Annotated in this window: 54 protein-coding genes and 1 tRNA gene (1 of these 55 only partly in view); 21 read left to right on the top strand and 34 right to left on the bottom strand. The window is 51.6% G+C overall.

Annotation, left to right across the window (positions count from 1 at the left end; all coding sequences use genetic code 11):
- Positions 1 to 60, bottom strand: partial view of a hypothetical protein gene (locus EYB30_RS06940; RefSeq protein WP_166838193.1) — the 5' portion only. It extends 444 nt beyond the left edge of the window; the window shows 60 of its 504 coding nt (coding positions 1-60); its start codon is at positions 58 to 60; its stop codon lies off the left edge, out of view.
- 52 nt (positions 61 to 112) lie between these two features.
- Between EYB30_RS06940 and EYB30_RS06935 the strand changes: the two genes are divergently transcribed.
- The 4 genes from EYB30_RS06935 (at position 113) to EYB30_RS06920 (ending at position 4401) form a co-directional block, all read left to right on the top strand.
- Entirely contained in the window at positions 113 to 1111 is a 999-nt protein-coding gene (locus EYB30_RS06935; RefSeq protein WP_166838192.1) for a hydrolase, read from the top strand.
- Complete coding sequence (locus EYB30_RS06930; protein ID WP_166838191.1) at positions 1108 to 1353, top strand: YheU family protein; 246 nt, start codon at positions 1108 to 1110, stop codon at positions 1351 to 1353. The genes EYB30_RS06935 and EYB30_RS06930 overlap by 4 nt, the downstream gene beginning before the upstream one ends.
- An 84-nt stretch (positions 1354 to 1437) precedes the next feature.
- Positions 1438 to 3279: a choice-of-anchor I family protein gene (locus EYB30_RS06925; RefSeq protein ID WP_166838190.1), complete on the top strand. Its 1842-nt coding sequence runs from the start codon at positions 1438 to 1440 to the stop codon at positions 3277 to 3279.
- A 99-nt stretch (positions 3280 to 3378) separates the two neighbouring features.
- Positions 3379 to 4401 carry a CNNM domain-containing protein gene (locus EYB30_RS06920; RefSeq protein ID WP_166838189.1) on the top strand — a complete coding sequence of 341 codons (1023 nt, stop codon included), beginning with the start codon at positions 3379 to 3381 and terminating at the stop codon, positions 4399 to 4401.
- A gap of 51 nt (positions 4402 to 4452) precedes the next feature.
- On the opposite strand, the gene EYB30_RS06915 is transcribed toward EYB30_RS06920, so the two are convergent.
- The 4 genes from EYB30_RS06915 to nudE form a co-directional block, all read right to left on the bottom strand.
- Positions 4453 to 6072: a methyl-accepting chemotaxis protein gene (locus EYB30_RS06915; protein WP_166838188.1), complete on the bottom strand. Its 1620-nt coding sequence runs from the start codon at positions 6070 to 6072 to the stop codon at positions 4453 to 4455.
- Positions 6073 to 6281: 209 nt separating this feature from the next.
- On the bottom strand, positions 6282 to 7883 hold the full coding sequence (pckA, locus tag EYB30_RS06910) for a phosphoenolpyruvate carboxykinase (ATP) (protein WP_166838187.1): 1602 nt from the start codon (positions 7881 to 7883) through the stop codon (positions 6282 to 6284).
- Positions 7884 to 8123: 240 nt separating this feature from the next.
- The gene (cysQ, locus tag EYB30_RS06905) at positions 8124 to 8954 is read right to left on the bottom strand and encodes a 3'(2'),5'-bisphosphate nucleotidase CysQ (RefSeq protein ID WP_166838186.1); all 831 of its coding nucleotides are present in this window, start codon (positions 8952 to 8954) and stop codon (positions 8124 to 8126) included.
- Positions 8932 to 9531 (bottom strand): ADP compounds hydrolase NudE, encoded by a 600-nt coding sequence (gene nudE / locus EYB30_RS06900; RefSeq protein ID WP_166838185.1) that lies wholly within the window; start codon positions 9529 to 9531, stop codon positions 8932 to 8934. Before nudE ends, cysQ begins: the two co-directional genes overlap by 23 nt.
- Positions 9532 to 9589: 58 nt before the next feature.
- On the opposite strand from nudE, the gene yrfG reads away from it, so the two are divergent.
- The gene (gene yrfG / locus EYB30_RS06895; RefSeq protein WP_166838184.1) at positions 9590 to 10261 is read left to right on the top strand and encodes a GMP/IMP nucleotidase; all 672 of its coding nucleotides are present in this window, start codon (positions 9590 to 9592) and stop codon (positions 10259 to 10261) included.
- Here the strand turns inward: yrfG and EYB30_RS06890 are convergent.
- The 12 genes from EYB30_RS06890 to gspC are packed head-to-tail and all read right to left on the bottom strand — an operon-like array spanning position 10251 to position 21495.
- On the bottom strand, positions 10251 to 10994 hold the full coding sequence (locus EYB30_RS06890; RefSeq protein WP_166838183.1) for a type II secretion system protein N: 744 nt from the start codon (positions 10992 to 10994) through the stop codon (positions 10251 to 10253). The two genes, yrfG and EYB30_RS06890, sit on opposite strands and share 11 nt — an antisense overlap.
- Positions 10995 to 11003: 9 nt before the next feature.
- Complete coding sequence (gspM, locus tag EYB30_RS06885) at positions 11004 to 11474, bottom strand: type II secretion system protein GspM (RefSeq protein WP_166838182.1); 471 nt, start codon at positions 11472 to 11474, stop codon at positions 11004 to 11006.
- On the bottom strand, positions 11471 to 12658 hold the full coding sequence (gspL, locus tag EYB30_RS06880) for a type II secretion system protein GspL (RefSeq protein ID WP_166838181.1): 1188 nt from the start codon (positions 12656 to 12658) through the stop codon (positions 11471 to 11473). The genes gspM and gspL overlap by 4 nt, the downstream gene beginning before the upstream one ends.
- Complete coding sequence (gene gspK, locus EYB30_RS06875; protein ID WP_166838180.1) at positions 12655 to 13638, bottom strand: type II secretion system minor pseudopilin GspK; 984 nt, start codon at positions 13636 to 13638, stop codon at positions 12655 to 12657. The genes gspL and gspK overlap by 4 nt, the downstream gene beginning before the upstream one ends.
- Positions 13635 to 14258 (bottom strand): type II secretion system minor pseudopilin GspJ, encoded by a 624-nt coding sequence (gspJ, locus tag EYB30_RS06870; RefSeq protein WP_166838179.1) that lies wholly within the window; start codon positions 14256 to 14258, stop codon positions 13635 to 13637. The genes gspK and gspJ overlap by 4 nt, the downstream gene beginning before the upstream one ends.
- On the bottom strand, positions 14251 to 14619 hold the full coding sequence (gene gspI, locus EYB30_RS06865) for a type II secretion system minor pseudopilin GspI (RefSeq protein WP_166838178.1): 369 nt from the start codon (positions 14617 to 14619) through the stop codon (positions 14251 to 14253). Before gspI ends, gspJ begins: the two co-directional genes overlap by 8 nt.
- Positions 14616 to 15212 (bottom strand): type II secretion system minor pseudopilin GspH, encoded by a 597-nt coding sequence (gene gspH, locus EYB30_RS06860; RefSeq protein ID WP_166838177.1) that lies wholly within the window; start codon positions 15210 to 15212, stop codon positions 14616 to 14618. The genes gspI and gspH overlap by 4 nt, the downstream gene beginning before the upstream one ends.
- Positions 15212 to 15664: a type II secretion system major pseudopilin GspG gene (gene gspG, locus EYB30_RS06855; protein WP_166838176.1), complete on the bottom strand. Its 453-nt coding sequence runs from the start codon at positions 15662 to 15664 to the stop codon at positions 15212 to 15214. The genes gspH and gspG overlap by 1 nt, the downstream gene beginning before the upstream one ends.
- Position 15665: 1 nt before the next feature.
- Complete coding sequence (gene gspF / locus EYB30_RS06850) at positions 15666 to 16889, bottom strand: type II secretion system inner membrane protein GspF (protein ID WP_166838175.1); 1224 nt, start codon at positions 16887 to 16889, stop codon at positions 15666 to 15668.
- Positions 16889 to 18397 (bottom strand): type II secretion system ATPase GspE, encoded by a 1509-nt coding sequence (gene gspE, locus EYB30_RS06845; protein ID WP_166838174.1) that lies wholly within the window; start codon positions 18395 to 18397, stop codon positions 16889 to 16891. Before gspE ends, gspF begins: the two co-directional genes overlap by 1 nt.
- Positions 18397 to 20517 (bottom strand): type II secretion system secretin GspD, encoded by a 2121-nt coding sequence (gspD, locus tag EYB30_RS06840; protein ID WP_166838173.1) that lies wholly within the window; start codon positions 20515 to 20517, stop codon positions 18397 to 18399. Before gspD ends, gspE begins: the two co-directional genes overlap by 1 nt.
- Positions 20518 to 20544: 27 nt before the next feature.
- Positions 20545 to 21495, bottom strand: coding sequence for a type II secretion system protein GspC (gspC, locus tag EYB30_RS06835; RefSeq protein WP_166838172.1), 951 nt, complete (start codon positions 21493 to 21495; stop codon positions 20545 to 20547).
- A gap of 169 nt (positions 21496 to 21664) precedes the next feature.
- Between gspC and hslR the strand changes: the two genes are divergently transcribed.
- Both hslR and hslO read left to right on the top strand, forming a co-directional pair.
- Entirely contained in the window at positions 21665 to 22078 is a 414-nt protein-coding gene (gene hslR / locus EYB30_RS06830) for a ribosome-associated heat shock protein Hsp15 (protein WP_166838171.1), read from the top strand.
- 9 nt (positions 22079 to 22087) lie between these two features.
- Positions 22088 to 22936 (top strand): Hsp33 family molecular chaperone HslO, encoded by an 849-nt coding sequence (hslO, locus tag EYB30_RS06825; RefSeq protein WP_166838170.1) that lies wholly within the window; start codon positions 22088 to 22090, stop codon positions 22934 to 22936.
- A gap of 47 nt (positions 22937 to 22983) precedes the next feature.
- Here the strand turns inward: hslO and EYB30_RS06820 are convergent, their stop codons facing one another.
- Complete coding sequence (locus tag EYB30_RS06820) at positions 22984 to 24324, bottom strand: sigma-54 interaction domain-containing protein (protein WP_166838169.1); 1341 nt, start codon at positions 24322 to 24324, stop codon at positions 22984 to 22986.
- A gap of 178 nt (positions 24325 to 24502) precedes the next feature.
- Here EYB30_RS06820 and EYB30_RS06815 point away from each other — a divergent pair, with 178 nt between their 5' ends.
- The 4 genes from EYB30_RS06815 (at position 24503) to sbcC (ending at position 29972) form a co-directional block, all read left to right on the top strand.
- Complete coding sequence (locus EYB30_RS06815) at positions 24503 to 24991, top strand: hypothetical protein (RefSeq protein WP_166838168.1); 489 nt, start codon at positions 24503 to 24505, stop codon at positions 24989 to 24991.
- A 101-nt stretch (positions 24992 to 25092) separates the two neighbouring features.
- Entirely contained in the window at positions 25093 to 25632 is a 540-nt protein-coding gene (locus tag EYB30_RS06810; RefSeq protein WP_166838167.1) for a BON domain-containing protein, read from the top strand.
- 96 nt (positions 25633 to 25728) lie between these two features.
- Positions 25729 to 26982 (top strand): exonuclease subunit SbcD, encoded by a 1254-nt coding sequence (sbcD, locus tag EYB30_RS06805; protein WP_241697986.1) that lies wholly within the window; start codon positions 25729 to 25731, stop codon positions 26980 to 26982.
- The gene (sbcC, locus tag EYB30_RS06800; protein ID WP_166838166.1) at positions 26979 to 29972 is read left to right on the top strand and encodes an exonuclease subunit SbcC; all 2994 of its coding nucleotides are present in this window, start codon (positions 26979 to 26981) and stop codon (positions 29970 to 29972) included. The genes sbcD and sbcC overlap by 4 nt, the downstream gene beginning before the upstream one ends.
- On the opposite strand, the gene EYB30_RS06795 is transcribed toward sbcC, so the two are convergent.
- From EYB30_RS06795 to EYB30_RS06785, 3 genes are all read right to left on the bottom strand, one after another.
- Positions 29962 to 31923 (bottom strand): putative bifunctional diguanylate cyclase/phosphodiesterase, encoded by a 1962-nt coding sequence (locus EYB30_RS06795; protein ID WP_166838165.1) that lies wholly within the window; start codon positions 31921 to 31923, stop codon positions 29962 to 29964. The two genes, sbcC and EYB30_RS06795, sit on opposite strands and share 11 nt — an antisense overlap.
- Before the next feature lie 131 nt (positions 31924 to 32054).
- Positions 32055 to 32798, bottom strand: coding sequence for a DUF481 domain-containing protein (locus EYB30_RS06790; RefSeq protein WP_166838164.1), 744 nt, complete (start codon positions 32796 to 32798; stop codon positions 32055 to 32057).
- A gap of 2 nt (positions 32799 to 32800) precedes the next feature.
- Positions 32801 to 33625 (bottom strand): mechanosensitive ion channel family protein, encoded by an 825-nt coding sequence (locus EYB30_RS06785; protein WP_166838163.1) that lies wholly within the window; start codon positions 33623 to 33625, stop codon positions 32801 to 32803.
- A 162-nt stretch (positions 33626 to 33787) separates the two neighbouring features.
- On the opposite strand from EYB30_RS06785, the gene EYB30_RS06780 reads away from it, so the two are divergent.
- The 3 genes from EYB30_RS06780 (at position 33788) to EYB30_RS06770 (ending at position 35867) form a co-directional block, all read left to right on the top strand.
- A tRNA-His gene (locus tag EYB30_RS06780) sits at positions 33788 to 33863 on the top strand.
- Between the two features lie 73 nt (positions 33864 to 33936).
- Positions 33937 to 34476 (top strand): DUF1285 domain-containing protein, encoded by a 540-nt coding sequence (locus tag EYB30_RS06775; RefSeq protein ID WP_166838162.1) that lies wholly within the window; start codon positions 33937 to 33939, stop codon positions 34474 to 34476.
- Positions 34477 to 34583: 107 nt separating this feature from the next.
- The gene (locus EYB30_RS06770) at positions 34584 to 35867 is read left to right on the top strand and encodes a metal-dependent hydrolase family protein (RefSeq protein ID WP_166838161.1); all 1284 of its coding nucleotides are present in this window, start codon (positions 34584 to 34586) and stop codon (positions 35865 to 35867) included.
- A gap of 14 nt (positions 35868 to 35881) precedes the next feature.
- Here EYB30_RS06770 and EYB30_RS06765 read toward each other — a convergent pair whose 3' ends face one another.
- The 4 genes from EYB30_RS06765 to EYB30_RS06750 all read right to left on the bottom strand — a co-directional run bounded on the left by EYB30_RS06765 (position 35882) and on the right by EYB30_RS06750 (position 38826).
- Positions 35882 to 36358: a DUF2489 domain-containing protein gene (locus EYB30_RS06765; RefSeq protein ID WP_166838160.1), complete on the bottom strand. Its 477-nt coding sequence runs from the start codon at positions 36356 to 36358 to the stop codon at positions 35882 to 35884.
- A gap of 2 nt (positions 36359 to 36360) precedes the next feature.
- Positions 36361 to 36906, bottom strand: a complete 546-nt coding sequence (gene yihI, locus EYB30_RS06760) for a Der GTPase-activating protein YihI (RefSeq protein ID WP_166838159.1) — start codon at positions 36904 to 36906, stop codon at positions 36361 to 36363.
- A 53-nt stretch (positions 36907 to 36959) separates the two neighbouring features.
- Positions 36960 to 37610: a class I SAM-dependent methyltransferase gene (locus EYB30_RS06755; RefSeq protein ID WP_166838158.1), complete on the bottom strand. Its 651-nt coding sequence runs from the start codon at positions 37608 to 37610 to the stop codon at positions 36960 to 36962.
- Positions 37611 to 38199: 589 nt separating this feature from the next.
- Positions 38200 to 38826 (bottom strand): c-type cytochrome, encoded by a 627-nt coding sequence (locus EYB30_RS06750; RefSeq protein WP_166838157.1) that lies wholly within the window; start codon positions 38824 to 38826, stop codon positions 38200 to 38202.
- A 181-nt stretch (positions 38827 to 39007) separates the two neighbouring features.
- Between EYB30_RS06750 and yihA the strand changes: the two genes are divergently transcribed.
- Positions 39008 to 39643, top strand: a complete 636-nt coding sequence (gene yihA / locus EYB30_RS06745) for a ribosome biogenesis GTP-binding protein YihA/YsxC (protein WP_166838156.1) — start codon at positions 39008 to 39010, stop codon at positions 39641 to 39643.
- A gap of 572 nt (positions 39644 to 40215) precedes the next feature.
- Here the strand turns inward: yihA and polA are convergent.
- Positions 40216 to 43008: a DNA polymerase I gene (polA, locus tag EYB30_RS06740; RefSeq protein WP_166838155.1), complete on the bottom strand. Its 2793-nt coding sequence runs from the start codon at positions 43006 to 43008 to the stop codon at positions 40216 to 40218.
- A 559-nt stretch (positions 43009 to 43567) separates the two neighbouring features.
- Between polA and EYB30_RS06735 the strand changes: the two genes are divergently transcribed.
- Together EYB30_RS06735 and EYB30_RS06730 are read left to right on the top strand one after the other, a co-directional pair.
- Positions 43568 to 43963, top strand: a complete 396-nt coding sequence (locus tag EYB30_RS06735; RefSeq protein ID WP_166838154.1) for a c-type cytochrome — start codon at positions 43568 to 43570, stop codon at positions 43961 to 43963.
- Between the two features lie 204 nt (positions 43964 to 44167).
- Positions 44168 to 46774: a sensor domain-containing phosphodiesterase gene (locus tag EYB30_RS06730; protein WP_166838153.1), complete on the top strand. Its 2607-nt coding sequence runs from the start codon at positions 44168 to 44170 to the stop codon at positions 46772 to 46774.
- Here EYB30_RS06730 and rep read toward each other — a convergent pair.
- A complete protein-coding gene (gene rep, locus EYB30_RS06725; RefSeq protein WP_166838152.1) occupies positions 46748 to 48763 on the bottom strand; it encodes a DNA helicase Rep in 2016 nt (671 codons plus the stop codon). The two genes, EYB30_RS06730 and rep, sit on opposite strands and share 27 nt — an antisense overlap.
- A gap of 140 nt (positions 48764 to 48903) precedes the next feature.
- Between rep and ubiK the strand changes: the two genes are divergently transcribed.
- The 3 genes from ubiK to EYB30_RS06710 are packed head-to-tail and all read left to right on the top strand — an operon-like array spanning position 48904 to position 51457.
- Positions 48904 to 49191: a ubiquinone biosynthesis accessory factor UbiK gene (ubiK, locus tag EYB30_RS06720; protein WP_166838151.1), complete on the top strand. Its 288-nt coding sequence runs from the start codon at positions 48904 to 48906 to the stop codon at positions 49189 to 49191.
- A gap of 3 nt (positions 49192 to 49194) precedes the next feature.
- Complete coding sequence (locus EYB30_RS06715) at positions 49195 to 50487, top strand: Xaa-Pro dipeptidase (protein WP_166838150.1); 1293 nt, start codon at positions 49195 to 49197, stop codon at positions 50485 to 50487.
- Positions 50488 to 50542: 55 nt separating this feature from the next.
- The gene (locus EYB30_RS06710; protein WP_166838149.1) at positions 50543 to 51457 is read left to right on the top strand and encodes an arginase family protein; all 915 of its coding nucleotides are present in this window, start codon (positions 50543 to 50545) and stop codon (positions 51455 to 51457) included.
- A gap of 57 nt (positions 51458 to 51514) precedes the next feature.
- Here the strand turns inward: EYB30_RS06710 and EYB30_RS06705 are convergent, their stop codons facing one another.
- Genes EYB30_RS06705 through EYB30_RS06695 form a run of 3 tightly spaced genes read right to left on the bottom strand, consistent with a single transcriptional unit; the run spans position 51515 to position 53298 of the window.
- Positions 51515 to 51868 carry a hypothetical protein gene (locus EYB30_RS06705; RefSeq protein WP_166838148.1) on the bottom strand — a complete coding sequence of 118 codons (354 nt, stop codon included), beginning with the start codon at positions 51866 to 51868 and terminating at the stop codon, positions 51515 to 51517.
- 21 nt (positions 51869 to 51889) lie between these two features.
- Positions 51890 to 52822, bottom strand: coding sequence for an SPFH domain-containing protein (locus tag EYB30_RS06700; protein ID WP_410200356.1), 933 nt, complete (start codon positions 52820 to 52822; stop codon positions 51890 to 51892).
- Between the two features lie 26 nt (positions 52823 to 52848).
- The gene (locus EYB30_RS06695) at positions 52849 to 53298 is read right to left on the bottom strand and encodes an NfeD family protein (protein WP_166838147.1); all 450 of its coding nucleotides are present in this window, start codon (positions 53296 to 53298) and stop codon (positions 52849 to 52851) included.
- A gap of 111 nt (positions 53299 to 53409) precedes the next feature.
- Between EYB30_RS06695 and EYB30_RS06690 the strand changes: the two genes are divergently transcribed.
- Positions 53410 to 54336, top strand: coding sequence for a matrixin family metalloprotease (locus EYB30_RS06690; protein WP_241697985.1), 927 nt, complete (start codon positions 53410 to 53412; stop codon positions 54334 to 54336).
- A gap of 49 nt (positions 54337 to 54385) precedes the next feature.
- Here the strand turns inward: EYB30_RS06690 and EYB30_RS06685 are convergent, their stop codons facing one another.
- The 4 genes from EYB30_RS06685 to EYB30_RS06670 all read right to left on the bottom strand — a co-directional run bounded on the left by EYB30_RS06685 (position 54386) and on the right by EYB30_RS06670 (position 57580).
- The gene (locus tag EYB30_RS06685; protein ID WP_166838145.1) at positions 54386 to 55297 is read right to left on the bottom strand and encodes an ABC transporter ATP-binding protein; all 912 of its coding nucleotides are present in this window, start codon (positions 55295 to 55297) and stop codon (positions 54386 to 54388) included.
- Positions 55294 to 56121 carry an ABC transporter permease subunit gene (locus EYB30_RS06680; RefSeq protein WP_166838144.1) on the bottom strand — a complete coding sequence of 276 codons (828 nt, stop codon included), beginning with the start codon at positions 56119 to 56121 and terminating at the stop codon, positions 55294 to 55296. Before EYB30_RS06680 ends, EYB30_RS06685 begins: the two co-directional genes overlap by 4 nt.
- Before the next feature lie 161 nt (positions 56122 to 56282).
- The gene (locus EYB30_RS06675) at positions 56283 to 56630 is read right to left on the bottom strand and encodes a RidA family protein (protein WP_166838143.1); all 348 of its coding nucleotides are present in this window, start codon (positions 56628 to 56630) and stop codon (positions 56283 to 56285) included.
- A 65-nt stretch (positions 56631 to 56695) separates the two neighbouring features.
- Positions 56696 to 57580 (bottom strand): LysR family transcriptional regulator, encoded by an 885-nt coding sequence (locus EYB30_RS06670; protein WP_166838142.1) that lies wholly within the window; start codon positions 57578 to 57580, stop codon positions 56696 to 56698.
- Positions 57581 to 57671: the final 91 nt, after the last annotated feature.

The following is a 57671-nucleotide window of genomic DNA, read 5'->3' as shown; positions in this document are numbered from 1 at the left end:
ACCTAAGCTGGCGGCTGTGCCCAAGGCAATGCCGGTTAAAATAAATCGCCGCCTATCCATAGTGCTGCACCTGCTGTAAAAGTTATCTCATTGTTTATCAGGATAAACTAATTTGCAAGCTCAGATCAGACCAGTAAGCCACAGCCCGTTTCAGCCTGCCTGGTGGTTAAAGCATGCCCACCTGCAAACTATATTTGCCAAATATTTAAGCCCAAAACAGCGCGTCACTACTGAGGCTGAAATGTTCAGTTTACCCGATGGCGACGAGCTGCAATTAAACTGGCTACACAGCAACACGGCAGATGACAAAGCGCCATTGCTGATTTTGCTACATGGTCTGGCGGGTGACATTAACAGCCATTATATCCAGGCGATGCTGGCACAGTGCCAGGCGCTTAACTGGCCGGCGCTGCTAATACATTTTCGCGGCTGTAACGGCAAACCCAATAAGCTGCCGCGGGCTTATCACAGCGGTGATACCGCCGATGCCGCACTTGTCATAGCAGAAGTAAAACGACGTTACCCAAACCGGAAACTAGTGGCGGTGGGTTATTCGCTGGGTGGCAATGTATTACTGAAATACTGCGGTGAACAAGCTAGTAACAACCTGTTGGCAGCGGCCATTGCTGTCTGCCCGCCGTTGTCACTGGCCGCCTGTGCTAAACGCATAAACAGCGGCAGCAGCAAGCTGTATCAGCGTTATTTATTAGGCCGGTTAAAACGCAGCACCTTGCTAAAACTACAACAATTCAACGATTTTCCGCTGCCGCTAACGCCACAACAGGTGCAGGGCTTTAGCAGTATCGAGCAATTTGACGAGCACTACACCGCGCCAATGCATGGCTTTTTAAATGCGCAGGATTACTACCAACAAGCCAGTGGTAAAGCGTTTTTGCGCCATATCCGCATCCCTACGCTGATTATTCATGCCAAGGACGACCCGTTTTTAAGTGACGAGGTGATCCCACAAGCCGACGAGCTCAGCCCGCATATACATTACGAGCTAACCCGCGGTGGCGGCCATGTCGGCTTTGTTTATGGCAGCCCTCTCAAACCCAGATTCTGGTTAAACCAACGTATTCCACAGTTTATAATTGAGCAGTTACGATGATCATTCCTTATACCGATGTCGCTGAAGATACGCTACACAACCTGATTGAATACTATGTACTGCGCGAAGGCACCGATTATGGAGAGCAGGAAGTTGCTTTAACGGACAAAGTGGACAGCGTCAAACGCCAGCTGGAACGCGGCGAGGTGGTAATAGTGTATTCTGAGTTGCATGAAACGGTAAACCTGATGCCAAAACAGCTGTTTATACAACAACAGGCTGAGCAGCAGCCTGCTTCATAAAAACATCACCTGCCTTTCATCCGTTTGTCACCTGTGATGCTGACACTGGTTTATTAATTCAATAATAAACTCAGGATCTTCAGCATGTTAAAACGCTCTCTGCTCGCATTAAGTATTGTGGCCATGTTATCGGCTTGCTCATTAGACGGTGATGATGGCGCCCCGGGTGCAACTGGCCCTGCAGGTGAAACCGGCCAAACCGGACAACCAGGAAAAGACCTGCCACGCGCGCTGAAGATTGACGTCGTCGGCCGCTTTACCACTGGCATTTATGGCAAATCTGCGGCGGAAATTGTGCAGTTTCACCAAGGGTCAAATTCGGCCTTTGCCATTAACGCCGCCGAGAACCGTATTGAAGTGATTTCGCTGGCCAACTTACCCATTACCGCCGTAGGCAATGGTATTACTGACGATAGCTTAAGCTCGGTGCCTTTTACTTTTCCAGAGAGTGTTAATGTAAAAGACGCCAATGATACTGACGTTAGCGCCGCGCTGGGTGAAGCCAATTCTATTGCCATTTACGGCGACTTGCTGGCCATCGCCGTGGCCGCACCAGTGAAAACCGACAACGGTGCTGTGTTGTTTTATAACCTGAGCAGTACAGGCACTGGCAGCTTTATTAAAGCCGTTGCGGTAGGTGCCCTGCCCGATATGCTGACCTTTACCCCGGATGGCGCTAAGGTACTGGTCGCCAATGAAGGCGAACCGGATACCGATTACACTGCCGACCCAGAAGGCAGTATTTCGGTGATTAGCCTGACTGACGGTGTGCCGGCAGATCTGGCGCAAACCATCAATTTAACCAGCGATATGGTGTTTAGCTCTGATCTGCTGTCAGCCAGCGACTACGATACTGACGCTAAACGCCGCAGCTTGCTGCAACAAGCCGGGGTAAAATTCGCCGGCCCATCAGGCACCACAGTGGCACAGGATTTGGAGCCCGAGTACATCACCGTGGCGGCTGACAGCAAAACCGCCTGGGTATCTCTGCAGGAAGCCAATGCGATTGGTATTATTGACCTTGCTGATATGAGCATTGAAGTCAAAGCGCTGGGCCACAAAGACTGGGGCCAGTATCTGATAGACGTCAGCAATGAAGATGAAGTGGCGTTCTTTAGCAAACTGCCGAATGTGTATGGCTTGTATCAGCCAGACTCCATTGCCGCTTATCAGTGGAATGGCGCTACTTTTATTGTCTCGGCCAACGAAGGTGACTCGCGCGACTGGGATGCCTACTCCGAAGATATCCGCGTGGCCGATATTATCGACTCGGACGAGTTGAACAAAACCTTTAGCACCGAGCTGCAAGCATTGTATGACGTTACAGGCGGCGATGAGGGTTTAGGCCGGTTAAAAGTAACCGCTGCGCTGGTCGACCCGGATAATGATGGCGTAGTGGAAAAACTCTATGCCTATGGTGCGCGCTCGTTCTCTATCTGGGATCAGAATCTGAACCAGGTTTTTGATTCAGGTGATGATTTTGGTCGCATTTCTGCCGCGATCCTTGGCAATAACTTTAACAGCGCCCATACCGAAAATAAAGGCGATAACCGCTCAGATGATAAAGGCGGCGAGCCGGAAGCCATTGATGTGGGTACCATAGAAGGCCGCACCTATGCCTTTATCGCTCAGGAACGCAGCGGCGATTTGTTTATTTACGATGTGACTAATCCGTTTCAGGCCAACTTTGTCAGCCACTATATTAACCGTAACTTTGCTGCAGACTTTGAACTGGATGACGACTTAACCGAGCCGTGCGACAGCGCCGAGGGTATGGACTGTACTGAAGTGCCGTTGGCAGGTGATTTAGGCCCGGAAAGTATTAAGTTTGTACCGGCCAGCGCCAGCCCGAATGGCAACCCGCTGTTGCTTATTGGGAACGAAGTCAGCGGCAGTGTCACTGTATATCAGGTAACAGAGCGATAAACACCTGAAGCGGGCCGGTGCTGCACCGGCTCGCATTGCCACGGTACTCTTAGTATACTGCTGCCGTCTAAGTAAAACGGAGTGTTGTAACCAAACCATATGAGCCTTTTAATTGCATTTGCGGTTTTGTCAATTGCGGTATCCTTTGTTTGTTCTATCCTCGAAGCAGCTTTGCTATCGATTACCCCCAGCTATATTGCCCAGCAAAAGCTGACCCGGCCTAAGCTGTATGAACAGTTAAAAGTGTTAAAAGACAAGATTGATCAGCCGCTGGCGGCCATTCTTACGCTAAACACCGTGGCACATACCGTTGGCGCGACCGGCGTCGGTGCTCAGGTGACGATAGTGTTTGGTGATGGTTATCTGGGTATAGCTTCTGCGGTAATGACAGTGCTGATTTTGGTGCTGTCGGAAATTATGCCGAAAACCATAGGTGCGCGTTACTGGCCACAACTGGCACCGGTATTGCCATTTGTGCTTAATAGCATGATTACATTGCTAAAACCCTTTATCTGGTTATCAGACCAAATTATGAAGCTGTTTGGTGGTGGTCATCACGAGCATGACTTACGCCAGGAGATTAAAGCTTTAACCGTATTGGGCCGCGAGTTGAATAAGCTGGATGAAGACGAGCAACGCGTTATCGCCAATATTCTGGACCTGCATGACATTAAAGTTCGCGACATTATGACGCCGCGCACCGTGTGTGAAACCGCCAGCCCGGACGAGCCATTAGATGCCTTTGCCGAGCGGGTAAAAGTAGGTCAGTTCTCGCGTTACCCGGTACTGGATAAAGACGAAGCGCCGCTGGGTATCGCCTTTCGCTACGATATGCTGGATATTACCGACCAGCAAACCGTTGCCGATATTATGAAACCGGTTAAGGTGATCCCGGATAAAATGAGCGCCGAGCAGCTAATGACGCAACTGATGCACGAGCGCCAGCATATGTGTTTAGTGTACGACGAATACGGCAGTTGGCTGGGCCTGGTCACGATGGAAGATGTGATAGAAACCATTATTGGCCAACCGATTATGGATGAGACTGACGATATTCCGAATATGCGCCGCTTTGCAAAACGTCGCTGGGAACACAAGCTAAAGAATTTGTCTGAAGACTAACGTCAGATACAAAACAGGCCGCACTTGCGGCCTGTTTTATTAGCGTCTGGCTTAAACTTTAAACTTACTGACCAACTCATTTAGCTGCACTGCCAGCCGGGTTAGCTCACTGGCACTGGCCGTGGTCTGGCTTGAGCCTTCAGCAGTTTGCTGTGCTAAATCGCTGATAGTAATAATATTGCGGTCAATTTCGCGCGCCACCTTAGATTGCTCCTCGGCCGCACCGGCAATAACATGGTTCTGATCGCTAATCGCCATAATGTTCTCGGCAATCAGCTCCAGTGCGTCAGCAGCGGACTTAGCGACATTTTGCGCGTTGTCGGCATTGCCGCTAATCAGCTGCATCGCGTTTACCGCTTCTTTCGCCGATGCCTGCACCTGCTGGATCATCTGCTCAATTTCACCGGTTGAGGTTTGGGTGCGATACGCCAGGCTGCGTACTTCATCTGCCACCACGGCAAAACCACGGCCAGCCTCACCGGCACGGGCGGCTTCTATCGCCGCGTTTAATGCCAGCAAGTTGGTTTGGTCAGCCACACTGCGGATCACTTCCAGCACCTGGTTAATCGACGAGACTTTGTCGGCCAGCGTATTAATGACATTGGTACTCTGGCGCACATCAGCATTCATTTTTTCAATTACGCTGCTGGTTTGCGCCACTTTCTGGGTGCCATCTTTGGCAAGCGTCGCAGATTGTGACGAGGCTTCAGACGTTTTCAGCGCCGTACCGGCCACTTCATCGACCGCCGAGCTCATTTCAGTGATGGCGGTTGCCGCCTGCTGTACTTCGTCATTCTGTAATTGCAAGGCTTTAGCCGACTCATCGGTTACCACGTTTAACTCTTCCGCAGCCGACGCCAGTTGGCTGCTGGAGCTGGCAATATGGCCAATGGCATCGCGCAACTTCTTCTGCATCTGTTTTAATGCTTCAGACAGCTCAGTCAGTTCATCTTTACCTTCCACCGTCAGCGGCTGGGTCAGATCGCCATCGGCAATAAACCGCGCCGACGCTACTGCTTGTGTCAGTGGCTGATTAACACTGCGTGAGATCGAGATGGCAATGATGGCGGCTACAACCACAGCAATAATAATTAATATGATGACAGCCCATTTTGCCGAGTCATAGGTCGCTATAGATTCATTCCGGGCGTTAGCAGCAGCTTTTTGGTTCACTGCCCCTAGCTCTGCCAGCAACGTATTCATCTGATCCGCCAGCGGATTCATCTTATCCAGCATATCCTGTGCAGCGCCTAACTCTTCTTGCTTAAGCAGTTCCAGCGCCTTTGTTTGTAATTCAAAATATTGCAGTTCTACCTGCTCAAATTGCTGAAATAATTTGCGCTCTTCCTCGATATAAATAGTGGCAGCATATTTTTTAACCGCTTGTTGTACATCGGCATTGATACGTTCAATCAGCGCAAAAGTAGCCGTTTCCTGGGTAACATCGATCGCCAGCAGCAGCCTTAACGTTAACGCTCGTGAGCGTCCGGATAACGACTCAACCTGCCCCAGGTAGCTGACAGCTGGCAGTAGATTAGATTCAACAATATCAGCCTGAGCCCTTACTTTGGACAGGCTCTGCAAGCTGAACAATCCGGTAATGGCTAATAATAACGCCAGCGCGCCAAAGGCGGCTAATAATCGTTTTTGGATACTTATGCTGCGTAACATCTATCACCTCTGTTTATGACACTGACAAATTTTGCACTGGCCTATCGTCAACCTGGTAGAAATAGCTTACTAAACAATATTTAGCGGCTATACCGCTCTTTACTTTAGTCAGATTGTTAATCGCTTACCAGTGCTGATATCAATTATCTTCCGTGTAGCCGGCATAAAAAAAGCCGCAGCAGCGGCTTTTTCCGGTTTAGCAGCCAGCGTTACAGTTGCGGGCCTGCCGCTACCAGGGCTTTGCCTTCGTCGTTATCGGTAAACTTAACAAAGTTATCGACAAAACGTTTCGCCAAGTCCTTCGCTTTCAGCTCCCAGTCGGCTGCGTTGGCATAGGTATTGCGAGGGTCCAGAATAGACACGTCATCAACGCCGTGCAACGCTGTTGGCATCGCCAGATTAAAGTACGGCAGCTGGACAAATTCAGCGTTCTCAATGCTGCCATCTAAAATGGCATCGATAATAGCGCGGGTGGCTTTAATAGAAATACGCTTGCCGCTGCCGTTCCAGCCGGTATTCACCAGATAAGCTTCAGCACCGGCCGCTTCCATCCGCTTGCCCAATACTTCTGCGTACTTGGTCGGGTGCAGGCTTAAAAAAGCCGCGCCAAAGCAACTGGAGAATGTCGGTGTTGGCTCGGTAATACCGCGCTCGGTACCGGCCAGTTTAGCGGTAAAGCCAGACAGGAAGTGGTACTTGGCTTGCTCTTTGGTCAGCTTAGATACCGGTGGTAACACACCAAAGGCATCAGCCGTTAAGAAAATAACCTTTTTCGCATGGCCAGCTTTAGATACCGGGGTAACAATATTATCGATATGATAAATCGGGTAAGACACCCGGGTATTTTCGGTTTTTGAACCGTCGTTAAAGTCGATTTCACCGTCTGCCAGCACAGTGACGTTTTCCAGCAGCGCATCACGGCGAATAGCATTGTAAATGTCTGGCTCGTTTTCTTGCGACAGATTGATGGTTTTGGCGTAGCAGCCGCCTTCAAAATTAAATACGCCATCATCGTCCCAGCCGTGCTCGTCATCACCAATCAGCTGACGCTTAGGATCGGTCGACAAGGTGGTTTTGCCGGTGCCAGACAAACCAAAGAATACTGCCACGTCACCATCTTTGCCGACGTTGGCCGAACAGTGCATAGAGGCGATGCCTTTTAACGGTAAAAAGTAGTTCATCATCGAGAACATACCTTTTTTCATCTCGCCGCCGTACCAGGTACCACCAATTAGCTGAATACGCTCGCTCAGGTTAAAGGCGACGAAATTTTCCGAGTTTAGCCCGTGACGTTGCCAATCCGGGTTAGTGCACTTAGCACCATTCATCACGATGAAATCGGGCTGGTAAGTTTTCAGCTCGGCATCCGTTGGCCGGATAAACATGTTCTTAACGAAATGCGCCTGCCAGGCCACTTCGGTAATAAAACGTACCGCCAGCCGGGTGTCGGCATTGGCACCACAGTAGGTATCAACAACAAATAAACGCTTACCTGACAGCTGTTTAGTTACTAACGCTTTCAGATCAGCCCACACCTCTGGTGTAATGGCTTTGTTATCGTTTTTACCTTGATCAGACCACCACACAGTGTCACGCGTGGTGTCATCACGTACTATGTATTTGTCTTTTGGCGAGCGGCCAGTAAAGATACCGGTATCGACTGAAACCGCGCCCAGTTTGGTCAGTTTGCCTTGCTCATAACCTTGCAGATCTGCGCGGGTTTCCTCGGCAAATAGCTGCTCATACGACGGGTTATAAACGATTTCCGTGACATCTGTGATGCCGTATTGGCCCAGATCCAGATCGGACATGATTAACTCCTAAGGGTACTGTAGGTAAGGGTGCAGTCTCTGGCGGACTTAAATTCCTGGTGTTTTTATCACAATTCGACGTTTTTCTGTGCAAAAACCCGGCGGCATAATAGCGTTTTTTCTGCGTAAAAGATAGTTAGCAAAACGTCTGATTTGGCTAAAAACCGCGCCAGCGCTGGTTTTGCCAGGCTATGCATTTTTTTTGCGTAGTTATGAACAATGCGCTGAAAACTTTCAGCCTCAGGCGCTAAGGTCGCGCTCAGTACGACGGGCTTTGATCAGTTGCGGCCAGGGTGTGCTTGCCTGCCCCATCACCATAAAATCGGGGTTGGCCAGCGTATCGCGTTGATTGTAGCTCAGCGGAATAAATTCACTGTCGAGAATTTTGCCACCGGCTTCTTCGACAATCACATGCACAGCACCGGTGTCCCATTCACCGGTCGGACCCAGCCGCAGGTAACAATCGGCTTTGCCTTCAGCCACTAAACAGCTTTTTAATGAACAACTGCCCAGCGCGATATAGTCCACATCGTCTTTGTTGTGCAGTAAATTGACAATCGGTTGCAGCGGCTGGCGCCGACTGATAGCTATTTTTAGCCGGTCACCGGCCTGATGCTGGTTTACCCGGATGCGGTTAATCAAGTTGCGCTGCTGTTTAAAAGCGCCGTTGCCACGGCTGGCATAGTACAACACGTCTTCTTTTGGCCAGTAAATTACGCCCAGCGCCGGCCAGCCATGCTCTACCAGCGCGATGCTGACAGCAAAGTCACCGCTTCTGGCGACAAACTCCTGCGTGCCGTCCATCGGATCAATCAACCAGTACCGCGGCCAATGCTGACGCTGCGCTAAAGGTGCCAGACGCGACTCTTCAGAGATAATCGGAATGTCCGGGGTTAGCTCAGATAAGCGGTTGATAATAATCCGGTTAGCGGCCAAATCAGCCGAGGTTACCGGGCTGGCATCGGCTTTTTGTTGTTGCTGAAAATCACCGCTTTGATATAACCGCCATAACTCTGCCCCAGCCTCACGGGCTGCGGATTTTACGGGATCAAGCAGTCTGCTCAAAAACATCCGGATTCGCTTCCAAATATTGCTGCGCTAATAGCAAGGCAGCGACACTTCTGGCTTCAGTAAAGTCGGCTTGCTGCAACAGTGCGTCACTGTGCGAACGACACCAGCGTACCAGTTCCAGCGGCTCGGGTTCGTCACCCTCTAAGCTTTCTGCATATAAATCAAAGGCCAGAACTATATGCATTGTAGCATTAAAATAGCCCGGGGCTAACGCCAGCGACTTCAAAGCAATAAAACGCCGGGCACCAAAGCCAATCTCTTCTTTAAGTTCACGGTTAGCGGCAGTCATAATGTCTTCACCCGGGTCAATCAGGCCCTTCGGAAAACCCAGCTGGTAGTCATGGGTACCGGCGCAATATTCACGTACCAGATAAAAGTGTTCAGCGTCGGGGCAAGCAATAATCATCACAGCACCGCGGCCACTGCCGCGCATGCGCTCGTAGGTGCGCAGTTCGCCATTGCTGAATTTCAATTCCAGCTGTTCAATTTTAAACAATCGGCTTTGTGCTACGATATCAGCACTTAAGATGTCGGGTTTTTGTTTACTGCCGGGTTTATCATCCTGCCGCTGCGTCATGCTGCCACCTCTGGTACAATCCAAGCCGTTACTATAAAACGATTAACGGGAAAAACCTATGCTGAACTGGGCCGAAATTGATACCGTACTGCTGGATATGGACGGCACCCTGCTTGATCTGCACTTTGATAATTACTTCTGGCTGCAGCACCTGCCCCAGCGCTGGGCCCAGATCAGTGGCATAACCGTCAGTGATGCTAAAGCGCAGTTACAAGCCGAATATGCTGAACTGACCGGCAAACTGGAGTGGTATTGCCTGGATTACTGGGGCAAACGGCTGCAACTGCCGATCAATGAGCTAAAGCGTGAAGTGATGCATAAAATTGCCATGCGTGCTGATGTACCAGAGTTTCTCACGGCACTAAAACACAGTGGCCGGCAGATTGCGCTGGTGACCAATGCCCACCCGGACAGCTTATCGTTAAAAATCGAGCGCACTGAACTGGCCAACTACATTGATACGCTGATCTCAACCCATGAATTTGGCATTACCAAAGAAAACTGGGCGCTGTGGCAAAAGCTGCAGCAGCGGCTTGGCTTTAACCCCGAGCGCACCCTGTTTGTCGATGATAGCCTGCCAATTTTAAAAGCCGCGCAGGATTACGGCATTAAGCACTTGCTGGCGGTCGCCAACCCGGACAGCCAGCAGTTAAGCCGGCAAATTACCGAGTTTCCGGCCATTACCGATTACAGCGTACTGCTGGATGATATCCGTAATTTTAGAAACTGATTGGATAGCGGCCCTGTGCATCGGGTTTGCCAAGAAACTGCATCGCCTGATGCACTTCCTGCGGCATACTGGCATCGGGTTTCAGGCTGCCATTCACCAACAGTTTTTCGGCATTAATGACCGCTTTAATATCCAGCCCCAGCAAGTTGCCACCATCGGTGGTTAATACTACTGTGCCATCAGCGCAGCTTAATTCGCCAAACAGGCTTTGCAACTCCAGCCAGGTACCGGTCGGCGTTTGTAAGCGTGCATCCTGCCAGCTGGCACTGCCGCTAAGTGTCTGGCACCAGGGCTGGCCCTGGCGATACTGACCGATGTCCAGTACCAGCTCACCACTGGCCTGCACCGGTAAGGGCAAGGGTAACATGGGTACCACTGCCGCCACCGGCAACTTAAGTAAGGCGTTATCCATGGCCGCACCATTAAAGCCATAACTGGCATTGCCACTGAAATACGGCAGATCAGCGCGCTGCGCACTGCCACTATTTAGCGCAAATTGCAGCTTAGCCCTGAACAGGCTCCAGCCATTTAAGCGCCAGCTGAGTCTGTCTAATTGCAGTTGCCGGTAACTTAAGCCAGCCACCTCGCCCTGCCACAAGGTGCCTGACACCGGCCCCAATTGCAGCTGTGGTGGCAACGGTGCCAGCTTCAGCCACCAACTGGCCGGTGTTAATAACAACATAAACAGCAGGTAGCTGCTAACGCCAATCAGGATTAATTTATTTCTGCTCATTGTCGCGGCTTACTCCACTACCATCCGTCTAACCCGCACTATGCCGGGTTTGTCTGCCAGGGCAACGTCCAGACTATGTAGCTGCACACCGTGCTGATACTGCAAGTTATGCAACCAACCCAACAGCTGCTCGAAGCTGACATCTTCCAGCACCAGCGTTAGTTGCTCGTTTTGTGGCTGCATCCGGCTAACGCGAATACCACTGTTACGGGCGCTGTTGCTGATAATCTGCGCGACGCTGCCACCGCTGCGGGTGGTGGAGGCGCCAGACGCCTGTAACTGCGGCAACAGCTGCTGTAATTCATGTAATTGCTGCTGTGCGGCGTTAAGTTTTTGCTGCTGCGCATGTTGTGCCTGATGTAATGGCTGCCATAGCAGCCAGTAAAACAGGCCAATTACCACCACCACACCAGCGCCAGCCACTAAGCGCTGCTCACGGCTTTGTAAGCCACCCCACCAGTGTATTAACTGCTGCTTCATACTTTGCCCCGTATCGCGACACTGCCCTGCACCTTGTCACCGTCGTTACTCAGCGCGCCTTGCTCAACGCTAAAACCGGCCTGCTCCAGGGCACTTTTCAGCCGTTCAAAACTTTGAAAACCATCACCTTTGGCCTGAAAGCGCAATTCAACACGCTTGGCATCGAAGCGTAAATTTTCCAGGCTGATGTCCGGCACCTTAGCCAGCTGTTGCTGCAGGCTGTGCAGCAAGGCTAAAAAACCCTGCTGCTGGCCGCCACCTACAGCTGCCAATTTTTGCTGCAGTTGTAACTTCAGATTCACCAGCCGCTCATTGGGAAATGCCTGTTGGTACAAGGCCTGGCTTTGCTGCTGCAATGCTGCACTTTGTCGGGCCAGTTGCCAGTTGTTAAGCCCAAGCTGCAACATATACAGCACCAGACAGGCTGCGCCAAGCAACGCACTGCTTCGCCATAGCTGCAGATGACGGTTTACCTGGCGTTTAGGTTTATACTCGCCCTGCAGCAAATTAAAATCATGCCGCGGCAGCTCTTTGGCTAACAGCGCCAGCGGTAACTCCGGCTCAGCCAGCTGATGGCTTTGCGGCACTTCCTCCGGCCAGGGGCTGTAGCTGGTGAGCATCGGCAGTGCCGCCAATTGCAGATAATCGTGCCACCAGGCGGCATCGACAGCCGAGACCTGCCAGCTGCTTTGTTTTAATAACCACTGTTCATGCAACTGAATACAAGCCGGCAGCTGTTGTTCCGGCAGCAACAGCGCATCCGGTAACATGCGGCTGACACTAAAACCAGCCTGTTGCAACCAGCTCAACCATTGTTCCAGCCGTTCACGTTGGCACACTGCAACCTGCTGGCTGTACTGGCCGTCAAACTGCTCTACCGCGCCCAGTGCCAGAAACAGCTGCTCAATATCTTCTGCCTGCTCTTCTTCCAGCATGTAAGGCAAAGCCTGTAACAACTGCCGGTTCGGTTTAGCCGGCAAATTAACTTGCTTTAACACCACGTCGGATGCCGGTACCAGCGCCACCACCGGGCGGTTGCCGAGCCGGGCAGCCAATTCAGTAAGTTGCCCGGCGCCGGCCAGTTCGCCGCTGGCGATCACTTCCTGCTCATGGCTGGCCCATACCAGCCAGCTGATACTGTGCTCTGCCCGGCTACCTAGCCGGATCACCAATTGTTCACTCACCCCTGGCCTCCAAATCGCCGGGCCAACACTTTGACCTGATTATTATCATTTATTTTTAATACCGACGTTAAGACAAAACCACTTTCCAGATAAGCCGCAGTCGCCGTTACCTGGAAGCTATCTGATTTTAGCGACAGCAGACTTTTGGCGTCGTCCGGCACGGTAATACTACTCAGTTGTGTTAGCGCAAACAGCTCATCCAGGCTGGCAAAGCCCTGTTCCGGCCGTTCGGCTATGATATCCAGCGCCGCTTGCTCGGTTAGCTCTGGGATCACCGCCGCCAACAGTACCGCATTGTCTTCGGTTAAGGTATTGACGTTTATTAGTAAGCTATTATCTTCCGGCACCACACACACCAAAGGTGCCAGCAATTGATAATCGGCCGGTGTTATGTCCAGGATCACTCTGAGCTCAGACACGCTGGCCATCAGAGTATTAGCGCTGTAGTAAGCAAAACGCAGCGCAGCATAATCATCATCCTCAGCGCTACCGGCGCTGCTGAGCAGGCTGTCTTCATCCAGCCAGTCTCCCAGCCGGGCACTGAGGTATTCAGCCGGTATCGACAGCTCTGAGGCTTTTAACTCTAACAAACGTACAAAGGCTTTTTGTGCCGCTGTTTGTTCAACCCGGCCGCCACTGGCCGGTACGACGTTTTGTAGTGCGTTAAGGTTAAAGCAGCTACGCAAATCGCTAATGTCACCGGCAATGGTGCCGTTTTCCACCGGGAAGCTGGCACCACTTAGCGCCCAATCCTGGCCTAAATGCACGGTTTCCTGGCCAGCCAGGGTTCTGCTTAGCAGTACCCGGGCAAATTGCTCCGCCCCCATCGCATACCAGAATGCCTGCTGTTGCTGCTGTATATTTTGCTGGCGCTGTAACTGCAATTGCAGCCGCCCGGTCATATTAACGGCAATCACCACCACTATGGCAATAATCATTAATACTGCTACCAGGGCTACACCTTGCTGCTTGCGCTTCATTCGCGGCCACCTGCACTCACCGCAGCATCCGGTAACATAAAGATACGCTCTATCCGGCCCAAGTTGTCATCCAGCAACCTAACACGTACAGCAGCGGGGAAATTACTGTCTTGCCAGCGCTCCAGCCAATCTTCACCCTGTAAATAATGCACTTCAAAACCGGCTAAACCGCTTTGCAGCAGTTGTACTTTCGGCTCGGTGCCGGTAACGGCATCGGGGTACAAGCTATACAAACGCTGCAAAGTGCCTTCCTGCAAGCGGTAGGCTACAGCCTGAATTTCACTGCGCGGCAATATCATGCCGGGGTTACGCCAGCCCTGACGGGCGAAACTGACACCATGATCTTCACTTTGCAGCAAAAACTTTTCGCCAAACAGCCGGTACTTTTGCGGTGGCTCGCCATCAATGCGCACATGGCGCACACTGATCTGCATAAAATCCCGCTCCAGCATCAGCATAGTGCGCTGCAACTGCGTCAGGCGCTCGCTAGCCAGTTGCGATAACTCATCGCTCTGCGTTACGCTGCTTAGCACCGCCACCGACGCCAGACCGACCAGCGCAAAAATAGCCGCCGCCAGCAGCATCTCAATAAAGGTAAAACCGCCATGCCGCTTAACCACCGGGCTTACCTTTATAACTTTGTAGCTGATATAACACTTGTTCTGGTGTTTCAGCCAGACTGACACTGATTTGCACCAGACGCAGATCATTATCCGGAACCTTAGTTAACTGCTGTTGCCACAGCCAGCTGCGATTGGCCATTTCCAGCTCGCCACGGCTGTTTTCTTTACCGGGCCAGTCGTTATCCAGCATCGCCAGTTGCATCTGGTTATTGGCAATATAGCTGGCGATAGTCAACTCATCTAACTGGCTTAAACTGCGGATATGCGCCGAACTGGCCTGCATAATCGCCATACCGGCGGTAGCAAATATTGCCATCGCCACCAGTAACTCCAGTAAGGTAAAACCACTGCGTTTCATGGCCGTTCCGTCGACACTGCACTGCGCTGCAGTGGAATGGCAAAATCTGTCGACACCGCGCTATACAGCGGCGTTAAGTCTGAGGTTTCGCTCAGCAGCAGCTGAAACGGGCTGATCTCACCGGAGGATAAAATAAACACCTGCGGCAACACCGGTACCTCTGTCTGCTCTTCGCTTTGTTCGTCTTCATCCAGCTGCCAATCTAACTGGCTGAGTAAATTACTGTCTTCACCGGGCAGACCTTCCAGCTCCAGGCTCAGTGTCATGTCTGCCGGCAATTTATACTGCTGCAAACTGGCCGGCTCATCGGCGGGTGCCCATTTGCCGTCTTCATTGCTGTAATATAAGAAACCGTAACGGTCAGGCTGGACGTACAGGCCCCACTCTTGTTGCTTTAACATGGCCGTTTCAGCGACAAACTGAAATAACTGCTGAAAGCGCTCGGCTTCTTTGGCCAGCCGCTCTTCACGTGATTCGCCGCTAAAGTTCATCACCACCGTAGTGGCTAATAAACCGATTAATAACATAACCAGCATCACTTCAACCAAAGTGAAGCCATGCGGGTAACGTTGACTAACCGGGCGACACTGCATTAGTTATTATTGCTCTCGTTGCCGTCAAGGTTCCAGTTGCCAATATCATCATCGGTACCGGCGGTGCGATCCGGGCCCTTACTTAAGATATCAATACGGCCAACCTGGCCGGGGCTGACCAGAATATAGTCTTCATCCCAAGGGTCTTTCGGTAAGCGGCGGATAAAGCCTCCTTCAGGGAAAGAACGTGGTACCGGCTGCGACGTCGGCGCCGTGACTAAGGCTTGCATGCCCTGCTCGGTGGTTGGGTAGAAACCATTGCGTAAGCGATACATATCCAGCGCGCTTTCCAGTTGCTGAATATCCACCACCGCTTTTTGCCGCGCCGCCTGCTCCTGGTTGCCAATCAGATTGGGCACCACCATGCTGGCGATAATACCGAGGATCACGATCACCACCATCACTTCCAGCAAGGTAAAACCGCGCTGTTTGTTGTTCTGTTGCCTTTGCATATTAACCACCACCTACCATATTGTTTAACGCTAAAATCGGTTGCAAAATTGCCATCACAATAAATAACACCATACCGGCCATCACGGCCACCAGCACCGGCTCAAACACCTTTAATGACACCGTGACCAGGGTCTCAAACTCACGGTCCTGCGTATTGGCCGCACGCTCCAGCATTGAATCTAACTGGCCGCTTTTTTCACCGCTGGCAATCATATGCAGCATCATCGGCGGAAACAGCTTAGTTTGTTCCAGCGCATTGCGCAGTGAGGTCCCCTCCCGCACCCGGGCCGTGGCATCTGACACGGCCTGCTTCATATAGGTATTGCTCAGCACATCAGCACTAATGCGCATTGCCTCCAGCAAAGGCACGGCTGACGCATTTAAAATACTTAAGGTGCGGGCAAAACGGGCGGTGTTCAGGCCCTTGGTCACTTTACCCATAATGCGGCTTTGCAGCACCAGTGCGTCCCAGCGAAACCGAAACGCCGGTTTGAGCAGGGCGCGTTTAAACGCCACCAACGCCAGCATAATACCCAGCAGCACCACTATGCCGTAGGCACGTAAAAAATCACTGGCAGCAATTAAAAACAGGGTAGTGCCCGGTAACGACTGGCCCATATGCTCAAACTGGCCGACAATTTTTGGCACCACTGCAGCCAGCAAAATGGAGATCACCAAAATGGCAAAGCAGGTCAGAATAATCGGGTATAACAGCGCCTGTAAAATCTGGCTGCGCATATGCTGGCGCTGCTCGGTGTAATCGGCCAGCCGGTTTAATACCTGATCCAAATGGCCGGATTTTTCCCCGGCAGCCACCATAGAGCGAAACAGATGGTCAAACACATGCGGAAACTCGGCTAACCCCTCCGCCAGACTGTAGCCCTCGACCACTTTAGAGCGCACTGTCATCATCATGTTTTTCAGCCGCGGCTTGTCGCATTGCTCGGCCACCGCCAGCAGCGCGCCTTCAATTGGTAGCGCCGCTTCCACCAGTGTTGCCAGCTGCCGGGTGATCAGCGCCAGCTCTGAGGCAGAAATGTTGCGCTTAAACCACTGGCTACCGGATGCCAGTAATTTTTCCTGCTGCGACGCCAGCGCGACGCTGACCGGTGTCAGCTTTTGTTCGCGCAGTAGCACTCTAGCGTGGCGGGCGTTGTCGGCCTCCAGCACGCCTTTGCTGTTTTTTCCCCGGGCATCCAGTGCCTGATATTCAAAAGCCGGCACTACAGATCCTCTCGGGTGACACGCAGCACTTCTTCCAGCGTGGTTTCACCTTTTAACACCTTACTAAAACCATCCGCGCGGATACTGGGGCTGTGCTGACGTACGTATTTTTCAATGGCCTGCTCGCCTTTACCATTGTGGATCAGCTCGCGGATATGCTCATCGACCAGCAGCAGCTCATGAATACCGGTTCGGCCACGGTAACCGGTAAGGTTACAATGCTCACAACCTTTGGCCCGGTAAATAATGACGTCGTCTTTTTTCGTTACGCCTAGTAAATTGCGCTCTTCTTTATCCGGCTCGTGCGCCTCTTTACAATGCGGGCACAAGGTACGCACCAGCCGCTGCGCCAGTACGCCCAGCAAGCTCGACGATAATAAAAACGCCTCAACGCCCATATCCTCTAAGCGGGTAATAGCGCCGGCGGCGGTGTTGGTGTGCAAGGTTGATAACACCAAATGGCCGGTTAAACTGGCCTGCACGGCAATTTGCGCCGTTTCCAGATCGCGTATTTCACCCACCATCACCACATCCGGATCCTGGCGCAAAATAGCGCGCAAACCACGGGCAAAAGTCATATTCACCTTGGTATTAACCTGCGTTTGGCCAATACCTTCCAGCTCGTACTCAATCGGGTCTTCTACGGTAAGAATATTACGATCTTTAGTATTTATTTCCGTCAGGCCGGCGTACAAAGTGGTACTTTTACCCGAGCCGGTGGGGCCTGTAACCAGAATAATGCCGTGCGGTTTTAAGATCAGCTGTGAGAAGGCCTGCTGTACCGACGGCGTCATGCCTAAATCGGCCAGATTCAGGTGCGAGTTGTTTTTATCCAGTAAGCGCAGCACCACCCGCTCGCCATGGCTCGATGGCATGGTCGATACCCGCACATCAACGGCGCGACCGGCAATGCGCAGGCTAATACGGCCGTCCTGCGGTACGCGTTTTTCGGCAATATCCAGCTTTGCCATTACCTTAATACGCGACACCAACAAGCTGGATAAGCGCCGGTTTGGCCGCAGCACTTCACGTAAAATACCGTCAACCCGAAACCGCACTATTAAGGCTTTTTCAAAGGTTTCAACATGAATATCCGACGCGCCCAGCTTAATGGCTTCACCCAGCATGGCGTTAATCAGCTTGATAATCGGCGCATCGTCTTCATTTTCCAGCAGGTCTTCGCTTTCCTGAATATCATCGGCCAGCGAGGCTAAATTGACCTCATTGCCAATGTCTTCCATTAGTTGCTGGGCTTCACTGGAGTCGCGCTGATAGCAGGCCTCCAGCATGGCTTCAAATTCTACTGCCGATAAACGCTGTAATACGAAAGGCTCAGCCAGCATCCGCCGTACTTCCAACACGGCCGACGGCGCCGTGGCGGTATGGATATATAACTGCCAGCCGTGCGCTTGTTGTTGCAATAACACGCCATGCCGTTTGGCAAAACCAAACGGCAGGCGAATGCGGCTACTGGCCGGTTTTACCTGTTCTGCTTGCAGCGCATCCATCAATCTTGCTTCCCGGGTTTGGTACCATCAGTCACAGGTTGCTGCTGCATATATTCGTCAAAGGTTGGCGGCAGGCTTAGCGAATCGTCCCACTCTGGTAGCACAACTTGTTTGGTGAACGGCATCAAACGAATGCCTTCTTCCTCACGCTTTAACTGCTCAGCGCGGATATAGTTATATTTGGTTTTTGAAATACCGGAAATCGCCGAGCCTTCGCGCACTATGGTGGCTTTGATAAACACCATCAGATTACGCTTTTTCTTTGACACACTGGTCGATTTAAATAAATGCCCCAGCACCGGTATATCCCCTAACAACGGCACTTTTGATTCACTTTCCTGCACATCTTCGTCAATTAAGCCACCCAGCACTACGGTCGCGCCATCATCAGCCATTACCGTGGTTTTAATTTCACGCTTGTTAATGGTGATATCCACTGCTGTGGCGCCACCAATGCTGGAGACTTCCTGCTCTATGGTTAACTGCACCGCATCGCCTTCGTTAATTTGCGGCGTGACTTTAAGCTTAATACCCACTTCCTGCCGGTCAACCTGCTGGAATGGGTTAGTATTATTTGAACCGGTAGTCGAACCGGTGATCACCGGCACTTCCTGACCAACCAGGAAAAACGCTTCCTGATTATCCATGGTAGTAATATGCGGTGTGGCCAGCACGTTGGAATTAGTACTGGTGCGTACTGCCTGTAACACGGCCGCCCAGTCGCCCTTATAGAAGCCGACCATAGCGCCGTTTAAACCACTTAATACAGTGCCAAGTAAAGAATAGTCCCGATTAGAATCCGGTACTTCTGATACTGTTTTTGTGCCATCCGGAGCAACAACTTCAGTTCGCGTGCCTCTGGTGATCTGTGACGCTTGAGCAGCGCCAGCGGCTACGCTGATAATCGGAATAGTATTACCATTGTTAAAATTAGTGCCGCCACCATTCTCATTCAGCCACTGCACGCCCAAATCGGTGCCGTCGCCTTCAAATACTTCCACGATAATGGCCTCTACCAGCACCTGGGCACGACGGATATCCAATTGGCGCAACACTTCTTCTAACGAACGCATCATATCCGGCTGGGCCGTGATCACCAGCGAGTTGCTGTCGTCATGCGCTTCAATACTAATGGCCCGGCCAGTATTTGCTGCCGCGCCACGCCCGCCCTGCGCAGCGGCGCCACCCGCACCGCCCTGGACTTCGGCGACGATAGACTCGCTAACGCCTTTTAATACCGGCACCAGCTCTTCGGCTTTGGCATATTTTAAATAAAACACCCGGGTGTTGCCGCTGGTTTGCAGTTCGCTGTCCAGCCGCTTGGCCAGTTCAATCACGCGCTGACGCGCTTGCAGCTCGCCACTGACAATGACACTGTTGGTGCGCTCGTCGGCGACTATTCTGGGTACCAGGAAATCCGGTTGCTCAGCCCGGCCCTGGCTTTTGTAAATGCTTTCCAGAATACGTACGATCTCTGGCGCTGAAGCATATTGCAGCTTAACAATTTCCAGTTCCTGATCGCCGGCTTTGTCTACCCGTTGAATAATATCCACCAAACGGTTTACCACCGCAGCCGGCCCGGTCATCATAATGACATTTGACGGGTCGTAGTTTACTACATGGCCACCACCGGCCTGGTTACTGAACTGACGCAATAAAGGCGCCAGTTCGCGCACCGAGACATTACGTACCTGCACCACCCGGGTAACCATTTCGTCACCCTGGCCCGGCGCATCGTCGGTTACCACCGGAATATTGCTGGTTTTCGCATCTTTATTGCGCACCACCTTTAACACACCGTTGTCCATTTCAACGACGGCGAAGCTATACACTTCCAGTACATTTAAGAAGAACTGATAGTACTGTTGCTCGTTCAGCATTTCGTAGCTGCGCACATTCACGCGGCCACGCACCTGCGGGTCAACAATAATGGTTTTTTTCAGGTTCATGCCGACAATGTTAATAAACTCATTGATGTCGGTACCTTTAAAATTCGGCGAGTACATCACCTCTTCCTGTGCCACGACAGAGGCAGCGGGAATAACGGTGGTTAACGCGGCCGCCACCAACAAGCTGGCCAGCGAGCGCCGGGAGAAAAGAGAAAGTTGCCCTGATTTCATTATTCTACAACCAATTAATTTTAATAATTATTGTGACAGGCTTACCAGAATGTCTCTGATCTCACCATCGCGTTCTATTTTAATTGCCGCTTCTTTGGCATCACGTAATTCATTAATCACACTCATCGCCTGCTGCATATCGTTTAACGCTATACCATTGATCTCAATTGCCAAATCATTTGGCTGTAAGCCCAACTGGCTAAACAATGATGCGTCTTTACCCGGCATTAAGCGATAGCCAACTAACTGCCCCTGTGGCCGGTGTGGCGCCACCCGGATATAATCAAAAAACCTCATGGGCTCGGCAATCAGCTCATCACGACTAATATCCAGTTTTTCATTCACCTGCAGCGGTTGCATCTCCATCGGCTCCGGTACCGGTGCCATTTCAAGCGAGGCATCATCGGTCATCGGCTCATCTGAGCGGCCTAAGCCGGCATTCGCCTGCGCTATCTTGGTGTACTCGATGCCGTCCAGCATCAGAGTTTCAAAGCGCCCGGCTTGCAGTAGCAACACCCGATCAGTTAATACCTGCTTTAATACCGCATTAGTGCCATCAATAGTGTCATCCACCGCATAGGTTGCTTCACTACCGCGGCTTTCAATAATAGCACTGCCCATCGCCGGGTCGGCAGCCAGCGCCACCACACCGGTCAGCTTAACATTGAGCTGGGTTTTTGGCGCTTCGGTTACCACCGGCTGCGGAGTTTTTACCGGCTCACTGCTGGCTTTGCCAAACAAGGCAAAACCGGTTAACACCGGCAAGCTGATTGGCGCAGTCGCGTTGCTGAGCGCCGCCGCAGGCCGCACTGGCGTTTGGGCATTATTCCCCTGAGCTGGCACCAGCTGCCAGCTAAGCCGGGCCAGCAACCAGGCTAATAGCAAAACCAGCACCAGGTTCAGTACCTGCTGCAGCCGGTTTAGCGGCACTTTTTCCAGTTGTTTTAGCCAATGCTGTAGGTCGGGTAACGGCTTCATCGCACACTTCTGCCTTAAAAACGAAATTTATCTTAACCAGTTGTCATTGCACCAACAAGTCATCTGCACACATTTACAACACATTAACTGTATTTTTGCCTATTCTGGCGCCAAAACCGCTTATTTGGCACTATAATGGCACCCTTAGTTCAGCCAGACCAAAAACATTATGACGCAAGCCAAAACACCTGCTCAGTCTGACAGCCCGCCATTACGTTTAGACAAATGGTTATGGGCCTGCCGTTTTTACAAAACCCGCGCCCTGGCGAAACAGATGATCGAAGGTGGTAAAGTACATTATAATGGCCAGCGCTGCAAAGCCAGCAGAACGGTAGAGCCCGGTGCAACGATACGCCTGACGCAGGGCAGCGATGAAAAAATGGTCATTGTGCTGGGTTTATCTGACAAACGCTTAGCGGCGCCACTGGCCCAAGCGTTATACGAAGAAACCGCAGCCAGTGTAGCGCAACGGCAACAACGGGCCGAGCTGAGAAAAACCAACAGCTTGTTCGCGCCACACCCGGATACTAAACCCGACAAAAAAGAGCGGCGCAAGCTGCTATTGTTAAAGTCGCAGCAGTAAGAGAACCGTATGAACACAGATAGCTTATATCGCTTTTTATTTCAGCAGCGCAATGTGCGCGGCGAGCTGGTGCAACTGTCAGACAGCCTGGATCAAATGCTGTTGAACCATGACTATCCACTCCCGGTTAAGCAACTGTTAGCCGAGCTGGTGGCGGCTACCAGTTTACTTACCGCCACCCTGAAACTGGACGGCGATATCGCCGTGCAACTGCAGGGCGATGGCCCGGTGCGTTTTGCCGCAGTTAACGGCAGCGACCAACAGCAGTTTCGGGCGGTGGTGCGGATGCAGGCCGAAATTTCCGGTACCGGTTTTCGCGACCTGATTGGTGAAGGTTATTTGCTGGTTACCATTACGCCGAAGCAAGGTGAACGCTATCAAGGCATTATTCCACTCAGTGGTGACAGCCTGAGCAGTACACTGGAAGCGTATTTTGCCCAGTCAGAGCAATTGCCTACCCGGCTATACCTTTACACGGATATACAACAACCGCATAACCGCGCCGCCGGTTTGATGTTGCAGGTATTACCGGTAGACCAGGATAAAGCCAAAGCCGATTTTGCCGATTTGGTGATGCTAAGCGACACCCTGACCCGGGATGAAATATTTAGCCTGCCCGCCGAACAGCTACTGTACCGGTTGTTTCATCAGGAGCAGGTTGAATTGTTCCCGTCACAAGCGGTCAGCTTTGTCTGTGGCTGTTCACGCGAGAAATGCAGCGCAGCAATTATCAGCCTCGGCCGGGAGATAATTAACGAGCATATCGCGACGGGCCAGCTGGATATCAGCTGTGAGTACTGCAATAAAACCTATCACTTTGACAAAGCTGACTTGCACGCCCTGCTGCTGCAACTCTAAACCTTAACAGCAAACACCGGCAACAGCGTGGCCCCGGCCTGACGCTGTTAGTCGGTTTGCTGATATTTTTCCAGTTTGTTGTACAGGGTTTTTACGCTGATCCCCAGTTGTAAAGCGGTATCGGTTTTATTACCGTCATTCTCGGCCAGCGTCGTTAAAATGGCAGCCTTTTCCAACTGCTGTAACGGCACACCCGAGGGCACCTGTGCCGGGCAAGATGCCGCGCTATCTTCTGGCATATTCAGTAACAAGTGCTCCGTTTCTATCCGCTGATCGGCCAAAATATACGCGCGCTCTATAGCATGCTTTAACTCACGCACATTACCCGGCCAGCTATGCTCGGCAATCCGCTGCAACGCCTCTGCGGTTAGCCTTTTCTGCTGTTGCTCCTGCGCATTGCGATACGCCAGAAAATGCCGGGCCAGACCGCTAATGTCATCGCCACGATCTCGCAGTGGCGGTACCTGCACCGGAAACTGCGCCAGGCGAAAATATAAATCTTCGCGCAGTATACCCTCTGAAATGGCTTGCTGTGGTTCACGGTTCGTCGCGGCGACAACCCGCACATTTGCCTGATACACTTTGTCACTGCCAACCGGCCGGTACTCTCCGCTTTCCAACACCCGCAGCAATTTTACCTGTTGCTCCAGTGGCATTTCGGTTACTTCATCTAAAAACAGCGTGCCCCCTTCAGCTTGCGAAAACACACCCTGGTGCTCACGCAGCGCACCGGTAAAAGCCCCTTTGCTATGACCAAATAACTCACTGTCAACCAGCTCCGGGCTCAGGGCACCACAGTTAATCGCGACAAACGGCTGCTCGGCACGGTAACTGGCTAAATGCAGCGTATTGGCCACCAGCTCTTTGCCGGCACCGCTTTCGCCACTGATCAGCACATTGGCTTCGGTTACCGCCACTTTACGTAAAGTGCGGTATAGCTTTAGCATCACTCTGGACGACCCCACCAACAGGCCAAATTGGTCCAGCACACTGGTGGCACTGCTAACGCTGTGCTGGTGCGATTGCAATTGCTGATAGAAATCCTGCAGGGTGTCAAAAATACTTGCCATATCCAGCGGCTGGCGAAAATGATAACCCGCACCACAGCGCATTAACTGGTCCAACATAGGATCAGGATTGCCATCGCTGACGACAATAAAATCAATTTCTGCCAGCAAGCGGCTGTCAATCAGGCGCTGGTAGTCGGCTTTGCTGTGTTTATCGGCCTGGATAAAGGCCAGATCGCAGCTCTGCTGCAGCAGTTGCTCAGACCAGGGCATGGCGTCACTACTACGGCTAAGCACAAACTGACGTACCACCGCAGACTGCATAAGCTGGTTGGCCAGCTCCTGGTCTTGTACATGCATAAACAAACGTGGTCGTGTCATCTGTCGGCTCTCAGTTGCAATGCTTAACTTTATGTCAGCACTGTAAATTTAACAATGCCAGCGGGTAAAACTTACCAGCAATGCCGCGCGGCTACAGGCCTTAACAAAAAATACCAAAAAAGATCAGAAACTTACGCCTTGGTATATGAATTGAATATGAACTCTGACAGCAAACAATATGCAGAGGACAGACATTATGGCGCATGGCGGCTTAACCCTACCTGAGCAACAAATTCTGGCTGCTGTATCGGCCACCTGCGAGGCCGCCCGGCATTTCTATCAGCACGCTGCCCAACACAGCGGCGACAGCAACCTACGCTATCATTTCACCGCACTGGCAACCTTGCACCATCATGCTAGCCAGCAATTGGCTGCGTCCGGCGGTATAGCAGTGCCGCAGCATAAACAACTGGCAGCAATACAACAGTGGTATCTGCAACAGGCGGCAACACATCACTTGCCGCAGCCGGCTAAGCTGACAGAGCTTAGCGGCCTGCTGCAACAGCAGTTAGCCGTAATGAAACAGCTGAGCAAAACCGCAAAGCAGCAGCAAATGAAAGCGACACTGGCACACTTGTCAGCGGCGCTGCAAATGGCCACAGACTCGCTGTTCGCGCTATTGCAAGTTTTACCGGGTCATGGGCAAAAAATACAAACAAAAAATTAACAAGAACTGAATAACAGAATAATCATCATTAAAAACAACAAGTTAATTTTTGGCATCAAATTGGCATTATCAACCTTGTCTCACTACAAAGGAGCGACAACATGAAACGTACAACATTAACAATGATGATGGCTTTGGCATTAACGACAACAGCAGCATCAGCCAACGACTGGAAAGACGGCGCTAAAGATGCGTGGATTGACGGCAAAGCCGAAACGACCCTGCTACTTAACGGCAACCTGAACTCATTTGATATCAATACGGATGTTGAAAACGGCATGGTTACGCTAACCGGTAAGGTGACAACTGACGTGGATAAAGCCCTGGCGGAAGAGCTGATTGAAAACCTGGACGGTGTTACTAAAGTGGATAATCAGCTAACGGTGATGGCCACAGACAAACAGGCTGGCGCTAACGACAATAGCGGCTTAAAAGATGCGAAAATTGCGACTGTGGTAAAAACCCGCTTATTGTTTGAATCAGAAGTCAGCGGCAGCGCTATTGATGTCGATGCGAAGAACGGTGTGGTAACGCTGCAAGGCGAAGTAGAGTCTGACGCGGAAAAAGATTTAGCGATCGCGATAGCGAAAAACACCGACGACGTCAGCCGGGTGATAGACAAGCTGCAGGTTGCGCAATAAGCCACTGCTGCGCAGTTAGTAGCGCAATGTAAAGCCAAGCGCCGATCGGTGTTTAACCGCCCGATCGGCGTTTTGCTGTCTGTGCTGGGATCCGGTATGCTTTCGCGACGAAATTCAGCGACTTTTGGCATTATGCGCATCTTGCACACCTCTGACTGGCATTTGGGCCAGCATTTTATTGGCCGCAGCCGCTTAGCAGAGCATCAGGCTTTTTTGCACTGGCTGGTAACACAGGTAACACAACAACAAATCGATGCCATTATTGTTGCCGGCGATATTTTCGACACCGCCACACCGCCCAGCTACGCCCGTGAGCTGTATAACCAGTTTATTGTCGACCTGCAGGGCAGTGGCTGTCAGTTGGTGATCTTAGGCGGCAACCATGATGCCGCTGCCGTCCTGAACGAGAGTAAAAACCTGTTACGCTGCCTGAACACCACGGTCGTGGCCAGCCCAAGCGCTGATATCAGCCAGCAACTGTTAACACTGTACAACCGTGATCAGCAACCAGCGCTGCTGCTGTGCGCCGTGCCATTTTTGCGCCCGCGCGACCTGCTGCAAAGCCAAAGCGGCCAGAGCGGCAGCGAAAAGCAACGTGATTTGCAGCAGGCCATAGCCGCCCATTACCAGCAGTTATTCACGCTGGCGCAGCAGCATAATCAGCAGCACAAACTCAGCCTGCCAATAGTGATGACCGGCCATTTAACCACTGTGGGTATCAGCCAGTCAGAATCGGTGCGGGATATTTATATCGGCAGTCTGGAAGCCTTTTCTGCTGCCGCCTTTCCAGCTGCAGATTACATTGCGCTGGGCCATATTCATCAAAGCCAGCAGCTTAACACCACTACCGACATTCGCTACAGCGGCTCACCGCTGCCACTGAGCTTTGATGAAGCCGGCCAGCAAAAGCAGGCCTGGCTCATTGAGTTTACCCCTGAAGGTAAAAGCGTCAGCAGCCTGGCAATTCCCTGTTTTCAACCGCTGTGCAGCATACACTGCAGCCTGCTGGAGCTGCCGCAGCGCCTTGAGCAGGCCACAGCGCCGCTTAAGGCCGGTGAAACCCTGTGGTTGGAGCTGGTGATCAGCGAAACCGATGCCTATCTAACAGATTTGCAGCAACGGGTGGAACCCTTGCTGCAAGGCTTAGCGGTAGAGCTATTGCGGCTGCGTCGTCAACGTAGCAGCAACAGCACAGCCTTTAGCGCACCCGAGCAGCAGAGTCTGGCAGAGCTAACACCGCAACAGGTATGGCAGGCCCGCCTGAGCAATGAAAGCCTCAGTGACGAACAGCAACAGCAGCTAACCGCGCTGCACCAGCAGGTACTGGCGAGTGTGGAGGCAGCAGAGTGAAAATTTTATCGGTACGGCTACAAAACCTGAACTCGCTGCGCGGTGAATGGACAATAGATTTTCGCCAACCGCCGTTTAATCAAAGTAATATTTTTGCCATCACCGGCCCGACCGGCGCCGGTAAAACCACTATTTTAGACGCGATTTGTCTGGCGCTGTACCACCAGACGCCACGGCTGAAAACCTCGCCTACCAGTAATGAGCTAATGAGCCGGCACTGCAGTGAATGCCTGGCGGAGGTCGAATTTGAAGTCGCAGGCGCCGGCTACCGCGCGTTCTGGAGCCAACGCCGCGCCCGCGGCCACAGCGATGGCAACCTGCAACCGGCCAAAACTGAATTGGCCCGGCTTGATGGCACCATATTAGCCGATAAAACCAGTGATAAACTGCGTTTGGTAAGCGAGATCACCGGCCTGGATTTTGGCCGTTTTACCAAGTCGATGCTACTGGCGCAGGGCAGCTTTGCCGCCTTTTTAAATGCCGACGCCAACGAACGGGCAGAGCTGCTGGAAGAGTTAACCGGCACCGACATTTATGGCCGCCTGTCACAAAAGGTATTTAGCGATTGCCGCGAGCAAAAAACACAACTGGAGCTGTTGCAGGCCAAAGCCGGCGCAGTTGAACTGCTCAGCGCCGAACAGCAACAACAACTTAGCCTTGAGCTTAGCGAGCTGAAACAACAGCAGCAGCAATACCTGCAGCAGTTAACGCAGCAACGGCAAGCACTTCAGTGGCGCCAACAGCTGGACAGTGCCGACAACGAAATGAAGCAAGCCGGCGCGGCCCTTGAAGCAGCCAGGCAAGCCAGCGTTGCACAGCAACCGGCCCTTGCCAGGCTAAGGCAACATCAACCGGCCAGCAAATTGTCACCGCTGTATCAGGCTGTGCAGGCGGCACAGCAGCAACTGGCACAGTGCGTGGCGCAGCAACACAGCGTGCAACAACAACTGGCCACCTTAGAGCAGCAGCAGGCCAGCACGGTGGCAGAAGGTATCGGGCAACTGAGCCACCAACAACAGCAGTTGCAGCAACAAGCCGCCACGCTTAACAGTGCGCAGCAGCAACGCCAGCAACAGCGCCAACACATTATTACTGAGCAGCACAGCGTGACCACAGCGCTACAAGCGCTAACGACAGCCCTCGGCGCAGCCGCGCCGGAGCAATTGCGCCATCAACAGCAGCAGTTGCGTGAGCAGCAGTTTGCGCTGCAGCAAACCCAGCAACACTTGCAGCAGCAAGGCAAGTTACAACAGCAACTGGCCAGCTGTCAGACGCAGCAGCAGGAGACACAGCAGCAACAGCAACAACTGACTACAGCACTGTTAACCCTGCGCCAACACTATAAAAGCCTGAACGAACGGATAAAGGATAAAAAGCAGCTGCTGGCGCAACAGCAACTGATCATGCAGCTATCAGAACACCGGGACCAGCTAAGGCCCGGCCAGCCCTGCCCACTGTGCGGCGCAACAGAACACCCGGCAATCAGCCAATATCAGCAGTTGGATAGCCACAGCACAGGCGCGCAATTACAGCAGTTGGAGCAGGAGCTGCAACAAGTACAGGCGCAGGGTGAAACGCTGAATAAACGCGATGCCGCTTTTCAAGCCACCTTACAGCAGCTGGCTCAGCAGCAACAACAGCTACAAACTGATTTGGCCGAGCTGAATAGCCTGTTACAACCCAGTGGTTATCAGAAGGCACAGGATGTTACCACCGCCTTAAGCCGGCTGAGCAATGAACTTGAGCAAAGCAGCAACCAGCTTGCCAGGCTGGAACAACAACAAAGCTTACAGCAACAGCATAAAGAGCAGCTGCAGCAACTGAGCAATCAGTTGACCGCGCTTGAACATCAGCAACAGCTAGCCAGCCAGCAGGCAGAGCGCATTGACGAGCAGCAAAGGACCCTGGCCAGCCAGTTATCCCAATGGCAACAGCAGTATCAAACGCTAACCTCGCAGCCGCAGCCACCACAGCTGGCAGCGCCTAGCGGCACTGACCCGCTCAGCGATATTGAACACAGGCTACAGCAGCAACAGCAACAGCTGCAGCAACATCTTGGTGAGCAGCAGGCACTGCAGCGTCAGCAGCAGCAGTTAGAGCACACTCGGCTGCAGGCTGAGCAGCAGTGGCAACACGCATTAGCACTAAGCGATTTTGCCGACGAAACCGCCTTTTTGGCGGCACTGTTGCCTGATGATGAGCACAATCGGTTGACGCAACTACAGCAGGACTTACAGCAGCGTGAAGCCGCCGCACAATATTTGCTGCACGACTGGCAACAGCGTCAGCAACAGCTGGCAACACAGCCGCTCACCCGCCTCAGCGCTGGCGAGCTTAGCGCCCAGCTAACGCAGCTTGAGCACCAGTTGCAGCAGCTGACAGAACGCAGCGGCCAGTTGCAGCAGCAACTCAATAGCGATGCACGTCAGCGTGAGGCCCAGCAACAATTATTACAGCAGATCAGTGCAGGCCAGCAGCAATATGAATACTGGCAACGTCTTAATAGCTTGATTGGCTCGGCCGATGGCGCCCGTTACCGCCGCTTTGCCCAGGGCCTGACGCTGGCACAGCTGATTGTACTGGCCAACCGTCAGCTGGCCGTGCTGCACAACCGCTATCAGCTGGCCCGCCATCCGGACGCCGAACTGGAGCTAGTGGTATTGGATACCTGGCAGGCGGATGCCGTGCGCGACACGAAAACCTTATCCGGCGGTGAGAGTTTTCTGGTCAGTCTGGCGCTGGCGCTGGCGTTATCGGATTTGGTTAGCCACAAAACCCGCATCGATTCGTTGTTTCTCGATGAAGGCTTTGGCACCCTTGATGCCGATACGCTGGACAGTGCGCTGAGTGCTTTAGATAACTTAAATGCCAGCGGTAAGATGATTGGCATTATCAGCCATGTCGAGGCGTTGAAAGAACGCATTGCCGTGCAAATAAAAGTCGCGAAGCGCCAAGGGCTCGGCTACAGCCAAATCAGCATTAACCGTTAAGCGGCTGGCTGAGCAAGGCAACAAACTCCGCTGTTGGTAATGGCTTACTGTAGTAGTAGCCCTGGTAGTAATCACACGCCTGCTGCTGCAAAAAAGCCAGCTGTTCGGCTGTTTCAACCCCTTCAGCCAGCACTTTGAAGTTCATGCTGTGTGCCAGCGCGATAATAGCGCTGGTTATTTGTTTATCGTCGTTAGCGTGCGGGATATGTTCAATAAAACGCCGGTCAATCTTAAGTACATCCAGCGGCAAACGTTTCAGATACGACAGCGAGGAGTAACCAGTGCCAAAATCGTCGATGGCCAGCCTGACACCAAGCGCTTTTATCTGCTGCATCAGAGCAACCACTTTCGTTTCATCAAGCAGCAAGGCGCTTTCGGTTACTTCCAGTTCCAGACAATGTGGCGGCATGCCGGTTTCATGCAGTACCTGGCGCAGCTCATCCAGCAGCTGGTCTTTGCCAAACTGATGCGCAGACACATTAACCGCCAGACTAAAGGGCGCACAGCCCTGCGCCAGCCAGTCACTGAACTGGCGGCAACTGTGCTGCAGTACCCAAAGCCCGAGCGCATGGATTAAGCCGCAGCTTTCTGCCAGCGGAATAAACACCGCAGGTGCAATAAAGCCAAGTTCGGCATCATGCCAGCGCAGTAATACCTCGGCACCTATTAGCCTGCCGCTTTGAATATCAACCTGGGGCTGATAGTAGCACTGGAGCTTATCACTCTTTAGCGCCTGACGTAGCTTACTCTCCAGCAAGACCCGGTAGCGAGCCTGAGCTGTCAGCTCGTCCGAATAAAATGCGGTATGGTTACGCCCGGCGTGTTTGACTTTATACATGGCGGCATCGGCTGCACGGATCAGATCTTCGCTGTTTATCGCATGATCAGGGTACAAGCTGATACCAATAGAAGCTGTCGTTATCACCTCTTTACCCTCACCCAGCAGGCAGGGTTGTTGCAACTGACTGAGCAACTGCTCCGCCAACGCGGTTAACTGCTCCGGCGAAGCAACCGGACTCACCAGCACAGCAAATTCGTCGCCACCAAGCCGTGCCAGAGTATGGCTGGGCGCACAACAACGCTGCAAACGCTGACTGACCTGCATCAACAGCTGATCACCGGCACTATGACCGTAGCTGTCGTTAATATCTTTAAAGTTGTCCAGATCCATCAACATCACAGCAACCTGGCTCTGCGCTTTGTCTGCTTGCGCCAGCGCCTGGCTAACACACTGATGAAAGTGTTGCCGGTTGGGTAACTGGGTTACAACATCATACTCGGTTAAAAATGCCAGCTCTGCCGCTTGCTGCTTCCGTTCAGTCAGATCGACGTCGATGCAGTAAATTTGCGGCTCAGTGTCAGGCAACTTTACCACCGCATGGCCGGAATAAACCGGCACCAACGAGCCATCTTTGCGCCGCAATACCAGTTCTTCAGAGGGTAATGCCATACCGGTTCCGGCCATCTGTGCCATCGCTTTAGCAACATTAGCCTGCATATAAGAAGGGATAATCAGCTCGAGCAAATTACGGCCAATCGCTTCGTCTTTACTGTAGCCGTAGATCAACTCACTGGCTTTGTTCCAGTAAAAGGTGGTGCCATCAGCGTAATAGCCCTGAATAGCGACTTGCGGTGCATTGTCTAATAAGGTGCGTAGGCGCCGCTCGCTCAGTACCAGTTGCTGCTGTGCTTTTAACTGTGTTGCGCTGAGTGTTCTGACATAATGTTGCTTCTTGCTCAACAAGAGCCAGGCCAGAACCGCCGTCAGCGTGACGTAAAAGTAACCTTTATAACTCTGGTACTGGGTCAGTAAGGAGGTGTCGCTGATCAGCCAGGCCAGCACAGCGTCACTACCCGCTATCCAGGCCAAGCCCAACAACAGATACACCGCAGCACCAAACCAGGGGTTTTGCAGCAGGGTGACAAATTTTAACTCTGGCTTTGTTATCATCAGGTCAGCTATCAGTGAGGGGATAAACGCTGCATAAAGCATAGCGCAAAACGCCATTGCTGCCTGCTAAGTGACGGTTAAACATACTAATGTTAGAGAACGCCCGCACAACAGCACGGGCGTGTGCAGCTTTAGAACGAGTACACCAGTGTTAAAGAAGTTTGAGTATCGGTGCTTTTCTTTAGTTCTGGCACATCAGAGTCGTTTTGCACCAAAAAGGCTGCTTTCATTTGCAGCGAGCCGTTGATTTTGGCCAGCAGTGACGTTTCAGCAATAGTACGGGTGTTGTCCTCACCGTATTCCACGCTCAGTGTTTGGGCAAAACTGGCCGACTCGCTGATCGTCCAGTTAAAAGCTGCCGCACCACGCACGATCATACCATTCTCGGTTTCACCGGTAGAACGCTCACCGCTGAAATAACCCGGACCAATTTCCACATCCAGAGATTTATCTTCGGTATTGTACAAACGGGTACCATAACCGACTGCAACAGTGGTGTATTTCAGGTAAGCGCCAAACTTATCATCGGTGTAAGAGCCAAACACAAACAACTTATCAAACTCAGCATCCAATTTATAAGCGGCTTTGGCCGAAATCAGGTAACGCTCTGCCGAACGTTCAGTGACTTTTTCACCATTTTCCAATTTCTCATCTTCTTTGAAAAACGCACTGAAAATATACTGGTTACTCCATTGTTCCAGCTCTTGCTTGGCGTCAATCTTACCGGTTACCGAGGTACCAACCGTGTTACCCGACGTGGTAATAGCCCCCAGCTCTGCCGAGGTGGTCCACACTTTATTGCTGGCAGCGCTATCATTTGCCTGCACCGACATACTGGCAGCCACAGCGGCCGCCAGAATTGCATAACACTTCATACTTACTCCTGCTTGTCTTGCTTGATATGCACATCCATTTGTGGATAAGGGATGCCAATACCCTGTTCATCAAATGCCAGTTTTACTTTTTCCAGCGTATCCCAATACACTGCCCAGTAATCAGCTGAATTAACCCAGGGCCTTACATTTAAATTAACTGATGAGTCAGCCAGCGCCGCCACACTGACCACGGCTTCCGGCGTTTTCAACACCCGCGGATCGTCAGCCAGCATTTGTTGCAAAATGTGCTTGGCTTTACGTAAATCGGCGTCGTAACTGATACCAATCACCAGATCAACCCGGCGCACCGGCTCGGCTGAAAAGTTAGTAATAGCACCGCCGGTAATTTGGGCATTAGGCACAATCACCAGTTTATTGTCCGGCGTTTTCATGATGGTCTGGAAAATCTCAATTTTATCGACAGTGCCACTAATGCCGCCGGCATCAATAAAGTCACCGGATTTAAACGGCCGGAATAAAATAATCAGAATACCGGAAGCAAAGTTGGCCAGTGAGCCCTGCAGCGCCAAACCCACCGCTAAACCTGCAGCACCTAAAATGGCGATAAAGGATGTGGTTTGCACCCCAACCTGGGATAATGCCATCAGCACGGTGGCGATCAGAATAACGGCGTACACTATACTGGCGACAAAGGATACCACCGCTTTGTCTACCGAACGCGCAAGTAAGGCGCGTTCCATAAAGCGTTTGACGGCTTTGGCGACCATGCGGCCGATATAAAAAATGACAACCGCCGCCACGAACTGCAGCAGATACCCTAATAACACCTCATGGTTTTGCTGAAACAACTGTTCAATTTGCTCCATGTTACGCTCCTGTAAATCACTTAGACTGAACAAACAGCGCAAATAATAGCATATTAGGCCAGCTGCCGGGCGTGAAAAGACGATAGCAAGTGATAGATTTCAGGTACTTCGGGAAAATGCTTGGTTGCAGCGATAAAATTGAGTAAAATAGTCGTCCTTGTGGTGATTGTAGCTCAGTTGGTAGAGCCCCGGATTGTGATTCCGGTTGTCGTGGGTTCGAGCCCCATCAGTCACCCCATCCTTCCCGCACACCCGGTCAGGGTATATTTTTGCTAAGCTATTAGTCACGTTTTTCTAAGCTGATAAATCCGATGGATCTGGCCTCACTGCAGCAACAATTACAACAACCCAATTTACCGCCGGTAGAACGCTGGAACCCAGCCTTTTGTGGCGATCTGCCAATTCATATCGACAGTGCGGCAAACTGGTATTATCAGGGTAGCCTGATCCAGCGGCCAGCACTGGTCAAGCTGTTTGCGTCGGTATTGCTGCAGCAAAACGGTGAATATTTTTTGCAAACCCCGGCAGAAAAAGTGCGTATCAGCGTTGCCGACGCGCCCATGCTGGTGACCGACTGGGCCTGGCATGCGACAGACCAGGGCCCGGCACTGCAACTCAACACCAATTTACAGCAGCAGGTGCTCGTCAGCCCACAGCATCCCCTGTTACTGCAGCTGGACCCACAACAGCAGCTGCTGCCCTATCTGCAGCTGTGGCGTGGTCTTAACGCCAAGCTCAGCCGTAATGTGTACTACCAACTGGCAGAGCAGGCGGTAGCGGTCTATTGTGATCAGCAACAGCATTATCAACTGAAAAGCGCCGGTTACCCTTTTAGCATCGCCATTGCCTGAACCGGCACTGGTCTGCGAAAACCGGCACCTTGTCTCAAGCCGGTTGTCGAACGGCGCCCGGCTGACAACACTGGCTAAGTTCCCACTCATCAGAAGGCTGAAATAATATGTATAAAACGCCGCTTGCCCTGCTGCTCAGTAGCCTGTTTACCGTACTGCCTGCCCAGGCCGCTACCCTTATCCACGCCGGCAAACTGATTACCGCTGAAGATAACAAGGTGTTGTCTGAACAGACGCTGATCATTGAGCAGGATAAAATCGTTGCGCTAGAGCCAGGCTTCCGTCAGCCAGGCGCCCAGGACACTGTGATAGACCTGCGCCAGCATACCGTTATGCCGGGCCTGATGGACATGCATACCCACTTTTACACCCAGTTTAGTCCGACAGTATACAGCGAAGGCTTTACCATGAATGAAGCCGACTACGCCCTGCGTGGCGCTACCTTTGCGGAAAAGACCTTAATGGCTGGTTTTACCACAGTGCGTGAGCTGGGTGACAACCATCAAATCAGTACCGCGCTGAAAAAAGCCATTGCCAAAGGTTACGTCACCGGGCCGCGAATTTTTGCTGCCGGAAAATCGATTGCCACCACCGGCGGCCATGCCGACCCGACCAATGGCGTCGCAGCGGAATTTATGGCCGATCCCGGCCCAAAACAAGGGGTCATAAATGGCGCCGACGAGGCACGCAAAGCCGTGCGTCAACGCTATAAAGAAGGCTCAGATCTGATCAAAATTACCGCCACCGGTGGTGTGTTAAGCGTAGCCAAAAGCGGCAGCAACCCACAGTTTACCGCCGAGGAGTTGACCGCCATCGTCAGTACCGCCAATGACTATGGCATGAAAGTGGCCGTACACGCCCACGGCAAAGAAGGCATGGAGCGCGCCATTAAAGCCGGTGTCCATTCCATTGAACATGGCACTTATATGGATAAGGCCACTATGGCGATGATGCGCAAGCAAGGCACCTATTTTGTGCCGACGATCAGCGCCGGAAAATGGGCCGAGGAAAAATCACGCATCGCCGGTTTCTTTCCTGAGCTGGTCAGGCCCAAAGCCGCAACCATTGGTGGCAAGATCCAACAGACCTTTGCCGAAGCCTATAAAGCCGGAGTAAAAATTGCCTTTGGTACTGACGCCGGTGTATTTGAACACGGCAACAACTGGCGCGAATTTGTCTATATGACCGAAGCTGGCATGCCAGCCCTGAACGCCATTCACAGTGCGACTATCGAAGGTGCCCGTTTACTGGGCGTAGAGGACGAACTGGGTAGTATCAAGGCGGGTAAACTGGCTGACATCATCGCCGTACCGGGCAACCCGCTGCAAGACATTAACCTGATGGGCCAGGTCAGTTTTGTGATGAAAGCCGGCCAAATCTACAAACAATAAGCTGCTAAGCCTTGTTACTGCGCCTGAAACCGCTGTAGCAAGGCGGCCACATCAGCCTGAATAACGTCTTTTAGCTCATGTTCCGCTTTTAGCCGCACCTTATCCTGTTGCCGTGTCAGCGCTTTGTCCTGTGCTTTGCGGGCCTGGTGCGTCGGCATATCTTTCACCACCTGATACATCTGGTGCAACCCCGGATAGCTGAGTACCGGATCCGGTGTCCGCTCGGGTACCAGATGGTCCAGCAACACCCATAAGCGAAGGGAACCTTCTGACAGTTCGCACTGCTCTTCCCGCATTGCTTTGCAAATCAGAATAATGCTATCACGCAGATACAGCGCTTTTTCTGCCTTTTGCTGCTGTAACTGCGCCGCTTGCTGTTGCTGCGCCAATCGTTGCTGCTGCACACGCCAGAGCAAAGTTCCCGCGTAAAATGCCAGCCCGGCAATGATAACGGCGCCAACGACAATGGCTATCAACACGCTAGTATCCAAGGTTAGTCCTCATCGCCCAACAGATCTTTACGCCAATCTTTACTCTCAAAAGCCGCCAGCGGATCAACCTCAGCCTCATCGTCAGATAATCCCAGCTCAGCCATCAGCTGTTCCATACGGGCTATTTTGGCATTAAAGTACTTCGCATCTTTGCCGGTGAGGATCTCGTCCTGTTCCACCCGCTCTAACAACTGCTGTAAATAGCTGTCATTTTCAATAAGTAGCAGCTCTTGCTCTGGGCTCACCGCTTGCGGCTTGGCTTTGGCCAGGCTGGCCTTCGGTTGTGGCACGATCACCGGTGCCACAGCAACATCAGTAACCGGCAGTAACGGGATCGGCTTTTTGCTGCCCAGACGTTTGTCTTTCTTGGCCGCGCTGCCCGTTGTCTCGTTGCCAGACACCGCCACACTATTACGGCTACCGGCTTTTAGCCCGGCACCTTTTTTCTTAGTCTGCTCTTTCGGCTGACGGGTTTTACGAATATCTTCTGCCGACAAGTTCCGCAGGCCGTTGGGGCCGGCAGAGCGCGTTTTTTTCTGACGTGTCATGGTGGTTACCTGTAAAAAAGGGCGCACATTTTAACCAGTTTTGCCGCGAAACACTAATGCTTTATCTGCTTTAACAATACGACATCATCCGACACCAGTTGCAGGTCAAAGCCATCGCGCTCGGCCAGATAAGCAAAGGTCTGAGCTGCGAAAAAACTGATATGCGTCGGGTCCAGTTTATAATGCCAGTTCGCAAAAGCATCGGCACTGGTATAGCGCTTGGTCATAATGGCCAGCGTTGCGCCGGGCTTAAGCAATTGCAACCACAACGCCCATTCCTGCCGTGGGTTAGCAAAGTGCTCTATGGCTTCACTGCAACTGATAAAGTCGTACTGGTGTTGTAACACCGCCGGCTCAGCGGCAAAATACGGGTCCCAAACTGCCATATCATGGCCAGCCTCAGCCAACATTTGCGCTAACAGGGGCCCAGGTCCGCAACCAAAATCCAGCCCGCTAAGCTTAGCTGACGGTAAGTTTGCCAGCAAAGGGCCAGCCAGCCGCTGTAAAAAACGTCGATAGCCCAGGTCCTGTACATCATTCTGATGCAACTGATATTGCGTCAGTTCTTCTGTGGCCGACAGCAAACTGGCACGGTCAGCAAACACCAGCATACATTGCTGGCATTGATAATAACTGCGGCGAACGTCTTGTTGGAAAAAATTTACCTGCTTTGCATCACAAAGCGGACAACTCGAATTAGGCATAACAGAGGGTTTACGTTGAGTAAAAGAAAAAGGCGATAAGAAAGTCTTATCGCCCCGGATATATTTGTGTCAAGTGGACACTTCTCTCATTCGCTGTCATCGTCCTGATGTTGCTGCAACACCCTGTTTTCTTAATCCCTGTTTTATATTGCCTTCCTGGCTGAGGTTTTTTTATTCTTTACGATCTTCCTGATACTTTCGTAACCATCCCTGAGCGTGACATCACGCAGCACATCGTCCCGATGTGGTTAAAACTAAGGCACCGCGCACTTGCGTACTGGTACTGTTACTTCCCTGCGGCGAGTCCCTGTTGTTAAACGTTACAAAGTGTAACTGAGCACCAATTTACTCCAATCTGACCAGATGGCAAGCGCTTGCTGCAAAAAAAAGCACATTTAATCTGTCGTTTCATTTTTAAACGTTTAAAATCATAACGTTAAACTATATTTCAAGCAGCAAAAAAAGTTCAATAAAAATATCAATTCGCTGTTCTCTTACAACCTTTGTGCGATATTTCGCACAAAAATCCAGCCGCCGCAAAGAAAAAACCGGCGATAAACGCCGGCTTTTTTGCGGTAAACGTCGGGGCTTAGTGCAAGCCACCCAGATATTGGGACAACACTTCGATATCTTCGTCTGTCAGTTTCCGGGCGATATCCTGCATCATGCCATTCAGATCATTGGCACGCTGACCGCTACGAAACTCCTGTAAGGTCGTTTTCAGATAATTCGCATGCTGAAACGATATCTTCGGGAAACCACCCAGGCTGGTGCCGTTACCACGTGGACCATGGCAGGCGATACAAGCGGCGATACCACGTTCAGCATCACCACCGCGATACAGCTGCTCACCACGGGCAATCACATTCTCTGGTGTAGTACCGGCTTTCATTTTTTGTGAAGCAAAGTAGGCGGCTAAATCTTTCATATCCTGATCTGACAGCGCCGCCACCATACCAAACATAATGCTATTGTTACGGCCTTGCTTACCGGCGGTTTCCATACCGGTTTTATAGTTCTGTAATTGCTTGTATAGATAAGGGGCATGCTGGCCAGCCAGCTTAGGATACATATCCACCGCACTGTTACCGTCTGCGCTGTGACAAGCTGCACATACTGCCGACTTCGCTTTACCTGCTTCAGCATCACCGTCAAACGCCTGGGCTGTTCCGATTAGACCGAATAACAGCGTCAGTGGAAATAGAATTTTTTTCATTTTTTATCCGTCTCTGTCCGCATTAAACCGCCAGCATACTGGCAACCAAGTGTAATAACCCTAATTTTTATGCCTATTTTACACGAAACTGCCTAAAGTAAAATCCCATAGCGCATGCAAAAGCTTCTGCCGATCTGTCAGATCCGCTACAATGACGTCAAATTATCCGCCGGAGAAGGCAGTGTACAAGTCAAAAATAAACTATCAGCAAGCTACTTTTTTAACCAGTGCTCCCGATATTAAAGCGTTGCCAGCCGATGAAGGCGTCGAAGTTGCCTTTGCCGGTCGCTCTAACGCGGGTAAATCCAGTGCTTTAAATACGCTGACACGGCAAAATAGTTTAGCCCGCACCAGTAAAACGCCAGGCCGCACCCAACTGATTAATACCTTTAGCTTGGATCAGCAACGCCGGCTGATCGATTTACCCGGTTACGGCTTTGCTAAGGTGCCGATGGCAATAAAAGAAAAATGGCAAAAGTCGCTGGCCGAATACCTGATGAAACGCGATAGCTTAAAGGGGCTGGTGGTATTAATGGACATCCGCCACCCACTGAAAGATTTAGATCAGGATTTAGTGCACTGGGCTGTGGGCAGTGAGCTGCCTGTACTGATATTGCTGACCAAGGCCGACAAATTAGGGCCGGGAGCACGCAAGAAAACCTTACTGGAAGTCAGAGAAGCCGCACTGGCCTTTATGGGCGACGTGACAGTACATGCGTTTAGTTCATTGAATAAACTAGGATTAGCAGAGTTAGAGCAAGTACTGGATCGCTGGTACGGCGCTACTGACGACACGGAACGGCCAGCTATAGACTAACAGGCAGAAAAAAACCGACACCCTTGGGTGTCGGCCATAGCAAACGGGGAGAAGCTATAATTTCAAATCAACAGGGTGTCTTATCGCTAAGACAACGTCATTATACAGCAAAATTTCCACGTTTGAAGTATTTGCTCTAAAAAATCTCACAAATTTTCAGTTTCCCAGCCGTAGTGTCAGCTTAAAACAGTGTTTTCACCGCGTTCCAGCCGGATAGCAGACGACAAGAAGCCGTTTTCCGGCAAAAAAAAACGCCCCACTGCAAGCAGTGGGGCGGCTAAATAAGCCTACTTTCATGGGCTGGAGCACTAAAGCTCTGGCGTTGAAAGATAGAACATCTTACCTCTGTACCCTACCCGACAAATTTTAGCCAATCAGCTTTAAATTGCAAGCCTTTTCTGTAATAAAACTACATTTATCGGCTTTTATTTGTTCAAACTGAAAAATAAGGTAATTAAATTACGAAGTGAAACAAAAAAATCCCGCCGATGACGGCGGGATAACGGTTAAAACAGGAGAGAGGGATAATGTAACTGGAATATCAGACCTGGGCCTGTCAATTAAGTTCCATTTTAATGTGCCTGATCCCAATTATCCCCCGCCCCGGCTTCCGCCAGCAGGGGGACATCCAGTGATGCCGCCTGCGCCATGAGTTTTACCAACTGCGGGATCACAGTATCAAGCTGCTGCGCATCAACTTCGAACACCAGTTCATCATGTACCTGCATAATCATAGCGATACTGTCTGCGCTCTGCTGCTGCAACCAGTTATCTACGACGATCATGGCTTTTTTAATAATATCTGCCGCCGTGCCTTGCATAGGCGCATTGATGGCGGCCCGCTCTGCGCCTTTACGCCGCGCCATATTTTGTGCATTAATCTCCGGCAAATACAGCCGCCGGCCAAACAGGGTTTCAACATAGCCTTGTTCATGTGCCTGTTTACGCGTGCGTTCCATATAATCCAGCACACCGGGGAAACGTTCAAAATAACGGTCGACATACTGTTGCGCTTCATTGCGGCTCACACCTAACTGTTTCGCCAGACCAAAGGCTGACATGCCATATATCAAGCCGAAATTAACGGCCTTGGCGCTGCGGCGCTGCTCTGCTGTTACCTGATCCAAGCTGACAGCAAACACTTCCGCCGCAGTAGCACGGTGGATATCCAAACCTTGTGCAAAGGCATCCAGCAGCGCTTTGTCCTGCGACAGGTGCGCCATGATGCGCAATTCAATTTGCGAGTAATCCACCGCGACAATTTTCTTACCCGGTGGCGCAATAAAGGCCTGACGGATGCGCCGGCCTTCTTCAGTGCGGATAGGGATGTTTTGTAAATTAGGATCTGTTGAGCTTAACCGGCCGGTAGCGGCCACGGCCTGATGATAAGAAGTATGTACCCGTCCGGTTGCTTTATGCACCATTTTCGGCAGTTTATCGGTATAAGTAGATTTTAGTTTGGTTAAACCGCGGTGCTCGGTGATCAGTTTCGGGAACTCATACTCCAGCGCCAGCTCTGCTAAGACATCTTCCGCCGTTGACGGCGCACCGGTGGGTGTTTTTTTGATCACCGGTAACTGCATCTGATTAAATAAGATTTCCTGCAGCTGTTTTGGTGACGACAGATTGAACGGCTTACCGGCCTGTTCATACGCCAGCTGCTCCAGCTCGGCAATGCGTTTAGCCAATTGCTCACTTTGCGCCGCCAGTAAGCTGCTGTCAATCAGCACACCGTGGCGTTCAATGCGCGATAAAATATCCACCAGCGGCATTTCAATCTCAGTAAGTACCGATACCAGCTGCGGTTGCTGCTGCAGTTGTGGCCATAATGTCTGGTGCAGCTGTAATGTCACATCGGCATCTTCTGCTGCATAGTGCGCGGCTTTGTCCAGCGCTATCTGGTTAAAACTAAGCTGCTTGGCTCCCTTACCGGCAATATCTTCAAAACTAACCGTTTTATGGCCTAAGTATTTCAGCGCCAGACTATCCATATCATGCCGTGCGGCAACCGAATTGAGCACATAAGATTCCAGCATAGTATCAAAGCGCACCCCATTCAGGCGGATGTTATAACGCGCCAGCACGCTTTGATCGTACTTCAGGTTTTGCCCCACTTTGGCTTTGCTGTTATCTTCCAGCCAGGGTTTAAGCTGTGCCAGCACCCAGTCGCGCTCAAGTTGCGCCGGTGCGCCAACATAGTCATGAGCCAATGGCAGATACCAGGCCTGACCTGCCGTAACAGCGAAAGACATCCCCACCAGTTCGGCCTGCATATAATCCAGGCTGGTGGTTTCCGTATCAAAGGCCGTTAACTCAGCGTCACTGAGGGTTTGCAGCAGAGAAGCAAAGGCGGCTTTATCCAGCACGGTCAGATACTGGCTGGCATTAAGCGGCGCCGGGCTGTTTTCTGTTAGCTGCGGCTCAGCATCATCGGCCAGCATATCCATTTGTGCGGCCTTACTCTGCGGTTTAACGGTTTCGCCGGCAGACAGCACTTCGCTTAACCAGCGGCGGAATTCGCAATCCTTATACAGCTCAGCCAAAGCGGCATTGTCTGGTGCTTTTATCATCAAATCGGCCAGCTGATAAGGCAGCTCAACGTCGGTTTTTATTGTTGCCAGCTGGTATGACAGCAGCAATTGCTGACGAAACTCCTGCAATTTCGCCGCCATTGTTTTCGCACCACGAAAACTCAGCGTCGCTACCTGATCCAGCTGTTGATAAATTTGCTCAATCGACCCGAGCCCCTGCAATAATGCCGCCGCGGTTTTTTCACCCACGCCTGGTAAACCGGGAATGTTATCGACTTTATCACCCATTAACGCCAGGTAGTCGATGATCAGGTCAGGGCCAATGCCAAACTTATCCAGCACTCCCTGCTGATCCAGCAGCGTATTGGTCATGGTGTTTATTAAGGTTACGTGTTCATCAACCAGTTGCGCCATATCCTTATCGCCGGTTGAAATCAGGGTATGCCGCCCCTGTGCGCTGGCCTGACGCGCCAGGGTACCAATAACATCATCTGCCTCTACACCGCTAACACACAGTAGTGGCAAGCCCATCGCTTCAATAATACGGTGTAATGGCTCAATCTGGCTGCGCAAATCATCCGGCATCGGCGGTCTGTGTGCTTTGTATTCACTGTACATCTCGTTACGAAATGTCGGCCCTTTAGCATCAAATACCACGGCCATTTGGCTGGGCTGGTATTGGCGCAGTAAACTTTTCAGCATATTTACTACACCGTAAATAGCGCCGGTTGCCTCGCCGCGTGAATTGGTTAAATGTGGCGGTGAATGATAAGCGCGAAATAAATAAGAAGAGCCGTCAACCAGGATCAGCGGTGTGTCGGGAATAGTAACCATGAGAAAGAATGTCCTGCGCAAATAAAGCCATAGCATGCCACAGCGTATGCTGTACCGCCAGCATCTGGCCTACACGACAACAAGCTGTGGATAACTCTGTGTGAAACACAAGCAAACGCGCCAGCTTTTCTGTCGAAGAGCCAGTGATGGAGTTGTTTAACTTATTGTTTTGATAGATAAAATAAGGGGTGTACTACAGTGCCCATCTTATTATTATAATACTTCCATTTATGTGGAAAACGCTTAGCGGCGTTATCCTGTACCGGGGCTATCAGTCTACTGCTGTCAGCTCACCGGTCGAATAGACTACCATATTGCCGCCAGATGCAAAGCAAAACCGTTAAATAATTTTGCTTTAAAAACACTTTTCAACCTGCAGTAAAAGTATATAAGGCTGATAATGCGGCTTAGCTCCAGATCAACACTAAAATGAGTGCCACATCGATCCTTTGCCGACATCGCACCGTAACACATAGCAACGCAGGGGCTTCCCCTGGCGGCCGCTTGAAGGCTATAATGGCGCAAACTTTGTGCGGACTTGACCACAGGATCAGATAACATGAATAAATTCACCATTGCACTTGCTTTGCTGTTGACCACCTTTGGCATTCATGCCAGCGCAGACGCCGACAAAGAGGCCCTGGCGAAACGCCTGGCGCCGGTTGGTCAGGTATATGTTGCAGGTGCAACAGCGGCGGCTGATGCGGGTCCGGCAGGCCCCCGCAGTGGTGAAAAGGTATACCAGACCGCTTGTTTTGCCTGTCACGGCACCGGCGCGCTGGATGCGCCGAAAAAAGGTGATGCAGCCTGGAAATCGCGGATGGATCAAGGCTTTGATACTATGCTGAAGCACGCTATTGAGGGTATCCGCAATATGCCGGCACGCGGTACTTGTGGTGACTGCAGCGACGATGAAATTGCCGCAGCCATTAAATTTATGACCGATGGCGTATAAGCGCGGTTAAGTCGGCATACCAACCGCTAAGGCCGCTACACAGCGGCCTTAGTCTTTTTAGTTCCAACACCACGTAAAATTTGCTAAAGCAGACCGGCATTTTTGGCTGCATCGCTCTTCCAACTGGTCAATCTTTGTGCATAATGGGCACAATTACAATAAGTCGGGCAGTTTGCCTCGACGATAAAATAAAAAGAGTCAGGGTTGAAGCAAGCAACAGAGCTGAGCAAAAAGCTGAAACAAGCCGAAAATAAGCTACGCCGGCTAACCTGGTTAGCACGGCGCTATAAACAAGCTTATATCACTCAGGGCGCCTTACTAAAATTATCTGAACTGGCCAGCACCATCAGCGATATGCGGGACTTTTATCCTGCCATCCATCAGATGGTGTCGGAGCTATTGCACGCCGAAAACTTCTATGTGGTGTTTTATGACAGCCAAACCGGCCTGTACACGCCGCAATACTTCTCAGACGAAAAAGATCAACAGCTGATTGCTAAGGTGCCCTCCAGCGCTTTCTCCAGCGGTTTAACCGGCTATGTTGCCCGTACCGGCCAGGCCCTATTATGCGATAGCGAACAGTTTAACCAACTGATCGCCAGCGGCGCTATCGAACCCCAGGGTTCGCCTTGTGCGCACTGGCTGGGTATCCCGTTATGCCGTAGCGGGCAAGTGATAGGTGTCATGGCGATACAATCTTACAACGCCCGTCAGTTGTATAAAGACAGCGATTTGGCACTGTTTAGCAGTATCGGCGGCCATACCATTACGGCACTGGATAGGGTAAAAAGCCGCGAGCTGCTCGAAGATACCGTTCGCCAACGCACGCGTGAGCTGCGGGAAATAAACAGCTCATTGCAAAAAGAAATCACCGAACGCACTAACGCCGAACAGCTGCAGGCTGCGCTGTACCGGATATCTGAGCTGACGGCCAGCAGCCGTGATATGGACAGCTTCTACCACGCAGTACATCAGGTCTTGTCCGGCCTGATGCCGGCAGACAACTGTTACATTGCTCTTATCGACAACGAGCGCAGCAAACTGACCTTTCCGTTTTATCTGGACCAATATGCACCGCCTGCGCGCGAACGGCCGCTTAGCCGCGGTTTTACCGAGTATGTTATACGCTGCGGCGATGCCAGGCTGATTAATGCCGACACTGCTGAAAAACTGGTCAGTGCCGGTGAAATTCGCCGCGGCATGGCAGACCCGGCCAAACCGGCGCGGCATTCTACCAGCTGGCTGGGCGCGCCCTTGCTGATTGACCAGCAGGTTATCGGCGTTATTGCGCTGCAATCCTATGACCAGCGCTATGGCTATAGTGACAATGAGCTGAATATACTGCGTTTTGTATCGCAGCATATCGCCGTCGCTATTCAGCGCAAATTAGCCACCGAGCAGCAGAAAAAGCATCAGGAAGAGCTGGAACGCAAAGTGTTTGAAAGCACACGTGAACTGCGCCAGACCAATTTATTTTTGCGCTTACAGGTAGAAGAGCGCAAAAAAGCTGAGCAAAAGCTGTTTTACGAAGCCAACCACGATGCGCTGACCGGGCTGGCCAACCGGCAGATGTTTTTACAGCAGTTAAAACAACAGTTTGCGCTGAGCAAACGCCAGCCACAACTGAGCATGGCACTGCTGTTTATCGACCTGGATCGTTTTAAGCAGATTAACGATAGTCTGGGCCATCATGTCGGTGATGCCTTTTTAATTGAAGTCAGTAAACGCTTACTCAGCGCCGTGCGCGAGCATGACGTTGCCGCGCGCCTCGGCGGCGATGAGTTTGTCGTATTACTTACCAGTCTGGTGCTACCAACCGATGCCGAAGATGTCGCCGAACGTATTATCGATAAAATTCGTCAGCCGTTCTACCTGCAGGGCCAGCAGGTACAGTCGGGCGCCAGTATCGGTATTGCGCATGTCAGCGCTGAGCATAACAAAGCCGAAGCCCTGTTACGCGATGCAGATGCCGCTATGTATCAGGCCAAGTCGATGGGGCGCAACCGCTTTGTTATTTTTAATGACACCATGCGTGAACAGCTGTTGCAGGCGATGACGCTGGAGCAAGTGATGCAGCAGGCGCTGGAGCAACAACAATTTACCGCCGTATATGAGCCGGTGTTATGTGGCCAGGGCCGCAGTTTATTGGGTTATGAAGTACATACCCAATGGCAACATCCGTTACTGGGTACCCAGTACGATTTCAGCCAGTTTAGTACCGACGGCGGCATGACAGCACAAATTGAACATCTGATGCTGCAGCAAGCCTGCCGCCAACTGGCAGTAACTGATGACGACACCGGTTTACTCACCTTACGCCTGAGCATCAGTCATCTGCAGCAAACTGAGCTGTTAAAACAATTAAAGCAGCATATTAGCAGCCTGACGCGACCACAACGCTTGTGCCTGGCGTTTACGGAAAGTGAGCTGCTGCAAGCCGGCGATAGCACGCACAAAGTGCTGGCGCAGCTAAAACAAGCCGGCGTCCGGCTGGCTATTCATCAGTTTGCTGCCGACAGCGCGCCTATGGGGTTGTTATTGCTGCAATTGTTTGACTTTGTCAAACTGGACGCCAGTTTTTGCCGTCAGCTGCCGCGGCATGCGCATAAACGCCAGTTACTGCAAATGTTACAACAACTGGCACACAACTATAAATTCCGCCTGCTGGCCGATGGCATCGACAATGCTGAACTGTTAAATTTGCTATTGGCCGAAGGCTGCTGCTTTATGCAAGGCAAATACGTGGCACAGCTACTCAGCGCCAATGCATTAGCCAATGCGCCTTCAGTGGTTTTTCAGCAACTGGCGTAAACGTTCAATATGCGCCTGGCCGCTTTGCTGGCGCTGCTCGGCGGTCTTCACCACTGTGGCGTTTTGCCAGTCGAGATCATCCTGTGGTAGTTCATACAAAAACCGGCTTGGCTCGGGGCGGATAATTTCACCAAACTGACGCCGCTCTTTGGCATAGGTAAAGATCAGCTCGCGCTGAGCGCGGGTTATGCCAACATAGGCCAGCCGGCGCTCTTCTTCAACGTTGTCTTCATCTATGCTGCTTTGGTGCGGCAAAATGCCCTCTTCCATGCCCACCATAAACACATAGGGAAACTCCAGGCCTTTAGAGGCATGCAGTGTTAACAGCTGCACCTGATCAGCATTGTCGTCCTGCTCCTGCCGCTCCATCATATCGCGCAGTGTTAAACGGGTAACCACTTCGGGCAAGGTCATCGGCTCATCGTCATCCTTGCCCTGCAGCATCTCACTGATCCAACGGTACAGCTCGTTGACGTTTTTTAGCGCCATTTCCGCCGCTTTGGCGCTGGGGCTGGTTTCAAACAACCAGGCCTCGTAATGGCTTTGCCGGATCAGATCGCGGATGGCTTCAGCCGGGTCGGCGCGCTGTACGTTATCGGCAATGCCCACTATCCACTGGGCGAACTGTTTTACCGCATTGTGGGCCCGGGCCGACAAATGCATCGACAATTCACTGTCGCAGCAGGCTTCAAATAAGCTGATGTGTTTTTCATTGGCTAAGTTGCCTATCTGTTGCAAGGTCGCGGCGCCAATTTCGCGCCTTGGCACATTAATAATGCGCAGCAGAGCATTATCATCATCCTGGTTTACTACCAGGCGCAAATAGGCCATCACATCTTTAATTTCACTGCGGGAAAAAAACGACGTGCCACCGGAAATTTTGTACGGAATACGGTTGGTCATCAGCGCTTTTTCAAATAAGCGCGACTGGTGGTTGCCACGGTATAGCAGCGCATAATCACGGTACTGGCTGCGGTTAATAAAGCGGTGCGAAATGATCTCGGCCACCACTTTTTCCGCTTCGTCCTCTTCATGCTTACAGGGGATGACTTTCAGCGGCACACCATAGCCATTTTCACTGAACAGCTGCTTATCAAATTCGTGCGGGTTATTGGCAATTAAAATATTAGCCGCTTTTAAAATGCGCTCGGCCGAGCGGTAGTTTTGCTCCAGCTTAATCACATTTAAATTCGGAAAGTCGGTTTTCAGCAACGCCAGGTTTTGTGGCCGCGCACCGCGCCAGGAATAGATAGATTGATCATCATCCCCCACCACGGTAAAACGCTGGCGTTCACCCACCAGCCACTTTACCAGCTGATACTGGCTGGTATTGGTATCCTGATATTCATCCACCAGTAAATACTGAATTTTTTGCTGCCACTTGGCGCGCACCTCGGCATTGTGCGCAAACAATAAGGTAGGCAGCAAAATTAAATCATCAAAATCCAGCGCATTGTAGGCAGTCAGCTGCTGGCTGTATTGCTGGTAATAATTGGCAAAGCTGATACTTTGCGCATCTTTGGCGTCCTGTATCGCTTTGGCTGGCAGCGTCAGCTCGTTTTTCCAGCTGCTGATTTTGCTTTGCAGCGCCCGCAGTAAATCTTTATCGCCCTGAATATCATTTTCACTGAGCTCTTTTAGCAGCGCCAGGCTGTCCTGATCATCAAACAGGGTGAAATTCGCTTTGTAGCCAATATGCCGGTATTCTTTTTTCAGAATTTCCAGCCCTAGCGTATGAAAAGTGGAAATGGTTAAACCGCGGGTCGCGGTTTTCGGTAACTGATGATTAATCCGCTCGCGCATTTCCCGCGCCGCTTTATTGGTAAAGGTAACCGCTGCAATATGCCGCGCCGGCATCTCACATTGCTGAATTAAATAGGCAATTTTATTAATAATTACCCGGGTTTTGCCGCTGCCGGCACCGGCCAGCACCAGACAAGGCCCGGAAATAAATTTAACAGCAGCATTTTGTTGCGGATTTAACTTCATTGACACACCCTTATAGCCAGGGCGGCATTGTAACGAAATTTGCCGTTAAATAGCATTCGCTATCCGGCTTTTGCTCTGTAGAATAACGCTAATGCTTTGCCACCATGTCGCAAGTAATTGATGCAGCACAGGAGATAACCATGATCGATCCGAAAAAAATTGAAGATATCGCCAAGCAAATTGGCAATGCTATTCCGCCACAACTGCGCCAGTTTGCTGATGACGTGGAAGCCAAAGTAAAGCAGGTGCTGCAAAGCAAACTGACCGAGCTGGATTTTGTCAGCCGCGAAGAATTTGACGTACAGCGCCAGGTGCTGCTGCGCACCCGGGAAAAACTGGAAAAAATGGAACAGCAGCTGGCCGCACTAATGGCAGAAAAAACCCAGGATATGAAAACACAGCCGCTACCCAGCTCGGATCAGGAGTAAAACATGCGCGTGATCAGTGCTCTGAGTTTAATCACGGCGTTATTGGCTGGCCAGGTTGCAGCTGCGCCAGACAAGTTGATTATTGCCGGTCAGCTACTGGATGTGCGCAGTGGCGAATTACATGCTGAGCAGGCTATATTGCTGCAGCAAGACCGCGTTCACAGCATTATGCCGGTTAACCAACTCAGCACTGAGCAGCAACAGCTACCGCGTACCGATTTATCTGCTTATACCCTGTTACCGGGGCTAATTGATATGCACGTGCACTTAACGGCCAATCCGGCACAGCATGGCTACCGCCGCCTGCAACAAACACCGGCGCGCCAGGCGCTGTTTGGCGTGACTGCCGCCCAGGCCACCTTGCAAGCTGGTTTTACCACAGTGCGTAACTTAGGCGCCGCCGGCTTTACTGACGTGGACCTGCGCGATGCCATTAACGCCGGCGAAATCCGCGGACCACGTATGCGGGTGTCCGGCCCCAGCCTGTGCATGACCGGCGGCCACTGCGACAATAACCTGCTACCGCATACCTATCAGGCAAGTAGCGATGGCGTGGCCAACGGCGCCGATGCGATACGCGCTAAGGTGCGCAGCAATATGAAATACGGCGCCGATGTGATTAAGTTTACCGCCACTGGCGGCGTGTTATCACGCAATACCGACGTTAACGCCAGCCAGTACAGCCTGGCTGAAATGCAGGCCTTAGTAGAAGAAGCCAAAGATCGCGGCGCTATTGTTGCCGCCCATGCCCACGGCCTGCGCGGCATTAAGCGCGCGCTGGAAGCCGGTGTTCATTCCATTGAACACGCCAGCTTTATTGACGATGAAGCCATTAAGCTGGCCAAACGCAACGGTAGCTATCTGGTGATGGATATTTATGTCAGCGACTATATTTTGCAGGAAGGCGAAGCCGCCGGCATCTTGCCCGAGTCATTGGCGAAAGAGCGCACCGTTGGCCAACTGCAACGGCAAAACTTTCGCAAAGCGGTAAAAGCCGGGCTTAATATCGCCTACGGCACCGACGCCGGTGTCTACACCCATGGTTTAAATGCACGCCAGTTCAACTATATGGTGCAATGGGGCATGACACCGCTGCAGGCCATACAAAGCGCCACCCTGCACGCTGCAGAGCTATTAAACTGGCGCAACGAGCAAGGCCAGCTAAATGTCGGCGTACTCCAAGCCGGCGCTTACGCCGATATGGTGGCCGTAAAGGGTAACCCGCTTGAGCAAATTACACTGCTGGAGCAGATCCCTGTGGTGATTAAAGGCGGCGAAGTAGTAAAAACGCCGTAATAACAAATATGGCGCCGGCAAATGTAATGCGTTACGCAAACGAGCTGAGAAATTCATGAAAGTTTTCTACCACGACAATTACAATATCGACATTGGCTTACTTAAGTTCTTACATCCGTTTGATGGAATGAAATTTGGCAAGGTCGTGGCGCAACTTCGGCACGAAAAGCGGGTAATTATCGTCGAACCAGTTCAGTGCATTCCAGAGACAGCAGTAAATACTTTCCTAAGTTCGTTGACGCGCAGACTGGTATTACGTAAACGCCCGGTGCTTGAAGCACTGGAAGCGCCCTATATTCCACTGTTACCTTATTCATGGTTGGATAAACGCATACTACAGCCCATGCGCTGGGGAGTTGCCGGCACTCTTGCTGCCAGCCAGACAGCGTTAAAAGGTGAAGATGCCTGGAATCTGGCCGGCGGCTACCACCATGCGGATCAGCACAGTATGGAAGGTTTTTGTATTTACAACGATATTGGTATTAGCTACCAGCAGCTTATCGCCGGCGGCGAGTTAACAGCCGATGACAGAATACTGATTATTGATATCGACGCCCATCACGGCAACGGCAACGCCCGCACCTTTTACGATAATACAAACGTCACTTTGCTGGATGTGTACAACGCTGATATTTACCCCAATAACCCGGTAAGCCGGCGCAGAGTTGATATCGCCGTGCCGCTGCCCAGCGGTACCGGTAGTGAGCTATATCTGAATAAACTAACAGCCGCATTAGACCAGCTAAGCGGCGGCTATAAACTCGCCTTTGTGGTTGCCGGTACCGATGTATTGGCAACCGACCCGCTAGGCGGACTACAACTTAGCGTTGATGACGTAGCACAAAGCCATAAGCTGGTGTATCAGCGTTTAAAAGCACTCAATATCCCCACCGTATTTTTAGGGGGTGGCGGTTATGGCAAGGAGAGTGCAGCGGCAATAGTGGCGGGGATTAAGGCTATTTCTGGTTAACGAAGGGCGGAAAAAGCCAGCGCTGTGCTGGCTTCTATGGGGAGAATGGCTACAGGTCTATACCAATAACTGCTGGCGCAGGTAGTCGTACAGCCGACGCTCTTTTACTGCCTCTTCACCATCGCTTTGCATAATCTGCCTGGCGGTATCCAAGGTTTTTTTCTTATCAAACATCAGGGCATCTTTTAAACCGGCCAGATAGGCATCTACCTTATCGGCGCGGATAACCTCGCGCACTTCGGCTACAGCCTGGTTTTGCACTGCGCTAACACTGATAGCGCCTTGCCAATTTAAGTCATCGACAATCAGGTCCACCAACTCCTGCTCGTTCAGCCGGATTTTGCCGTCTGTGCGGTACATCAGCACGGCCAGTTTCAGCAGCGCTTCGTTAAATGCTTGTTCAGTTGCCATACACTACTCCTTTTTGTCTGCTCAGGCCTTGGGCTGCGCGACTTTTAAAATTTCGGTTAAACCGGCGACCGCACCGCCGATATTGGCCAGTTCGGCCGGTACTATCATGGTGTTGTTGGTTTTCGCCAGGTTGCCGAATTCTTTTACATATTGCTCGGCGACACGCAGGCTGACCGCCTCTGAACCGCCCGGCTGATTGATTGCTTCGGCTATTTTACGAATACCCTCGGCAGTTGCCACGGCGATTAGCTCAATTTCGCGGGCCCGGCCTTCGGCTTCATTGATCTGGCGCATCTTGTCACCTTCAGACAGGTTAATGACTTCCTGCTTCTGGCCTTCAGACACGTTAATCATGGCCTGACGCTCACCTTCTGATTTAGCAATGGCCGCGCGGCGCTCACGCTCGGCGCGCATTTGCTGCTCTAACGCATCTTTAATGCTAATTGGTAGTTCAATGTCGGCTATTTCATAGCGCAGTACTTTTACACCCCAGGGCGCCGCGGCTTCGTCCAGCGCTTTTACCACTTCTTCGTTAATTTTGGCGCGCTCTTCAAAGGTTTTATCTAAATCGGTCTGGCCAATCACTGAACGCATGGTGGTTTGTGCCAGCTGGGCCGAGGCATAACGGTAGTCGTTAATACCGTAGCTGGCTTTGTGCGGGTCGATAACCTGCAGGTATAAAATGCCGTCGATACCGACCTGGATATTGTCGCGGGTAACACAAGTCTGGCGCTGCACGTCGATCACTTCTTCTTTTAAGCTGTGCACATAAGCCACTTTATCGATAAAAGGGATCAGAATATGAAAACCCGAATCGAGCGTGCGCGAGTATTTGCCTAAACGCTCAATAACAAAGTTACTTTTTTGCGGCACCACCCGCGCGGTTTTGACAATGGTAATGATAACCGCCAGCGCGAAGCCAGCCATTAAAATGGTATTAATATCTAATTGCACCTGTTGTTACTCCTTAACGTTTGAAATTAGGCATCCGGCTTAGCGGCCGACACCTGCAGTTTAATACCATGATTAGCCACCACCCAGGCAACATCGCCGGCTTTTAGCGCGTCGGTCGATTCTGCATCCCACTGCACGCCGTTAAGTACAACGCGACCGGCTCCCTGCACAAAATCAGTATGCACAATGACCCGGCTGCCAATATCTTCACTAAAGCATGACGGCTGCTCATTGCTGTCGGCGGTATAACCAACAAACCAGCTTTTAAAACGGCCGCGCACGCTAAACAGTAACAGCAGTGACAGCACGCCAAATATCAAAAACTGCACGCTGTAGCTTTCTATGACACCAAAATTCAATAGCAGCCCCACCACTATAGCGGCGATACCAAAAAACACCGCAACCACGCTGGTGGCCAACAGTTCAGATAAGATCAGCACTATGCCAGCGATGATCCACAAGGTAGCAATATTCACTTAATTTGCTCCGTAACAATTGTTATGCTGCACATTAACGTAAGCCATACAAAGTGGTCAATTGAAACCCGGCATTGCTTTGTAACAGATATTGTCATTACTGAGGCCAAGATGAAGTTTTTACTACGGGCATTGCTATATACCCTGCTGCTGGTTGCATCTTATCAGTTGTTGTTACCACTACTGGGCAAAGATAAGCCAGCACCACAGTTACTGCAGCAATACGCCGACCAAGCGCTGCAACAATATTTATGTCAGACCCCGGTACGCTGGCGTATTGGCCAACTGGACCCGGCGTTTAAGCTGACACAACAGCAAGCTGAACAAGCAGCGCACAATGCCGCCAGCCAATGGAATACCGCGCTGGGTATGGAGTTGTTTCAGTATGACAGTATTGACGGTTTTGCCATTGATTTTGTTTACGATGAACGTCAGCAGCAGTTGTTAGAGCAAGTCCGGCTGACGCGCAATTTGCAGCGCTACGATGCCAATATCGACAGGCGGTTGCAAAGCCTGCAACAACAAGCGGCCAGCCTGACCACACGCCAGCAGCAATTTGAGCAGGCCAACCGCCAGTTTGCTGCCGATGCCGCCGCCTTTGAACGCCAGCTGCAGCAGCTAAACAGCAGCAACCGCAGCCGCTTGCAACAACAACAGCAACAACTGCTGGCGCGCCAACAACAGCTGACACAGCAGGCTGAAGCGTTAAATGCGGAACAGCAACAACTGCAGCGTGAACAAGGCTATTTAAATGACACTGTCGCCGACCGTAATGCGTTGCTGCCAGCACAGCCCGCTGAGATAGCGGCCGCCGAAGTAGGCATCATGCAGATCAGCGCTCGTCAGCGCAGTATGACAATCTTTGCCTATACCTCGACAGCCACATTAGAGCTAACACTGCTGCATGAATTTGGCCATGCGCTGGGGCTGGGCCACACCGACAGCCCAACCTCTGCCATGTACTATGCGCTGAGTGCGCAGCAAAGCGCACTCACCGACGAAGATATCCAGGCACTAAAACAGCAGTGTGGCTTTTAACTCGGCTGCTTTTTACCGGGCTTACGGTTACCCGCAGCTGTTTACTGAGCTAGGAGACGCTAAACAATTTTTGCTCCAGCGTCTGGCCTTTAATCAGGTTACGGTAACCCCAGCCATTGGCTGCCAGACACTGCAACAGTGCCAGATCAAACTGGGCGTTTTGCGCCGGGTTGTAGCTCAATAGCAGCTCTTTTTTCTGTCCCGGCTGCACACTGATAAGCCCGGGCAACTGTTGCAACAGCGCCAGCAAGGCGTCGTCGTGTTGTTGCTCCAGCTGTAGCGTCAGGTGTTGCTGGCCGCTGCTGCTGTCCGCAGCATTAATCTGGCTGCTCAGCTGGCCGTGCTGAATATACAACACCTTATTACACAGTTGCTCCAACTCAAAAATATTGTGCGAGCTGATCATAAAGCTGACGTCACCGCTTAAGCGGCTGATCAGCTGGCGGATGTGCAAAGCATTGGCCGGATCCAGCCCGGCGGTGGGTTCATCCAGCAGCACCAGCTTAGGTGAACCGATAAACGCCTGGGCAATGGCAGCGCGTTTGCGCATACCATGGCTTAACGCCGCCGCTTTGTGCTCTCGTTGGTCCGACAATTCAACCAACGCCAGCACCCGCTCCGTTTCGGCCCGGGCAGCACTGAGGTTTAAGCCCTGCAAGCGGCCATAAAAGTCCAGTTGTTCACCAATGCTAAAAGCCGGGTCAAACTGCGCATCCTGCGGCAAGGCCGCCACTTTGCCAAACAGGCGACTGCTGCCCGGCTGCTGGCCGAAAATTTGCACCTTGCCGCTATCCGGGCGCAAATAACCACATAAAATACTGAATAAGGTGGTTTTACCGGCACCGTTGGGGCCAATCAGTGCCGCCGTATCGCCCTGCTGCAAATTAAAGCTCACCTGCGCCAGCGCAGTTTTACGGCCAAACTGTTTGCTCAGGCCGCTACATTGAATAATGCTACTCATAAGGCTCTCCGGTTAACTAAAACAGTAGCCAGCGTCAGTAATACCGCGCTCTGTATCAGCGGCAGTAATGCCAGCTGCAATGTTTGCCAGCCATGTTGTGGTAGTAATTGCATGACCTGAGCGCCCGGCAGATAGCCGAGTAAAAACAGAAAGTCCGGGAAATAAAATATAAACCAGCTTAGCAGGGCAAAGCCCAGCCCCAAGGTGACTATTGCCAGGCTAACGGCCAGCTTGGCACTGCGTACCAAGGCAGAAAACACACTCATAATGGCAGTAAAGGGTGCCAACACCAGCAGCAAATTAGTCAGGATCACGAAAGTGGCGTTGACTATCTCAAACGACAGCCCGCCACTGCGCCAGGCGGCCAGTGCCAGAGTAGCAATTAAGGTTAGCGTGATCAGACAGCCCTGTACCAGCATCTGCCCGGCAAACCGGCCCAGTACCACCGAAGTACGGCTACTACGCAGGGTAAGAAAACGCAGCGTACCGCGTTCTAAGTCACTGCACAGTTGGTTAGCCGTGAAAAAAAGGCTAAACAATGGCAGCAGTAACAGGCTAAAAAACCAGTATACCGCCAGTTCGGGAGCAGGCCAGCGGCTAAGTTGCTGCAAACCGCTATTGCCAAACAGACCGGCGATAAAGTCGGTAAAGCCGCGCGAGGCAATCAGATCTGCTGCCGGTACTATGGCATAACGAAATAACAGCGCCCAAATAACAATGGTCGCTGCCAGCGTCATCAGGCCAGAGCGGGTTTGCCATAAGCGGCGCAATTCAAAACCGGCGTACAGGCCGATATGGTGAAACAGGGTGTTCAGGTTAGACATAACGGCTTCCTGTGCAGGGTTAACGGTAAAATATACACAAACCACGTTGCAGTAGCAGTATTAATGCCAATAATATTACATTTTAATTCAATTACTTACTAAATCACCCTACCCAGCGTCTTAGCAATTAAGCGAAAAAGTCGTCAAATCCGCTATCAGTATCATATTGCCGCGACAATTTTTATTTCTATTTTCCACGCCGGATCGGCCAATTTAGCCTGCACTGTGGCCCGGGCCGGTGCCTGACCAGGGGCAACCCAGTTATCCCAGGCCAGGTTCATTGCTGCATAGTCGGCCATATCGGCCAGATAAATAGTGGCATCGACCAGCTTCGTTTTATCGCTGCCACAGTGTGCTAATAACGCATCAATCTGCGCCAGCACATCCTCGGTTTGCAGTGTGGCGTCACTGCTGTGAGTGTCCGGTACCATGCCGGCGCAGAAAATCAGTCCGTTTACGATAACCGCTTCAGAATAGCGGGCCGCTGGTAATATACGTTGTATGCTCATCAGTTACTCCTTGTTAATCGTTGCCTTAGCCTACCCTGAGCCGGCGTTGGCAGTAGTCGGATCAGTCATCCCCCCGCAGGAGAGAAAGCTTGCAACAGCTGTGTTAATTGTGGGTGCAGTAAATCTCGCTGGGTGGTAATAATATAAAAGTTTTCATAAACCTGCGGCAGTGTCAGGTATTTCACTAAGCGGCCACTTTGCAGCTCGTCTTTTACGACAACCTCTGGCATGACCGTCAGGGCGCCACTGTCGCGCGCCAGCAAACGCAGCATGGCCATGTCGTCGGCTTCGGCAACCACGTCCGGTTGCAGCTGATACTGTGCCGCCAGAGCGTCAAAGGCGGTGCGGATTGGACTTTGCACCGGTGGCAGCACCCAGCGCCGCTGCTGATACTCCGCCAGATTGTCAGTTTGCGCTGTGCCGGGCGGCCCTATTACCGCCACCGGCTGGCGTGCCAACAAGCGACACTGCCATAGCTGGCTGTCATTGCCCTGCACGGCGATATTACTCAGCGCCAAATCCAACTGATGTCCGGCTAAAGCATTAAGTAACGCCGTCTGGTTCATCGACAACAAACTATAGCGGCTGTCTGCCGTGGCCAGCAGCGGTGCAATAAAGCTTTCGATAAAGTTGCGCGACATGGTAGCCAGCGCGCCAATCCGGATCGGGCTGCGCTGTGGCTGCATGCCTTGCTGCAGCAGCTGCTCCAGCTCAGCGCCACGGCTAAAAATATCCTCAGCATATTTCAGTGTTTGATAACCACTGTCGGTGAGTACCAGTTTGCGCCCCTGGCGGTTAAATAACTGCACCTGCATGCTTTGCTCTAACTGCTTAATTTGAGACGACAAAGCAGATTGCGATATATGCAACCGCTGCGCCGTTTCAGTCAGGTTGCCGCCCTTGGCAACCTGCCAGAAGTAATACAGATGATGGTAGTTTAACCGGCTCATAGTTCTCTTTATGTGAACGATTATTAATTTATTATGTATTTTACTTATGATAGTGCGCTACGCACAATAGCGCCAGTTTCTTCCGGCTTGG

Origin of the sequence: Rheinheimera pleomorphica, from assembly GCF_011634895.1 — a bacterium.
GTDB lineage: Bacteria > Pseudomonadota > Gammaproteobacteria > Enterobacterales > Alteromonadaceae > Alishewanella > Alishewanella pleomorphica.
Note: the sequence above shows the minus strand (reverse complement) of the source record. Positions and strands in the feature narration are given on the sequence as shown.

Coding starts and splice junctions, on each gene's coding strand:
- EYB30_RS06930 (WP_166838191.1), top strand. CDS start 1,108: ATGATCATTCCTTATACCGATGTCGCTGAAGATACGCTACACAACCTG.
- EYB30_RS06925 (WP_166838190.1), top strand. CDS start 1,438: ATGTTAAAACGCTCTCTGCTCGCATTAAGTATTGTGGCCATGTTATCG.
- EYB30_RS06920 (WP_166838189.1), top strand. CDS start 3,379: ATGAGCCTTTTAATTGCATTTGCGGTTTTGTCAATTGCGGTATCCTTT.
- EYB30_RS06915 (WP_166838188.1), bottom strand. CDS start 6,072: ATGTTACGCAGCATAAGTATCCAAAAACGATTATTAGCCGCCTTTGGC.
- pckA (WP_166838187.1), bottom strand. CDS start 7,883: ATGTCCGATCTGGATCTGGGCCAATACGGCATCACAGATGTCACGGAA.
- cysQ (WP_166838186.1), bottom strand. CDS start 8,954: ATGTTTTTGAGCAGACTGCTTGATCCCGTAAAATCCGCAGCCCGTGAG.
- nudE (WP_166838185.1), bottom strand. CDS start 9,531: ATGACGCAGCGGCAGGATGATAAACCCGGCAGTAAACAAAAACCCGAC.
- yrfG (WP_166838184.1), top strand. CDS start 9,590: ATGCTGAACTGGGCCGAAATTGATACCGTACTGCTGGATATGGACGGC.
- EYB30_RS06890 (WP_166838183.1), bottom strand. CDS start 10,994: ATGAGCAGAAATAAATTAATCCTGATTGGCGTTAGCAGCTACCTGCTG.
- gspM (WP_166838182.1), bottom strand. CDS start 11,474: ATGAAGCAGCAGTTAATACACTGGTGGGGTGGCTTACAAAGCCGTGAG.
- gspK (WP_166838180.1), bottom strand. CDS start 13,638: ATGAAGCGCAAGCAGCAAGGTGTAGCCCTGGTAGCAGTATTAATGATT.
- gspI (WP_166838178.1), bottom strand. CDS start 14,619: ATGAAACGCAGTGGTTTTACCTTACTGGAGTTACTGGTGGCGATGGCA.
- gspH (WP_166838177.1), bottom strand. CDS start 15,212: ATGCAGTGTCGCCCGGTTAGTCAACGTTACCCGCATGGCTTCACTTTG.
- gspG (WP_166838176.1), bottom strand. CDS start 15,664: ATGCAAAGGCAACAGAACAACAAACAGCGCGGTTTTACCTTGCTGGAA.
- gspE (WP_166838174.1), bottom strand. CDS start 18,397: ATGGATGCGCTGCAAGCAGAACAGGTAAAACCGGCCAGTAGCCGCATT.
- gspD (WP_166838173.1), bottom strand. CDS start 20,517: ATGAAATCAGGGCAACTTTCTCTTTTCTCCCGGCGCTCGCTGGCCAGC.
- gspC (WP_166838172.1), bottom strand. CDS start 21,495: ATGAAGCCGTTACCCGACCTACAGCATTGGCTAAAACAACTGGAAAAA.
- hslR (WP_166838171.1), top strand. CDS start 21,665: ATGACGCAAGCCAAAACACCTGCTCAGTCTGACAGCCCGCCATTACGT.
- hslO (WP_166838170.1), top strand. CDS start 22,088: ATGAACACAGATAGCTTATATCGCTTTTTATTTCAGCAGCGCAATGTG.
- EYB30_RS06820 (WP_166838169.1), bottom strand. CDS start 24,324: ATGACACGACCACGTTTGTTTATGCATGTACAAGACCAGGAGCTGGCC.
- EYB30_RS06815 (WP_166838168.1), top strand. CDS start 24,503: ATGCAGAGGACAGACATTATGGCGCATGGCGGCTTAACCCTACCTGAG.
- EYB30_RS06810 (WP_166838167.1), top strand. CDS start 25,093: ATGAAACGTACAACATTAACAATGATGATGGCTTTGGCATTAACGACA.
- sbcD (WP_241697986.1), top strand. CDS start 25,729: ATGCTTTCGCGACGAAATTCAGCGACTTTTGGCATTATGCGCATCTTG.
- EYB30_RS06795 (WP_166838165.1), bottom strand. CDS start 31,923: ATGATAACAAAGCCAGAGTTAAAATTTGTCACCCTGCTGCAAAACCCC.
- EYB30_RS06790 (WP_166838164.1), bottom strand. CDS start 32,798: ATGAAGTGTTATGCAATTCTGGCGGCCGCTGTGGCTGCCAGTATGTCG.
- EYB30_RS06785 (WP_166838163.1), bottom strand. CDS start 33,625: ATGGAGCAAATTGAACAGTTGTTTCAGCAAAACCATGAGGTGTTATTA.
- EYB30_RS06775 (WP_166838162.1), top strand. CDS start 33,937: ATGGATCTGGCCTCACTGCAGCAACAATTACAACAACCCAATTTACCG.
- EYB30_RS06770 (WP_166838161.1), top strand. CDS start 34,584: ATGTATAAAACGCCGCTTGCCCTGCTGCTCAGTAGCCTGTTTACCGTA.
- yihI (WP_166838159.1), bottom strand. CDS start 36,906: ATGACACGTCAGAAAAAAACGCGCTCTGCCGGCCCCAACGGCCTGCGG.
- EYB30_RS06755 (WP_166838158.1), bottom strand. CDS start 37,610: ATGCCTAATTCGAGTTGTCCGCTTTGTGATGCAAAGCAGGTAAATTTT.
- EYB30_RS06750 (WP_166838157.1), bottom strand. CDS start 38,826: ATGAAAAAAATTCTATTTCCACTGACGCTGTTATTCGGTCTAATCGGA.
- polA (WP_166838155.1), bottom strand. CDS start 43,008: ATGGTTACTATTCCCGACACACCGCTGATCCTGGTTGACGGCTCTTCT.
- EYB30_RS06735 (WP_166838154.1), top strand. CDS start 43,568: ATGAATAAATTCACCATTGCACTTGCTTTGCTGTTGACCACCTTTGGC.
- rep (WP_166838152.1), bottom strand. CDS start 48,763: ATGAAGTTAAATCCGCAACAAAATGCTGCTGTTAAATTTATTTCCGGG.
- ubiK (WP_166838151.1), top strand. CDS start 48,904: ATGATCGATCCGAAAAAAATTGAAGATATCGCCAAGCAAATTGGCAAT.
- EYB30_RS06715 (WP_166838150.1), top strand. CDS start 49,195: ATGCGCGTGATCAGTGCTCTGAGTTTAATCACGGCGTTATTGGCTGGC.
- EYB30_RS06710 (WP_166838149.1), top strand. CDS start 50,543: ATGAAAGTTTTCTACCACGACAATTACAATATCGACATTGGCTTACTT.
- EYB30_RS06705 (WP_166838148.1), bottom strand. CDS start 51,868: ATGGCAACTGAACAAGCATTTAACGAAGCGCTGCTGAAACTGGCCGTG.
- EYB30_RS06690 (WP_241697985.1), top strand. CDS start 53,410: ATGAAGTTTTTACTACGGGCATTGCTATATACCCTGCTGCTGGTTGCA.
- EYB30_RS06685 (WP_166838145.1), bottom strand. CDS start 55,297: ATGAGTAGCATTATTCAATGTAGCGGCCTGAGCAAACAGTTTGGCCGT.
- EYB30_RS06680 (WP_166838144.1), bottom strand. CDS start 56,121: ATGTCTAACCTGAACACCCTGTTTCACCATATCGGCCTGTACGCCGGT.
- EYB30_RS06675 (WP_166838143.1), bottom strand. CDS start 56,630: ATGAGCATACAACGTATATTACCAGCGGCCCGCTATTCTGAAGCGGTT.
- EYB30_RS06670 (WP_166838142.1), bottom strand. CDS start 57,580: ATGAGCCGGTTAAACTACCATCATCTGTATTACTTCTGGCAGGTTGCC.